This is a genomic window from Novosphingobium aquae (genome assembly GCF_037572715.1).
GTDB lineage: Bacteria > Pseudomonadota > Alphaproteobacteria > Sphingomonadales > Sphingomonadaceae > Novosphingobium > Novosphingobium aquae.
The window spans coordinates 1-57,082 of sequence record NZ_JBBHJY010000013.1; the positions used below are offsets into that span (position 1 = coordinate 1).

At 62.5% G+C, this 57,082-nt stretch carries 52 protein-coding genes and 1 pseudogene (1 of these 53 cut by a window edge); 36 read left to right on the forward strand and 17 right to left on the reverse strand.

All coding sequences use genetic code 11. The features are described from left to right. From WG900_RS19140 to WG900_RS19150, 3 genes and pseudogenes are all read right to left on the reverse strand, one after another. Nucleotides 1-903: pseudogene (locus WG900_RS19140) on the reverse strand (cytochrome C); the annotation flags it as partial. 286 nt (nt 904-1,189) lie between these two features. Further along, complete coding sequence (locus WG900_RS19145) at nt 1,190-2,965, reverse strand: cytochrome C (protein ID WP_339969820.1); 1,776 nt, start codon at nt 2,963-2,965, stop codon at nt 1,190-1,192. Beyond that, nucleotides 2,965-3,825, reverse strand: coding sequence for a hypothetical protein (locus tag WG900_RS19150; RefSeq protein ID WP_339969822.1), 861 nt, complete (start codon nt 3,823-3,825; stop codon nt 2,965-2,967). Before WG900_RS19150 ends, WG900_RS19145 begins: the two co-directional genes overlap by 1 nt. Before the next feature lie 429 nt (nt 3,826-4,254). Between WG900_RS19150 and WG900_RS19155 the strand changes: the two genes are divergently transcribed. The 3 genes from WG900_RS19155 to WG900_RS19165 all read left to right on the forward strand — a co-directional run bounded on the left by WG900_RS19155 (nt 4,255) and on the right by WG900_RS19165 (nt 7,224). Next, entirely contained in the window at nt 4,255-5,133 is an 879-nt protein-coding gene (locus tag WG900_RS19155; RefSeq protein WP_339969824.1) for a tetratricopeptide repeat protein, read from the forward strand. A 2-nt stretch (nt 5,134-5,135) separates the two neighbouring features. After that, nucleotides 5,136-6,443: an NAD(P)-binding domain-containing protein gene (locus WG900_RS19160; RefSeq protein WP_339969826.1), complete on the forward strand. Its 1,308-nt coding sequence runs from the start codon at nt 5,136-5,138 to the stop codon at nt 6,441-6,443. 82 nt (nt 6,444-6,525) lie between these two features. Then, nucleotides 6,526-7,224, forward strand: coding sequence for a response regulator transcription factor (locus WG900_RS19165; RefSeq protein WP_339969828.1), 699 nt, complete (start codon nt 6,526-6,528; stop codon nt 7,222-7,224). A 268-nt stretch (nt 7,225-7,492) separates the two neighbouring features. On the opposite strand, the gene WG900_RS19170 is transcribed toward WG900_RS19165, so the two are convergent. After that, nucleotides 7,493-7,747, reverse strand: a complete 255-nt coding sequence (locus WG900_RS19170) for a hypothetical protein (RefSeq protein WP_339969830.1) — start codon at nt 7,745-7,747, stop codon at nt 7,493-7,495. A 94-nt stretch (nt 7,748-7,841) separates the two neighbouring features. Between WG900_RS19170 and WG900_RS19175 the strand changes: the two genes are divergently transcribed. Beyond that, entirely contained in the window at nt 7,842-8,195 is a 354-nt protein-coding gene (locus tag WG900_RS19175; protein ID WP_339969832.1) for a hypothetical protein, read from the forward strand. Between the two features lie 114 nt (nt 8,196-8,309). On the opposite strand, the gene dmpG is transcribed toward WG900_RS19175, so the two are convergent. From dmpG to WG900_RS19190, 3 genes are read right to left on the reverse strand one after another with little or no spacing between them, the layout of a single operon-like run. Next, the gene (dmpG, locus tag WG900_RS19180) at nt 8,310-9,359 is read right to left on the reverse strand and encodes a 4-hydroxy-2-oxovalerate aldolase (protein ID WP_339969834.1); all 1,050 of its coding nucleotides are present in this window, start codon (nt 9,357-9,359) and stop codon (nt 8,310-8,312) included. After that, on the reverse strand, nt 9,356-10,297 hold the full coding sequence (locus tag WG900_RS19185; RefSeq protein WP_339969836.1) for an acetaldehyde dehydrogenase (acetylating): 942 nt from the start codon (nt 10,295-10,297) through the stop codon (nt 9,356-9,358). Before WG900_RS19185 ends, dmpG begins: the two co-directional genes overlap by 4 nt. A 5-nt stretch (nt 10,298-10,302) precedes the next feature. Beyond that, nucleotides 10,303-11,085: a 2-keto-4-pentenoate hydratase gene (locus tag WG900_RS19190; protein ID WP_339969838.1), complete on the reverse strand. Its 783-nt coding sequence runs from the start codon at nt 11,083-11,085 to the stop codon at nt 10,303-10,305. A gap of 91 nt (nt 11,086-11,176) precedes the next feature. Between WG900_RS19190 and WG900_RS19195 the strand changes: the two genes are divergently transcribed. The 3 genes from WG900_RS19195 (at nt 11,177) to WG900_RS19205 (ending at nt 16,315) form a co-directional block, all read left to right on the forward strand. After that, nucleotides 11,177-11,947 carry an IclR family transcriptional regulator gene (locus WG900_RS19195; protein ID WP_339969840.1) on the forward strand — a complete coding sequence of 257 codons (771 nt, stop codon included), beginning with the start codon at nt 11,177-11,179 and terminating at the stop codon, nt 11,945-11,947. A 327-nt stretch (nt 11,948-12,274) separates the two neighbouring features. Then, nucleotides 12,275-14,755, forward strand: coding sequence for a TonB-dependent receptor (locus WG900_RS19200; RefSeq protein WP_339969842.1), 2,481 nt, complete (start codon nt 12,275-12,277; stop codon nt 14,753-14,755). Between the two features lie 84 nt (nt 14,756-14,839). Continuing rightward, nucleotides 14,840-16,315 carry an MmgE/PrpD family protein gene (locus WG900_RS19205; protein WP_339969844.1) on the forward strand — a complete coding sequence of 492 codons (1,476 nt, stop codon included), beginning with the start codon at nt 14,840-14,842 and terminating at the stop codon, nt 16,313-16,315. 12 nt (nt 16,316-16,327) lie between these two features. Here the strand turns inward: WG900_RS19205 and WG900_RS19210 are convergent, their stop codons facing one another. Then, nucleotides 16,328-16,900 (reverse strand): nuclear transport factor 2 family protein, encoded by a 573-nt coding sequence (locus tag WG900_RS19210; RefSeq protein ID WP_339969846.1) that lies wholly within the window; start codon nt 16,898-16,900, stop codon nt 16,328-16,330. After that, complete coding sequence (locus tag WG900_RS19215; RefSeq protein ID WP_339969848.1) at nt 16,897-17,553, reverse strand: hypothetical protein; 657 nt, start codon at nt 17,551-17,553, stop codon at nt 16,897-16,899. Before WG900_RS19215 ends, WG900_RS19210 begins: the two co-directional genes overlap by 4 nt. Before the next feature lie 243 nt (nt 17,554-17,796). On the opposite strand from WG900_RS19215, the gene WG900_RS19220 reads away from it, so the two are divergent. From WG900_RS19220 to WG900_RS19265, 10 genes are all read left to right on the forward strand, one after another. Then, the gene (locus tag WG900_RS19220) at nt 17,797-18,231 is read left to right on the forward strand and encodes a hypothetical protein (RefSeq protein WP_339969850.1); all 435 of its coding nucleotides are present in this window, start codon (nt 17,797-17,799) and stop codon (nt 18,229-18,231) included. A 17-nt stretch (nt 18,232-18,248) separates the two neighbouring features. Further along, nucleotides 18,249-18,821, forward strand: coding sequence for a hypothetical protein (locus tag WG900_RS19225; protein WP_339969852.1), 573 nt, complete (start codon nt 18,249-18,251; stop codon nt 18,819-18,821). A 45-nt stretch (nt 18,822-18,866) separates the two neighbouring features. Beyond that, nucleotides 18,867-19,343 (forward strand): hypothetical protein, encoded by a 477-nt coding sequence (locus WG900_RS19230; protein WP_339969854.1) that lies wholly within the window; start codon nt 18,867-18,869, stop codon nt 19,341-19,343. Then, on the forward strand, nt 19,343-19,540 hold the full coding sequence (locus WG900_RS19235; RefSeq protein WP_339969856.1) for a hypothetical protein: 198 nt from the start codon (nt 19,343-19,345) through the stop codon (nt 19,538-19,540). Before WG900_RS19230 ends, WG900_RS19235 begins: the two co-directional genes overlap by 1 nt. Beyond that, nucleotides 19,537-19,842 (forward strand): hypothetical protein, encoded by a 306-nt coding sequence (locus tag WG900_RS19240; RefSeq protein ID WP_339969858.1) that lies wholly within the window; start codon nt 19,537-19,539, stop codon nt 19,840-19,842. The genes WG900_RS19235 and WG900_RS19240 overlap by 4 nt, the downstream gene beginning before the upstream one ends. Nucleotides 19,843-19,987: 145 nt before the next feature. After that, on the forward strand, nt 19,988-20,878 hold the full coding sequence (locus WG900_RS19245; protein WP_339969859.1) for a VOC family protein: 891 nt from the start codon (nt 19,988-19,990) through the stop codon (nt 20,876-20,878). A gap of 63 nt (nt 20,879-20,941) precedes the next feature. Then, nucleotides 20,942-22,180, forward strand: coding sequence for an acyl-CoA dehydrogenase family protein (locus WG900_RS19250; RefSeq protein ID WP_339969861.1), 1,239 nt, complete (start codon nt 20,942-20,944; stop codon nt 22,178-22,180). A gap of 3 nt (nt 22,181-22,183) precedes the next feature. After that, complete coding sequence (locus WG900_RS19255) at nt 22,184-23,209, forward strand: cupin domain-containing protein (RefSeq protein ID WP_339969863.1); 1,026 nt, start codon at nt 22,184-22,186, stop codon at nt 23,207-23,209. A gap of 18 nt (nt 23,210-23,227) precedes the next feature. Then, nucleotides 23,228-24,115 (forward strand): fumarylacetoacetate hydrolase family protein, encoded by an 888-nt coding sequence (locus tag WG900_RS19260; RefSeq protein ID WP_339969865.1) that lies wholly within the window; start codon nt 23,228-23,230, stop codon nt 24,113-24,115. Continuing rightward, nucleotides 24,112-25,098: an ABC transporter substrate-binding protein gene (locus WG900_RS19265; protein ID WP_339969867.1), complete on the forward strand. Its 987-nt coding sequence runs from the start codon at nt 24,112-24,114 to the stop codon at nt 25,096-25,098. Before WG900_RS19260 ends, WG900_RS19265 begins: the two co-directional genes overlap by 4 nt. A gap of 24 nt (nt 25,099-25,122) precedes the next feature. Here WG900_RS19265 and WG900_RS19270 read toward each other — a convergent pair whose 3' ends face one another. From WG900_RS19270 to WG900_RS19290, 5 genes are all read right to left on the reverse strand, one after another. Continuing rightward, nucleotides 25,123-26,262 carry a CaiB/BaiF CoA transferase family protein gene (locus WG900_RS19270; RefSeq protein WP_339969869.1) on the reverse strand — a complete coding sequence of 380 codons (1,140 nt, stop codon included), beginning with the start codon at nt 26,260-26,262 and terminating at the stop codon, nt 25,123-25,125. Then, the gene (locus tag WG900_RS19275; protein ID WP_339969870.1) at nt 26,262-27,446 is read right to left on the reverse strand and encodes an acyl-CoA dehydrogenase family protein; all 1,185 of its coding nucleotides are present in this window, start codon (nt 27,444-27,446) and stop codon (nt 26,262-26,264) included. The genes WG900_RS19270 and WG900_RS19275 overlap by 1 nt, the downstream gene beginning before the upstream one ends. A 39-nt stretch (nt 27,447-27,485) precedes the next feature. Beyond that, nucleotides 27,486-28,661 carry a Rieske 2Fe-2S domain-containing protein gene (locus WG900_RS19280; RefSeq protein WP_339969872.1) on the reverse strand — a complete coding sequence of 392 codons (1,176 nt, stop codon included), beginning with the start codon at nt 28,659-28,661 and terminating at the stop codon, nt 27,486-27,488. A 2-nt stretch (nt 28,662-28,663) separates the two neighbouring features. Then, nucleotides 28,664-29,611: an SDR family NAD(P)-dependent oxidoreductase gene (locus WG900_RS19285; RefSeq protein WP_339969874.1), complete on the reverse strand. Its 948-nt coding sequence runs from the start codon at nt 29,609-29,611 to the stop codon at nt 28,664-28,666. 136 nt (nt 29,612-29,747) lie between these two features. Beyond that, nucleotides 29,748-31,100, reverse strand: a complete 1,353-nt coding sequence (locus WG900_RS19290; RefSeq protein ID WP_339969876.1) for an MFS transporter — start codon at nt 31,098-31,100, stop codon at nt 29,748-29,750. Between the two features lie 243 nt (nt 31,101-31,343). On the opposite strand from WG900_RS19290, the gene WG900_RS19295 reads away from it, so the two are divergent. Continuing rightward, the gene (locus WG900_RS19295) at nt 31,344-32,186 is read left to right on the forward strand and encodes an alpha/beta fold hydrolase (RefSeq protein ID WP_339969878.1); all 843 of its coding nucleotides are present in this window, start codon (nt 31,344-31,346) and stop codon (nt 32,184-32,186) included. 128 nt (nt 32,187-32,314) lie between these two features. Next, on the forward strand, nt 32,315-33,073 hold the full coding sequence (locus WG900_RS19300) for an IclR family transcriptional regulator domain-containing protein (protein WP_339969880.1): 759 nt from the start codon (nt 32,315-32,317) through the stop codon (nt 33,071-33,073). A gap of 13 nt (nt 33,074-33,086) precedes the next feature. Here WG900_RS19300 and WG900_RS19305 read toward each other — a convergent pair whose 3' ends face one another. Beyond that, nucleotides 33,087-33,779, reverse strand: a complete 693-nt coding sequence (locus tag WG900_RS19305; protein ID WP_339969882.1) for a TetR/AcrR family transcriptional regulator — start codon at nt 33,777-33,779, stop codon at nt 33,087-33,089. Between the two features lie 36 nt (nt 33,780-33,815). After that, nucleotides 33,816-34,238, reverse strand: coding sequence for a MarR family winged helix-turn-helix transcriptional regulator (locus tag WG900_RS19310; RefSeq protein ID WP_339969883.1), 423 nt, complete (start codon nt 34,236-34,238; stop codon nt 33,816-33,818). 176 nt (nt 34,239-34,414) lie between these two features. On the opposite strand from WG900_RS19310, the gene WG900_RS19315 reads away from it, so the two are divergent. From WG900_RS19315 to WG900_RS19380, 14 genes are all read left to right on the forward strand, one after another. Continuing rightward, entirely contained in the window at nt 34,415-36,325 is a 1,911-nt protein-coding gene (locus WG900_RS19315; RefSeq protein ID WP_339969885.1) for an FAD-binding monooxygenase, read from the forward strand. Nucleotides 36,326-36,361: 36 nt separating this feature from the next. Continuing rightward, nucleotides 36,362-36,865 (forward strand): flavin reductase family protein, encoded by a 504-nt coding sequence (locus WG900_RS19320; RefSeq protein WP_339969887.1) that lies wholly within the window; start codon nt 36,362-36,364, stop codon nt 36,863-36,865. A gap of 250 nt (nt 36,866-37,115) precedes the next feature. Further along, entirely contained in the window at nt 37,116-37,430 is a 315-nt protein-coding gene (locus WG900_RS19325) for a TrbC/VirB2 family protein (RefSeq protein ID WP_339969888.1), read from the forward strand. 12 nt (nt 37,431-37,442) lie between these two features. Then, nucleotides 37,443-37,730, forward strand: coding sequence for a VirB3 family type IV secretion system protein (locus WG900_RS19330; protein ID WP_339969890.1), 288 nt, complete (start codon nt 37,443-37,445; stop codon nt 37,728-37,730). Beyond that, on the forward strand, nt 37,709-40,099 hold the full coding sequence (locus tag WG900_RS19335; protein ID WP_339969892.1) for a VirB4 family type IV secretion/conjugal transfer ATPase: 2,391 nt from the start codon (nt 37,709-37,711) through the stop codon (nt 40,097-40,099). The genes WG900_RS19330 and WG900_RS19335 overlap by 22 nt, the downstream gene beginning before the upstream one ends. Then, nucleotides 40,099-41,364, forward strand: a complete 1,266-nt coding sequence (locus WG900_RS19340; protein WP_339969894.1) for a TrbL/VirB6 family protein — start codon at nt 40,099-40,101, stop codon at nt 41,362-41,364. Before WG900_RS19335 ends, WG900_RS19340 begins: the two co-directional genes overlap by 1 nt. After that, on the forward strand, nt 41,361-42,158 hold the full coding sequence (locus tag WG900_RS19345; RefSeq protein ID WP_339969896.1) for a VirB8 family type IV secretion system protein: 798 nt from the start codon (nt 41,361-41,363) through the stop codon (nt 42,156-42,158). The genes WG900_RS19340 and WG900_RS19345 overlap by 4 nt, the downstream gene beginning before the upstream one ends. After that, nucleotides 42,155-42,862, forward strand: a complete 708-nt coding sequence (locus WG900_RS19350; protein WP_339969898.1) for a TrbG/VirB9 family P-type conjugative transfer protein — start codon at nt 42,155-42,157, stop codon at nt 42,860-42,862. The genes WG900_RS19345 and WG900_RS19350 overlap by 4 nt, the downstream gene beginning before the upstream one ends. Further along, nucleotides 42,859-43,929: a TraB/TrbI/VirB10 family type IV secretion system protein gene (locus tag WG900_RS19355; protein WP_339969900.1), complete on the forward strand. Its 1,071-nt coding sequence runs from the start codon at nt 42,859-42,861 to the stop codon at nt 43,927-43,929. The genes WG900_RS19350 and WG900_RS19355 overlap by 4 nt, the downstream gene beginning before the upstream one ends. 3 nt (nt 43,930-43,932) lie before the next feature. After that, nucleotides 43,933-44,958, forward strand: a complete 1,026-nt coding sequence (virB11, locus tag WG900_RS19360) for a P-type DNA transfer ATPase VirB11 (protein WP_339969902.1) — start codon at nt 43,933-43,935, stop codon at nt 44,956-44,958. A gap of 125 nt (nt 44,959-45,083) precedes the next feature. Next, nucleotides 45,084-46,814 (forward strand): DUF1800 domain-containing protein, encoded by a 1,731-nt coding sequence (locus tag WG900_RS19365; RefSeq protein ID WP_339969904.1) that lies wholly within the window; start codon nt 45,084-45,086, stop codon nt 46,812-46,814. Nucleotides 46,815-46,827: 13 nt separating this feature from the next. Beyond that, nucleotides 46,828-48,222: a DUF1501 domain-containing protein gene (locus tag WG900_RS19370; RefSeq protein ID WP_339969906.1), complete on the forward strand. Its 1,395-nt coding sequence runs from the start codon at nt 46,828-46,830 to the stop codon at nt 48,220-48,222. 87 nt (nt 48,223-48,309) lie between these two features. Next, nucleotides 48,310-48,696: a tetratricopeptide repeat protein gene (locus tag WG900_RS19375; protein WP_339969908.1), complete on the forward strand. Its 387-nt coding sequence runs from the start codon at nt 48,310-48,312 to the stop codon at nt 48,694-48,696. Continuing rightward, nucleotides 48,693-49,583, forward strand: a complete 891-nt coding sequence (locus tag WG900_RS19380) for a FecR family protein (RefSeq protein WP_339969909.1) — start codon at nt 48,693-48,695, stop codon at nt 49,581-49,583. Before WG900_RS19375 ends, WG900_RS19380 begins: the two co-directional genes overlap by 4 nt. A gap of 5 nt (nt 49,584-49,588) precedes the next feature. On the opposite strand, the gene WG900_RS19385 is transcribed toward WG900_RS19380, so the two are convergent. After that, the gene (locus tag WG900_RS19385) at nt 49,589-51,841 is read right to left on the reverse strand and encodes a CHASE2 domain-containing protein (RefSeq protein ID WP_339969911.1); all 2,253 of its coding nucleotides are present in this window, start codon (nt 51,839-51,841) and stop codon (nt 49,589-49,591) included. Between the two features lie 310 nt (nt 51,842-52,151). On the opposite strand from WG900_RS19385, the gene WG900_RS19390 reads away from it, so the two are divergent. The 3 genes in view from WG900_RS19390 to WG900_RS19400 are tightly spaced (each overlapping or abutting the next) and all read left to right on the forward strand, a layout consistent with a single transcriptional unit that may run on beyond the window. Further along, nucleotides 52,152-53,516 carry a multiheme c-type cytochrome gene (locus tag WG900_RS19390; protein ID WP_339969913.1) on the forward strand — a complete coding sequence of 455 codons (1,365 nt, stop codon included), beginning with the start codon at nt 52,152-52,154 and terminating at the stop codon, nt 53,514-53,516. Further along, nucleotides 53,513-55,483, forward strand: coding sequence for a heme-binding protein (locus tag WG900_RS19395; RefSeq protein WP_339969915.1), 1,971 nt, complete (start codon nt 53,513-53,515; stop codon nt 55,481-55,483). The genes WG900_RS19390 and WG900_RS19395 overlap by 4 nt, the downstream gene beginning before the upstream one ends. Next, on the forward strand, nt 55,483-57,082 hold the 5' portion of the coding sequence (locus tag WG900_RS19400) for a hypothetical protein (protein WP_339969917.1). It continues 275 nt past the right edge of the window; only the first 1,600 of its 1,875 coding nucleotides appear in the window; its start codon is at nt 55,483-55,485; its stop codon lies beyond the right edge, outside the window. Before WG900_RS19395 ends, WG900_RS19400 begins: the two co-directional genes overlap by 1 nt.

The window sequence follows — 57,082 nt, forward strand, 5'->3', positions numbered from 1 at the left end:
AGTCGTCGGAATATGTGTCGCCGTCTTGCCCCGCGCCTTGGTTCCGTTGTGGCAGCTTGAGCAGGGGCCGATCACGTCATTGTGGTTGACCGTCTTGGCGGGACTCCACGCGGTCGACGTGTGGCAATCTTGACAGTTGGTGTTGGTCGAAATGTGAGCGGTCGATTTGCCGGTGGCCGACGTGCCGTTGTGGCAGGACGCGCATGTGTCGGTGACGCTGGCGTGATTGAACGTCGCTGGTGTCCACCCAGTAGTCGCGTGGCAGGTGCTGCATTCCGCGGTCGTGGGGATATGCGTGGCCGTCTTGCCCTTGGCCTTGGTGCCGTTGTGACAGCTGGAGCACGATGCGGTGATCGATGCATGATTGAACGTGGCTGGGGTCCAGCTGGTCGTCTTGTGGCAGTCTTCGCAGGCATTTCCAGTCGGCAAGTGGGTTGCGGGTTTGCCGCTCGCCTTGGTGCCGTTGTGGCATGATGCACAATTGGTCGTGATCCCGGCGTGATCAAAGCGGGCACCAGAAAAGCTCGAGGTCGAATGGCAGGCGCTACATTCCTGCGTTGTCGCAATGTGACTTGCCGCCTTGCCGACGGCGTCAGTGCCATTGTGGCAGGATGAACATTTCGCCGCAGTCGTTGAGTGGTCGAACCGGACAACCTGCCATTGCTTGGTTGTATGGCAGGTTTCGCAGGCAGCCTGAGTTGCGATGTGGCGCGATGGCTTGCCTTCGGCGCGGATGGCATTGTGGCAATCCGAGCAGGCCTTTGGCGTACCCTTGAACACGGCATCGACATGGCAGGATGAGCACCGCACTGATGCGTGGGCACCGGTCAGCGGGAAGCCGGTGCGGAAATGGTCGAATTTCTGTATATTGGCATCGCGTGCTTCCACGACCGACATTGCCATCAGCAACGACGCCGCGAAGAATAGGAACGCAAGGATGCGTTTCGCGATCACCGACCCATCCACTTCTCGCCGTTTTCGACGAGCCCGTGCCCAGACGATCCGGACAATCCGGAAAGCACGGCATCATTGCCTATGCCCAAGCGTTCCTATGCGTTGTGCGAATAAAAAGGGTATAAGTGGACAATCCGACTAACGTCCCAGAAAGTCATTTCGTCGGCTATCCCGCCCAGATGCAAGGTTAATGTCAGGTTTCTGTCAGCAGAAAGCCGGGCCTCTCCAAGTCAATTTAAGGTTTGCGCTGTGCGCCCATGATGATCTGGTTGAAGCTGGAAGTGACATGGCACCGCTCGCAATCCTCGCCAAAGCCGCCGCGGTGCGGGTCGGTTCGGCGATGGCAGTCGATGCACTTGGTGCTGACCTTTGCAGGATCGCCGGGCCTGCTGTGACATGCCGAGCAGACCAGCCCCTGGTGCTTCCCGGTCAGGGCAAACCGCGTGGCTCGATCATGATCGAAGGACCACGATTTCCAGTCGGTTGAATTGTGGCAACTGCGGCACTTGGCCGGCGTGCCAAGCGTGCCGGCGTGGTGCTTGTCGGTGTGGCAATCCTGGCAGGCGGTGCCCTTTGCGGCAAAGCTGCGATCTACGTGGCAGGAGGCGCATTGCAAGGCCGAATGCTTGCCGAGCAGCGGGAACTTCGTCAGGTCGTGATCGAAGCGGATATTGGCCTTCCATCCCGTGCTGGCGTGACAGCGCGCGCAGTCCTGTCCGAGCCGCTTGGCATGGACGTCGTCTTTCGCATGACAGGTGCCGCACTGCGCGGAAATCTGGGCTTTTGGGGCGCCCTGCATATGGCAATCCTCGCACTTCGCCTTGGCGTGGGCGCCGGCCAAGGGAAAATCGGTCATCGTGTTGTGATTGAAATTCGATGACTTCCACGTTGTGACGGTGTGGCAGCGCGCGCAATCCATGCCGTTGGCGCCTTTGTGGCTGTCGTCCTTGGCGTGACAGCCAAAACAGGTGACCGGCGGTTTCGCCACTTTGGGCGGCTGCACATGACAGGCGGCACAAGCCGCTGTGCGGTGCGGGCCGCGCAGGGCAAAGCCGGTCATCTTTTCGTGGTCGAAACTGGTCTGCTTCCACCCCCGCGGATTATGGCACGACGCGCAGTCCGTGCCGTTCTTGCCCTTGTGCGTATCATCACGCGCGTGGCACCCGATGCAGGTGCGGCCGGGATGCTTGTTCGCGTTTCCGGGACCGTGGCAACCAGCGCAAGCGGCCTGGGCGTGGCCCCCTATCAGCGAAAAACCGGTACTCGAATGATCAAAGGTTGCTGATTTCCATGTCGTGGAAGTGTGACAGCTCGCACAATTGGTACCGCGCGATCCGCGATGGGCATCATCCCGCGCATGGCAGGATACGCAGGTGCGCCCGATGCCCTTGAAGCGCCCGCCCGTGTGGCAGGCCGCACAGGTCGCGCTGCGATGCGCACCGACCAGGGTGAAGCCAGTTCGGGCATGATCGAAGCCGGTCGCCGGCTTCCATCCGGCCGTCGTGTGGCAACTGGCGCAATTCCGGCCGAACTGGCCGCGATGGGGATCTTTCGCGCCGTGGCATGATGCGCAATCGTGCGGCGCACCGCGATAGTGCGGAGCTTGGCGATGGCAGCTGGTGCAAGCTAGCCGGGCATGTTTCCCGGTCAGGGGAAAATCACTGAGACCGTGATTGAATGTTGCCGCGTTCAAATTGGCGAGGCGTACGTTCCTGCCCTTGTGCTCGCTGTGGCAGGACTTGCAGGTACCGCCTCGCGCCGGGCCGAACCGGCCATGGAAATGGGTGCCCGAGGCGATGTCGCCGGCAATGCCCTTGTGACAGCTCGCGCATTTGCCGTTCTGGGCTTCCTTCTTGAATGAGGAATGGCAGGCGGCGCAATTGCTTTCCAGCTTGGCGTGGGCATTGCTTAGTGGGCCGGGAGTGACCAGCCGCTCCATGATCGACTGGCCAAGCACCGGTGTTGCCACCAGCAGGGCCAGCAACCAGAGCAGGCTGCGCCACGCCTTCATCAGTACATGTGCACCGCTACGATGTGCAGGACGGCCGCCGCAACCAGCAGGATGAACAGCGGCAGGTGGAGCAGGTGCCAGAGACGAAGCAGCCGGTCGTAGAAGGCGAATTCGGCAGCGCGGCGGACAGCTTCGAAATAGTCGCCAAGCAAGCTGCGCAGCCGCTCGGTGCGGAGATCGGCTCCCCGCGGCAGATCGGCGAGCAAGCTGCGGTGCACACGGCGGGTCTCATATCCCAGCCCCGCGACCGCTGCGGCGCTTGACCAGAAATTGCTGCCTGCCCGCACCGCGCGATCCTCAAACGGCTGGATGCGTTCCAGAAGCCCGCCTGTTTCGGCGCCGCTCGCCTGCATGGCGGCAAGCTTTTCATCCATCTCTTGCTTGAGCGCGCGCACTTCCAGTTTGCGGTCGGAATAGCCACGATGAACGCGCGAATAGAAGAAGCGGCCGATGAGGCCGCTGCTGGCCACCACGATCATCGCACCTAACGCAAAGGCGCTGTTGAGTGCACCCCAGGTAAAGCGGGAATGGTACAGGATCGCCAGCGGCCCCATCAGCCCCATGAACATATGCAGCCGGAACCAGAACCCCACCGAGCCCGCTGCACGGGGCGCCGAACGTGTGCGTTTGCGAATGGGATAGGCAAGCAGGGCGATCATCAGTGAGCCACCAATGATGCCCAGAGCATAGCCGACACCTTGCTCCGGATTGATCCAGCTTTCCTTGCGGTGCAGCCAGCCGAACACGATCGCCGCCACCACAGCGCAGAGGACGCCGACCGAAACGAATCGTTCGACCAGTCCCGCGGTTAACCGTGGCTGTTGACGGCTTGCTGCAATTTTCTCTGCTCTTGAAGCCATGACCCGTGGTTATTTTGAAATGAATGACAGCCTGGAATTGGCAGAAAGTGCTTAGCGATTGGTTGCCTCAAAATTCCCATGGCCGTCTTTCAACTCATCTCTCGTGACGGGCAACATGCCGAGGATTCCTGCTTTTGACAGGTTGGTGTCAGGATCGTGCTGTGCGCGTGCTCTGTGACGATGACATTTGAACCTCGGCGAAGGCCATGAGGAGTAATGATGGTGATAGTGCAATTCCTGCTTACCGGGCTGGCTGGCCTGGCGCTGGGCATCGTTGCGATGCGACTTTGGCAGGCACGGGCGCCGGTCCCCGGTTCCACACAAACGGAATCTGCAGGGGCCGGAACTGATGCAGTCGCGTTAGCAGGATCAGAAAGTTCGAGCCGCAGAACGCGCCACCTCTTGCTCGGCGCGGCCGGGCTCGCAGGGGTGGCAGCCGTCGTCATGGCTGTTCGCGCCCCCGATGCGTCTCAGGCAACGACGGCTCCTGCCTTGGGTGCTGTTCCAGGCGCATCCGGCAAACAACTTGATGATGTCGATACGATGATCGGCAAGCTGGAAGATCGACTGAAGCGCGAGCCGAAAGACGGCGAAGGCTTCCGTATGCTGGGCTGGTCCTACATGATGACCAATCGTCCGGAAAAGGCGCTTGAGCCCTACAAGCGAGCCCTGGAACTGCTGCCTAACTCAGCCCTGGTCCATTCCGGCTATGGCGAAGCCCTTGCCGGGATAGCCAAGGGTACGGTGACGCCGGAAGCGCGCGCCGAATTCGAAAAGGCACTGGCCATCGACCCGGCCGAGCCGCGCGCCAAGTATTTCCTTGCCCTTTGGCAGGCGCAGAATGGCCAGCCTAAGGAAGCCTTGGAAAAGTGGATCGCACTCGCCAACAGCGGCCCCGCCGATGCACCCTGGCAAACGGACTTGCGCGCCAAGATCACCGAGGTGTCCGGCAAGCTTGGCGTGGATGTTACGGCACGTCTCAAAAACGTTGCTCCCATTGGAGATGCCAAGGTCTCGGGCAGCGCACCGCAGCTCGATCCCGGTACGGTCCAGGCCGCAAGCGCGCTTCCCGATGCACAGCGCAGCGCGATGGTCGACAGCATGGTTTCCGGTCTTGCGGAAAAGCTGAAGGCCAATCCCGCCGATGCCGACCGCTGGGTCTTGCTGCTGCGGTCTCGCATGGTGCTGAAGCAAGCGGATATGGCGCGCGCCGACCTCGTCACCGCCCGCCGCGCATTGGCCAAGGACGCCAGCGGCCTCAGCAAGGTCAACGTTGCGGCGAAAGATCTTGGAGTGCCCGGCGCCTGATCATGCCTGATAACCTCCTGCTCATTTATTTACTGCCCCTGCTGCTTATCTGGATGGTCTGGATCGCATATGGCAAGCTGCGATCACGTCGCAGCCGGGCGATTCTGGATGACAATATCCAGGCGGGACTGATGGAGCCGAACACGCTTCACCCGGTGATCGATCCAGCGCTGTGCCTGGGCTGTGCCGCATGTGCGCGGGCCTGCCCGGAAAAGACGATCATCGGCATCATCGATGGCAAGGCGGCGCTGATCGAGCCTAGCATGTGTGTTGGCCACGGAGCCTGCGCCACGGCCTGTCCGACGAACGCGATCTCGCTGGTGTTCGGAAGCGAGACACGCGGCGTCGATATACCCCTCCTCTCGCCTCAGTTCGAAACCAGCGTGCCGGGCATCTTTATTGCCGGCGAACTCGGGGGCATGGGCCTTATCAAGAACGCGATTGAACAGGGGCGCCAGGCCATCGTCCACGCGGCGCAGCGGGCCAGGTCAATCGAGAGCGAGCCGGACGCGCTTGATGTGGTCATCGTTGGCTGTGGTCCTGCCGGGATTGCGGCAAGCCTTGGTGCGATCGAACAGAAGCTCAAGTTCGTCACTATCGACCAATCGACACTGGGCGGAACCGTGGCGCATTTTCCGCGCGGCAAGCTGGTGATGACAGCGCCGGCTACCTTGCCGCTCGTTGGCAAGGTGCGGTTTGGCGAGGTAAGTAAGGAAAAGCTGCTGGCCTTCTGGCAGCAGGTGCTGGCCGATACCGGACTGGCGCCGCAGTTCGAGCAACAGGTGCAGGCCGTTCAGGCCCGCGACGGCCTGTTCGACGTTGTGACATCGCGCGGGACCTACCGCACGCGGACTGTGCTACTCGCCATTGGCCGCCGCGGCACGCCCAGAACGCTCGATGTTCCGGGCGAGGAGCTCGGCAAGGTCGTCTATCGCCTGATCGATCCTGAACAGTACGCCGGCCGCAAAGTGCTGGTCGTCGGTGGCGGAGACAGCGCGCTTGAGGCCGCTATGCGTATCGCTGAGCAGTCAGGCACGCAGGTCACCTTGTCCTACCGCAGCGAAGCCTATTCGCGTGCCCGTTCGCGCAACCGCGAAGGAATGGCTCGGGCTTTGGCTGAAGGCCGTGTCACCGAACTCCTCGGCAGCAAGGTTGAGAAGATCGAGGGCGATGCTGTGACGCTGCAGCATCGCGGCGAGAGGCTCAGGATTGCCAACGACGACGTCATAATCTGCGCTGGCGGGATCCTGCCAACGCAATTCCTTCACGACATGGGAATCCGCGTCGAAACGAAATTCGGGGTCGTTTGAACATGAAAAACCAGTCCGGCATTTCGATTGCGCAGGATCAGGGAAGCCGCGCGACAGCCGTCTCAGAAGGGGGGCGTCCAGCGTGCAACTGTTGGTAATTGATCGATCAAACGCGAGGGGGGGCCTGCTGGCCAGCCGTTTAAGCAATGTCGGCTTTCGGCCAAACGTCGTGCGCTCCCTTGCCGAGGCGCTGCAGGCGAGCAATCGTGACGGCGCAACTGCAGTACTGGTGGATCAGGGGCGACAGATGGAGTCGTGCGTGGACCTGATCCGGCCCTTGCGCGAAGGCGGTATTGTGCAGCCTCTGGTCATCCTTTCGGAACGAGACGATTGGCGCGAGAAAGTGGACTGCCTGGATGCCGGAGCCGATGACTTCCTCGTCAAGCCGATCCGCTCCGAAGAAGTCGCGGCACGCCTGCGGGCCGTCGTCCGCCGCGGTGCCGGAATCTCCAGCAACCGGCTTTTGCAATACGGCATTGACCTGGACCTCAAGCAACGCTGCGCGTGGAAATCGGGAGAGTGCCTGAACCTGTCGCGCAGCGAATTCCGCCTGCTCCGTCTGTTTTTCCTTTCGCCTGGCCAACCCGTAACCCGCAACACGATCCGAAATGCGCTTTGGCGCGAACAAGATTCGATTACTGAGAACGCGATCGAAGTGCTTGTCACACGCTTGCGCAAGAAACTTGGGTCAAGCAGCATCAGGTCCATCAGGGGCCAAGGGTACACCATGACCGCACCAGAGAATGGTTCAACAGATCACTTTGAGTTACCATGCCGTTAGACGGCTCTGTCTAAGCGGCGTTGACAGAGCAAATGCACGGCCGCATTGGCCGAGTGGCAGAGCGTGATGGGCTAACACGGGGCCTTCAAAGTCTAATCTGCGCGAAACGGAGACGAGTTGCGATTAGACTGACAGCACCGCCAGGTTTTCAAAGAAATAGTGTAAATACAATATTTTATTGAAACTATGGGTTGTGTGCCCCACTTTTCACCCCACTCTTGAATCCGGTAATTTGAACGAATCTCGTGGCAGTGCTGGTCCGACATATTTAATGAACACGTCTGCTGTCGGCGGAGCGGAACGATGCCTCGTGCGGGGCGGGCTCCGTGGGCTGCGAGGTGCGGGTTTCGTCATGGAGGATGACCTGGCCCGATCCGTCGAGGATAAAGGCGATGGTCTTGGGGATGCCGTCGTTGACGCTTGCGCCTGTAGCGAGCCTTAGGGAATAGTTCGAGAGCGTGGTGGTGTAGAGGCTGTTCCGGTTATCGGCGGTGTCGCGGTCATAGCTGATCGACCGCTGCACGGCGCCGTCGTGCCAAGCGTAGGCGATGGTGATCGAGGTGCCAGAATGGTGCTGTCAGGCCAGGTGCTTTCGCATCTTGTGGTCCCGTCGCTAGATGAAGGGTGCGGTCGCGGCGCGCCTGATCTACCGACCAGGCATGACCGCTGAAGAGGAACTGGCTCCGGTCCTGTCGCTGCTGCGGCGGGAGCATGATGTCCTGCCATTCCTCGGGCAGCAGCTGGGCGCGGCGAGGGCCGCGTTCCGCCTGCTGCCAGACGAGACGTTTGGCCAGCTGGCGACCTCGCCCGATTTCCGGCCGCCCGAGCTGGGCGGGCCACCGATCTGGCTGCAGCTCGAGGCTGAGGGCGGCGCGTCGGGGGTACTGATCGTGGTCAGGCCGCGCGCTGACGGCGAGCTGTGGGCGATCACGCCGGGGGCCCGGGCGGGCGGGGATTCGAACCTCATTTGAAATAAGACCAAGCCGGCGCCTCGGACGGTGCCTATCCGGCCTGTCCAAGTGAGCATTCGGCTTTTCAGGTGCAGTAGATTTTTCTCACGCGCAATTTCTGCCCCGTGACCCCAGCTACCCGATAAGCTCGACATTAAATTTGGTTTGGCCAACCAGATCCAGCGCAATGTCGACGATCATGTCTTCCTGCCCGCCAACCATCTTGCGGCGGCCCACTTCGGCAAGGATCGTGCGGGTATCGATGCCGTAGTCGGCGCTGGCTTTCTCGGCGTGGCGCAGAAAGCTTGAATAGACCCCGGCGTAGCCCAGAGTCAGCGTCTCGCGGTCCACTCGCACGGGGCGGTCCTGCAAGGGGCGGACCAGTTCTTCGGCAGCGTCCATCAGCGCGAACAGGTCGCAGCCGTGGTTCCAGCCCATGCGATCGGCAGCAGCGATGAACACTTCGAGCGGAGCATTGCCTGCGCCTGCGCCCATGCCGGCAAGGCTGGCATCGACCCGGATCGCGCCGTTCTGCACGGCGACAATCGAATTGGCGACGCCGAGTGACAGGTTGTGGTGCGCGTGCACACCGCGCTGGGTTTCAGGCTTCAGCACGCGGTCATAGGCTGCAACCCGCGCGGCATATTCGTCCATGTTCATCGCGCCGCCGCTGTCGGTGACATAGACGCAGTGCGCGCCGTAGCTTTCCATCAGCAGCGCCTGCCCTGCCAGGGCTTCGGGGCTGGTCATGTGGCTCATCATCAGGAAGCCGGATACATCCATGCCCAGATTACGGGCAGCTTCGATGTGCTGCTTGCTGACATCAGCCTCGGTGCAATGGGTGGCGACGCGGACCGAGCGGACACCCATTTCATAGGCGTGCTTCAGGTCGTGGACAGTGCCGATGCCCGGGAGCAGCAATGTGGTCAGCACCGAATGTTCGAGCACTTCGGCCACCGCGCCGATCCAGTCCCAATCGGTATGGGCGCCAAAACCATAGTTGAAGCTTGAGCCTTGCAAGCCATCGCCGTGCGCGACTTCGATGGCATCAACCTTGGCCCGGTCAAGCGCGCGGGCAATCGCTTGCACGTGGTCGAGCCCATATTGGTGGCGGATGGCATGCATGCCGTCGCGCAGGGTGACGTCCTGGATGTAGAGCTTGGTGCTGGCCGGATCGAAGGTCATGCGGCGGCCCTTTCGTGCATGCGCTGTACGATTTTCTCAGCCGTCTTGAGCGCGGCCGAGGTCATGATGTCGAGATTCCCGGCATAGGCGGGCAAGTAGTGCGCCGCACCTTCCACCTCGAGGAAGACTGTCACCTTAAGGCCGGTAAAGCTGCCATCCATCTCGGGGATGCGCAGCGGCTGGTTAGAGCCGATGTGCTCGAACTGTACCGCCTGCTTCATCCGGTAACCCGGGACATAGGACTGCACGTCGGCGACCATGGCCTCCACGCTGGCGCGGATCGCCTCCTGATCGGCATCTTCGCACAGGCAATAGACCGTATCGCGCATGATCAGCGGCGGTTCGGCCGGGTTGAGCACAATGATCGCCTTGCCGCGGCTGGCGCCGCCGACGTCCATGATCGCCTGACTGGTGGTCTCGGTGAACTCGTCGATATTGGCGCGGGTACCGGGACCGGCGCTCTTGCTGGCGATCGAGGCGACGATCTCGCCGTAATGGACCTTGGCCACCCGGTTGACGGCGGCGACGATGGGAATCGTCGCCTGCCCGCCGCAGGTGACCATGTTGACGTTCCTGGCATCGAGGCAGGCATCGCCGTTGACCGGTGGGATCACGTAAGGTCCGATGGCCGCCGGGGTGAGGTCGATCATGCGCTTGCCCGCGGCGAGCACCAGTTCGCTGTTGCGCTTGTGCGCGCCGGCGCTGGTGGCATCGAAGACAAGCTCGATATCTGCAAATTCAGGCATGGCGAGCAGTCCGTCGATGCCCTCATGCGTGGTGGCAACGCCCATGCGCCGGGCGCGCTCAAGTCCGTCAGACGCCGGATCGATGCCGACCATCACGCCCATTTCCAGCACGCTGGAAAGGCGCATGATCTTGATCATCAGGTCGGTGCCGATATTGCCCGAACCGATGATCGCCACTTTGGTCTTGGTCATGACGTTCATGCCTTCGCGTATGTGAATGTGCAGGTGCCGATCCCGCCGATCCTGGCTTCGACCCGGTCGTCCGGTTTCAATGCGACCATCGGGCCGAGCGCCCCGGCCAGCAGGATGTCGCCCGCCTTGAGCGGCTCGCCGCGCGCCGCCAGCGTGCTTGCCAGCCAGGCCGCGGCGTTGAGCGGGTTGCCGAGCGCCGCAGCGCCGATGCCGGTCGAGACGACCTCACCATTGATCGTCATCTCCATCGGCGCACCTTCAAGGTCGAGCCCGGCCAGCGGCAGGCCCTGATCGGCGAGCGCGAAGAAGGCCGAGGAGCCATTGTCCGCCACGGTATCAGCGAAGGTGATCTTCCAGTCGGCTATGCGGCTGTCGACGATTTCGATGGCCGCATGAACCGTAGCGACGGCAGCCGCGACCTGGTCAGGGGTGGTTTCAGGCGATGGCAGGTCGGCGCCCAGCACGAAGGCGATTTCGGCCTCAGCCTTGGGTTGCAGGCACTTGCCCGGGTCGAGCATGCCGCCATCGGCCACGCGCATGTCTTCGAACAGCACACCGAAATCGGGCTGATCGACGCCAAGCTGCGTCTGCACGGCCTTTGCCGTCAGCCCGGCTTTGCGCCCGACGATCCGGCGGCCTTGCGCCTCCCAGAACCGCGTGTTGATTTCCTGCACGGCATAAGCGCCGTCGGCATCGGTCGGTTCAAGCCCATCGCGCAGCGGCAGCACCGCGCCAGCGGTATAGGCGTCACGCAAGCGCAGGGCGATATCGTCATGAGGTGTGGGCATCGGGGGTCTCTCCTGCACGTGTGCTTGTGAGGCGAATCTAAAGCGACGGCGCGGTTGTGCCTAGGGGGCCAATCGGCTAGCTTCTCACCATATGAGAAACGGCGTTCCAACCATTGCTTCGTTCGGCCGCGTACTCGCTATGCTTGAGGCGGTGATTGCCGATGGCGGGCAATCCAGTGTTACCGCAATTGCCCGCTCGATCGCCATGCCTGTTGCCACTGCACATCGACAGGTGGCCACACTGGTTGCCGAAGGGTACCTCGTGGTCGGGCCGCGCGGGCAGTATCTGGCCGGGCCCAGATTGTTCGGGCTACTTCAGCGGCTGGATGAAAAGCAGATCATCGTCAGTTGTGCGGCGCCACTGCTGCACCAGCTTGCCGCGGACCTTGGCACCGTGGTGCAACTGGGCACTTTCGACAATGAAATGGTCACCTACCGGGTCAAGACCGGGGAAGGGGCAAGCGAGCTGTTCACCCGCGTGGGTATGCAGCTTGAGGCCTATTGCTCGGGCATCGGCAAGGTGCTGCTGGCGCACCTGCCCGAGACGCAGCTCCGTGCCTATCTCGATACCGGACCATTTCCTGCCCTTACCGATCGCACGATTACCGATCCTGAAGCGCTCGTTGCAGAGCTTCGGCTCGTCGCGCAGCAAGGGTTTGCCGTGGACGATGGAGAAATTGCCGAGGGTCTGTACTGTCTGGCCGCGCCGGTATCGGCACCCGATGGCCGGGTGCTGGCTGCAATTTCCGTTTCGCAGATGGCGGACGGGATGCGGAGTTCGGACGAGGTCTTGCCAGTTCTTCTCCAGACTGCCCGCACGATTGAGATGGCAGCATTCGGCGCGAGCAAACTTCCTGAATAACCAGGGCAACCCGTCGGTTTTGCCTCAAAGCTGGATTCGGGGCCGCTCGCGGGACGTTCGCAATCCGCTCAATTCGCGCGGATGCAGCTTGTCCAGACTACGGACAAATCGCCGAAATGGGGGTCTGCTGGCCGGTTGCACCGTTGACGGCCCCCAGTGCCGAATTTATGCATAATTGAGTTTCTAGATTTCTCATTCAACGAAACGGCGTGCTGTCTGCAGCGAATTTCACGTGGGAAATTTGATGCAAATACGGGCGCAAAAATAAGCGATCGGTTCAAGAATGAACCGCATTGAAAAAACGTATTTATATTGGGGAGGATGCTGATGAAGCTCAATCTGAAGAGTCTTGCTCGAATTGGAGCGAGCGGCGGCGCCATGATGCTAGTCCTGGCGAACTCCGCCGCACTTGCGCAGCAAAGCGAGCCGCAGGACGATGTGGCGGCCAATGCCGGGATCGCCGAAATCATAGTGACTGCCCAGCGTTCCGAGACGAAGCTTCAGGACACGCCGCTGTCCATCGTCGCGGTCGGCGGGGCAGAGCTCCAGCGCCAGGGCACTGACAGCTTGAGCGGCTTCGACACTTTCATTCCTAACGTGACCATCGGCGGAACGGCCGCCCAGGGTAACGCCATCATCAACGTCGCGATCCGGGGCATCGGCGGCGCGCCCCAGGGCTTTATTACGCAGGAAGGCGCAGTCGGCATCTATGTCGACGACATCCTGTTTGCGCGCCCGAACGGAGCGTTGCTGGACCTGCTGGATGTCGAGCGGGTCGAAGTGCTGCGCGGGCCGCAGGGCACGCTGTTCGGACGCAACACGGCGGGCGGCGCAATCCGCTATGTCACCAAACAGCCGGCGGACAAGCTGGAAGGCTCGATCAAGGTTACTGCCGGTGAGCGCGACCGCTTCGACGTTCAGGGCATGCTCAATGTCCCGCTGAGCGAAACCCTCGCGGCGCGCGTCTCCTTCGCCAAGAAGAGCCGCGACGGCTATGTCCACCGCATCATCGACAACACCTATGTTGGTGGCGGCGATTCGACGACCTTGCGCGGGCAGCTACGCTGGCAGCCGACCAGCCGGCTTGACATCGGCCTGTCGGCCGATCTCATCCGCACCAGTGACAATGGTCAGCCGTCGACTTCGACAAACTTCTCGCCGACCGACCTCTACCCGGCTGCGCTCTACGCCGTCGCCATTCCCGGAGATCCTGCGCCCAGCCCGACCGCGTACAATTCGCTGCGCGCCGTCGCACCGCTTTCGGTCTCTCCTTCCGGCTATACCAACGCCGCGTCGGACTTCGCGTTCTACTACGGCCAGACGCGCGGAAACTACGAGATCTACGGCGGCCTCCTGCCCGACGTGAACAAGTTCAAGAGCTATGGCCTGACGGGCACGATTGCCTATGAGCTGACCGACAACCTGACGGTGAAGTCGCTTACCGGCTATCGCGACATTTCGCAGATCCAGAACCAGGACTGGGATCGTACCCCTATCCCCTTGGTGCAGCTGAACGACACGACCGAGATCGAATACCTGACTCAGGAATTGCAGCTGAACGGTTCGTTCTTTGACAACCGATTCAAGTGGGTTGCGGGCGCGTTCTATTACTGGGACGATTCCACCAACACGCGCCGCAGGTTCGATCCTTCCGCCGGTGCGAACAGCGCTTTCATGGGCGACGTCGGCAAGGGTTCATTCGAATCCAAGCATATCGTCACCAAGAGCCTTGCTCTGTTCACGCAGGGCACTTTCAGCCTGACCGACGCGCTGAGCGTGACCGCCGGCGTGCGCTGGGGCGAAGATCGCAAGACATTCACCTCGTTCCGCGAAGGGCGCGGTCAGGTCTGCCTTTCCGGCGGGGCGCCGGTAGCAGCCGTGGGCACCCCGGCGAGCTGCCCGGCAGGTTCGGTTTCCACCCCCAGTGCCCAGACCGTGTCGGGCAAGTGGTCGAGCGTTTCGCCGCGCTTCAGCATCGATTATCGCTGGTCGCCGGAGGTCATGACCTACATCTCGGCGGCCAAGGGCTACAAGGGCGGCGGCTTCAACGACGGCATCCAGACCCGGTGCTACCGTTCACCTCTGCCGAATTGCGGCCTAAACGAATATCTGCCCGAGAACCTGTGGACCTATGAGGCCGGCATCCGCACCGATCTGTTCGATCGCCGCGTGCGCCTGAACATCACGGCGTTCCTGACCAAGTACAAGGATCAGCAGATCCAGCTGGCCGACCCGGGGCCGCCGCCGCTGGTCTACACGGTAAATGGCGATTCCACGGTCAAGGGTTTCGAGGCCGAATTTCTTGCCAGGCCCACCCAGAATCTCGTCCTCAAGGCGAGCGTCGGCTACGTTGATGCGTCCTATGACAAGGACATCCGCGGTGCCAGCGGCGCGGTCGCCGTAACCTCGGCGGTGCCGTTCTATCGCAGCCCCAAGTGGTCGTACACGCTTGGTGCCAGCTATACGGTGCCCATGGGCGAAAGCGGCGATGTCGCCTTCGACTTCAACTATGGCTGGAAGGACAAGCAGTTGAGCTATCCCAGCCCGACCAATTTCGTCACCCTGCCGTCCTACGGTCTGCTCAACGGGCGCATTTCCTTCGAGGCAGCGGCGGGCTGGTCGGTCGCGGTCTTCGGCAACAATCTGACCAACAAGTACTACCTGACCGGCGGTTTCGATCCGAGCGGCCCTTCGAACAAGCCTACGCCGGGTCTGACCGGTGTGGCTCACGACCGGGTGTTCGGTTTCACCATGCTGGATATCGGTCGCCCGCGTGAATTGGGCGTGGAGCTGGCCTACAAGTTCTGATCTCTCAGGGCTGACAGGCAAGAAATCGGGGGCGGGCTTTTCGCGAAGCCACGCCCCCTTTTCCTTGCAGTGATGGAGTGCGCGATGCTGGATCGCCGGTTGTTCATAGCGGGAAGTCTGTCCGCAGGGTTGGCCGCGCCCACGCCTGCTTGGGCAGAGGCTGGAGCGGCGGCAGAGCCGGATGCCATTCAGCCGCTGGCCGCGCATCTGTTGCAGACGCGCTTCGAGGACCTGCCGGCTTCGGCGCTGGCAACGACGAGGGCCCAGCTTCACGATGCCGTGGGCGTGGCGCTGGCTGGCCACAATGAGGACGGAGCGCACCAGTTGCGCGAGCTGGGAACCGTGGTCGGCGGCAAGGGTGAGAGTGTGGTCTGGGGCAGCGCGCTGCGCCTGCCCAGCCATGATGCAGCCCGGATCAACGCGGTGATGACCCACGCGCTCGAATACGACGACACCTTCGGTCCGGGCTATTTGCACCCCAGCGCTATTATCTTTCCGGCGGCGCTGGCAGTGGCAGATATGGTGGGCAGCGTCAGCGGGCGCGAACTGCTGACGGCAGTAACGCTGGTAAATGACATAGCCTGCCGCTTGTCGATTGCCGGACAGCCAGGTGTGGATGGCTTTGCCATTGGTTGGCACAATACCACGCTCGTTGGTTACCTGTCGTCCGCACTGGTTGCAGGGCGGCTCATGCGACTGGACCGGGAGAAGCTCGTCCATGCCGCCGGGATTGCCGCGCATCAAGCCGCCGGCAATGCGCAATCCCATATCGATAGCGCGCTGACCAAGCGAATGGGGCCGGGATTTGCCTCTGCTGCCGGAGTTATGGCCGCACGCTTGGCGGCGCGCGGGATAACGGGGCCGCGCGGAGTCCTGGAAGGCAAGAGGGGCTGGTTCGCTCAATATCACAAGGGCATCTTTTCTCGTGACTTGCTGCTGGGGAGACTTGGTCGCGCCTATCCCGGCGTGGCGATGTCATTCAAGCCGTGGCCCTCATGCCGGGGATCGCACACCTCGGCCGATGCCGCCCTGCAGATCGCGGCAGCGCTTGGAGGACGAGGCTCGGCCATCCAGCGGATTGTCATACGAAATGGCCCTGCCGAATGGAGCTTCCTGAGTGCGCCGCTTGAGCGCAAACGGCGACCGGCGACCACCGTAGAGGCGCAGTTCAGCATTCCGTGGGTGGTCGCGGTGGCACTGACCGACGGGAAACTGGGCTTTGCCCACTTCGAACCCGAGGCGCTAGACCGGGCCGACTTGGCCGCCATGGCGGCGCGTATCGAGACGGTGGAAGATGCTGCTCTCGCCAATCCCGCCGGCGGACCGGGGCAGGCGATTGTCGAAGTGACCCTGGCGGATGGCCGCGTGCTCAAGCGTCATGTTGTCGCAGCCAAGGGTGATCCGGACGTGCCGATGAGCGCCGCCGAAGTGACCGCCAAATTTGCCGACTGCTTGGACTATGCCGGACTTGCTCCGAGGCGCCAGGCGCATTTGCGCGAACTGCTGGGCGGAGTCGACGGCCTGACGGACGTAGCCCGTTTGACCGCTGCGATGGCCTGAGCTGCTGCCGGTTCAGGCGGCCGGAAAATCGGCCCAGGGCAGCGGCTTTTTCCATGGCACTTTTGTGCGGTCCCAAGTGGAAATGCTGAACCGGCGAAAGCGCCATTCGCCGTCCTGCTTCACGCCCTCGCAGGTAAAATAGCCAAGACTCCGCACGCCGCGTAATGCCTTGGCAGAATTGCCGTTGAAGTGTGTGGCATAGGCATAGACGATGCATCCCCGCCCGGCGGGTTCGAAGCGGAACTGACCCGCCTCGTGCATCCAGGTATCGTCGCCCTCACGCTCGCGCATCGCGATCAGTGTGCGGAACCAGCCGAGGATGGCGGGTTTGCCGCGGTAAACCGTGCCCTTGCCGACAACGAGTGCATCATCGGTGAAGAGGGTCAGGAATTCTACCTCGTCAGTGCAGTCATAGGCCCAGACATAGCGGGTGAAGAGGTCAGTTATTGCCGCGCGGTCTTCTGACTTTATCGAGGCGTTGCGACTGCGGGGCGCGGCGCTGGCCGGGGCGAGCGCAGCAGCTGCGGCTGTCCCTAACCCGGCCAGTGCCAAAGCGCGGCGGCTGATCTTTCCCGGCCCGGTCACGCACCACGCTCCGCAGCGGGGCGGGCAAAGCGCTGAAGGGCGAGCATGGCGACGAAGGACAGGACAGGCGGCAACCAGTCGCGTGGAGGCAGGCGGCGGTCGGCCGATCCCAGGAACCACGATGCCGCCAAGACCACGGCCATCAGCGCTGCGAAGATCAGCCAGATCGATAGCTGACCCGCCGGCTGCTCGGCAGCAGGTGAGGGGCTGTCGGGCGCTTGCCATAGCCAACGTGGTGCATTGCGCGCGCTCAGCATGGAGCGATAGTACGCTCCATATCCCATCAGAACCGCAACATTGATCGCCAGCTCCTGCACGCCGGTATAATAGTGGCGCGGCGCAATGGCGCCTTCGACGAAGATGTTGAGGTAGGCGATCATCACGGTAATCGGGAACTCCATCACCGCGACCAGCGGGGTGAAGCGGTCAGCCAGTGCGAGCAGCCCGAGGGTGAACTCGAGGTATTTGACCAGCGGGTAGAGACCGATTGTGTCCAGCTCGACCATGAAGCGCCCGACCGGAGAGGCTGGATTGAAGAACGCGGACGGCACCCAGCCGAAGAAGATGTAAGCGCCGCCCGAATATATCAGGTGAATGGCGAAGAGAATCCTGACGAAAGTGACGAATTGCCACTGGAGCGTTCTTGGCTGCACGGTGCCTCCCAACCTGGCTTTTGATTTGCGCGCCAAGCTGAACAAGTAATGTGCTCCGGCATACCACAATGGACGCTCCGTCCGTTTTGCGGACAGGTCCGGCCCGCCGGCCTGTCCGAGAATCGGGCACAATCGGCGATGTCCATTTATTGATGCTCGGCATTGGTGTTACGCCCTGAAACCACAAGGACCGCGTGGTGGACGATGCATTTCGCAAACGTCACCAGTGCCGGAGGAGGGGATATGATCACCGCGAGCCGTCGCAGCCTGAAGCTGCTGTCGATCGGGATCGGGCTGCTGTTCACCGCCGCGGTCTATTACACCATGCACTATAATCCGCGCTGGGACTGGTCGGCCCCGGGGGTGGGCAAGCTGCCCCGCGATATCGTCGCGCAGTTCATGGATCAGGCCTACGTCAAGGGGCAGGGCGGCACCGCGCAGCAGAGCTACTTCGCCAAGGACGCAGGCGATAACGCGCCCGCCGCAGAGGACCGCCGCGACGGCGCGCCAGTTCCTCACGAGGTACGCGAAGTGATCGCGCAGGGCATGACGGTAACGGTGATCCACCGCATCGGCCCAGCCCGTGGAAGTCCGGAAATAGACGTGATCGATGTGTTCAAGATCAAGGACGGACGGATCGCCCGGCGTGATCGCTATCCGACCAGGTTCGCGCAGTGATGGCAGGAGAAGCCGCCGTGGGAAACGATAGCAACAGCGCCGCTGCGAGCGCGAGGGCCGGCGCTGACCGGGTGGAAATAGCGCTGGATGCGGCCACGCTGTGGCGCGGGGTGGTCACCCTGCTCCGCCTGTTCCTGGGGGCGTGGATGCTCAACAGCGGCTATAGCTATTGGGCGCAGGAATTTGGATGGCCACCAGCCTTCCCCCAACCTTTCGGCACATTGCCCGCATCGAACCAGATGCTGGTGACAATGGTCGAGATCGGGCTGTTCGATTTTGTGAAGACGGTGGAAGTGATCGGCGGCGTGTGCCTGATCTTCGGCGTGTTCGTACCGGCGGCGACCTTGCTGCTACTGCCGGTATCAGCGATCGTTTTTTACAACGCGGTATTCCTGAACCTGCGCACCGACCGCTTGTTCAGCCCGACCTACATGGGCGTTTCGTGTCTTTATATCAACGTGATCGTAGCTCTGGCTTACATCCGGTACTACCTGCCGATGCTGTCGCTGCGCTCTACGCCGGGTGGCTTGCGAGATCTGGCGCGCTTGCCGGAAATGTTCCGCCAGCAGGACAACAATCACCACCGCTGACTGATGGCGCGAGTCGCTGGCTCAGGATTTATGGGGAGAATGGGCGTGGCCCAGAACAAGACGCTATATTTGATCATAACGTGGATCCGCCTGTTCTTCGGCGCCCACCTGCTGTTTTCGGGCGGGCGCTATATCCTGACTGGATACGTTCCCGAAATTCCCGGCATCGGCGGTGAATGGGCGGCGGCAAACGCGGCGATCGGGCTCTATCAGGCAGTCAAATACATAGAATTCGTGTTCGGCATCATGCTGCTGACAAACCGCTTCGTACTGTTGGCGCTAATTCTCGAAATGCCGGCCACGGTGAACATCTTCTGGCTGAACACCTTCATCGTCGGCATGCCGCGCCAGATGTTCACCGGCCCGCAGGAACTGTTCCTCAACGGCGTGCTGCTGCTGGCCTACAGCGGTTACCTCGGCGCGGCGCTCAAGCCCCGGCTGGAGCCGCTGTGGCTGTGGAATTCCCGGCGCGCCTACAAGGACAATTATGCGGAACAGATCCGCAGCGAGGGAGGCCTGTGATGCGCAAAACCGAAATGACGGCGATCATCGCCTGCGTCGTCCTCAGCCTGACCGTGTTCATCGGTTCGACCGGGCTGGGCTATGCCGTGTACCGTCCGCTTAGGTACTACGACATCTTCTCGCTCGTTATCGCCTGGAGCGGGCTGGCGTTCCACCTGTGGCGCGGGCGGCGGGCCGACCGAGGGGAAGAGGCATGAGCAGACCGATCGCTTTCGCCGCGGTCAGCGCCGCACTTCTGCTGGCGGGCTGCAAAGGGGGCGAGCAGCCGCCTGAAAACCGCTGCGCGATGTACTGGGACTATTATTACAACGCCGGGCTGGGCAAGTCCGCGTCCGAACGGCAGAGCGCGGCCGGCGTGGAATTTGGCGACATTCGCGCCATCGTGAAGGCCGATCCTTCGTCCATGACCAAGGTTTGCCAAAAGATCCTGAACGATGCCTTCCCCGGCGACCCGGCCCTGCAGGGCGTGACCGGTCCGATCCCGGAGGCCACCAAGTAATCGTCCAAAGCCGACACCCTGATCCGCCGTCAAAACGCGGAAGTCCGCTTCCCGGACAGCCCTTCTGAAAAATCCGCCCGGGCGTCATTTTTCATTCTCTAGAATGGAGAATCTAGAGTATTCCCGTTTCAGGGAGAAAAGTGCGATGATTCGGTCAATGGCTTATCTTGGGCTGACCACGCCCAACGTGGCGGAATGGCGCGGCTTCGGTTCCGATATTCTGGGACTTCATCGCATTGATGACGGCGCCGATGGCGCGGCGCGGTTCCGCATGGACGATGCCGATTGCCGCCTGTGGGTTCATCCTGGTGAGCAGAACGACATTGCCTATATTGGCTGGGCCCTGTCCGCTGAGTCCGAGGTTCTCGACCTGAAATCCGTGATCGAGGCAGCCGGTCTGGTGTTGACCAAGGCCAGCACGGATGACGCGGCGGCGCGTCGCGTCGCAGGCTATTACTGGTTCATCGATCCTCTGGGCTTCCGCCATGAACTCGCCTGGGGGCAGTTCGTGTCGCCTGGCACGTTCTTCCCCGGCCGGCCAATGAGCGGGTTCAAGACCGGCGATCAAGGCATGGGCCATATCGTCCTGCTGGTTCCCGACCTGCACGCAGCAGACCGCTTTTACCGCGACGTCATGGGGTTTAACCAGTCGGACCGCATCACCGATGGCGGGCGCGAGCTGCTGTTCTATCACTGCAATGGCCGCCACCATTCGCTCGCCATTGGCTGCCCTGCGCCGGGACTGCGCGGTGCGCATCATCTGATGCTTGAAGTCAATTCGCTCGATGACGTCGGCATCGCGTTCGATCGCTGCTTCGAACGGGACGTGCCGGTCAGCAAGTCGATTGGCTGCCACACCAACGACCGCATGGTCTCGACCTATATCTTTTCACCTTCGGTCCTGCGGATCGAATACGGATTTGGCGGCATTGCCATCGACGATCTGTGGGAGCCCAAAAGCTACAGCCGCACGTCGATCTGGGGCCACAAGGAACTCCGACCCGATCTGCCGCCTGCGATGATCATTGGAAATTAGAATAACCCGCGCCGGGTCACTTCGGCGCCAGACCGACCACCGAAAAGCAGCCGGACGCCGGCAATGAAACGAGAGGACATCACCATGCAGGTCACCAAGATAGCCGCAGCAGGGGAAGCTGAAATTGCCAGTGTCGCCGATGTCCGCGCGCGGATCGAAGCCGCCATGCCGATCCTGGCCGAAGAGTCTCTGGCCTGCGATTCCTTGGGCAAGCTGACGCCGAAGACTTACGAAATCCTGCGCGACAGCGGCATTATCCGCATCTTCCAACCCAAAAAATACGGCGGCCTGGAAGGCGATCCGGTTGAATTTGCCCGGCTGATCATGGATCTTGCGGCCAATGCCCCGTCAGCCGGTTGGGTCTGCGGCGTGGTCGGGCTGCACAGCTTTGAATTCGCCCAGACCGATCCGCGTCTGCAGGAAGAAGTCTGGGGCACGGACGTCGATACCTGGACCGCATCGCCTTACGCGATGCTGGGCAAGGCCACGCCGGTTGAAGGCGGCTGGCGGCTGACCGGGCGCTGGCCCTTTTCCTCGGGCACCGATAACTGCGACTGGGCGGTGGTCGGAGTCATGACCGAAGCGGAGCCGGGTTCGGGCGAGTTCACCGTTCCGCACCACTTCATCATGCCCCGCAGTGACTACCAGATACATCAAGACAGCTGGGACACGATGGGCCTGCGCGGCACCGGGTCCAAGGACATCGAGGCGAAGGACGTGTTCGTCCCCGATTACCGCGTGCTCAACGTGCAAAAGCTCAATGCGCGCGATTACCACCGCGCCAACCAGCCCGAATCGCGGCTCTATGAGGTGCCGTTCGATTACCTGTTCCCCGGAGTGATCTCGGCATCAACCATCGGCATCGCCGAGGGTGTGGTGCGGCGCTATCAGGAATATGCGGCAGAGCGCGTCAATCGCGGCGGCATCAAATCGATCGACAACCCATATCAGATGGCCGCGCTGGGCTCGGCGCTGGCCGACATCGAGGCTTCGCGCCTGCAACTGCTCGACGGTCTGCAGAAGGCCTATGACATCGCCATGGCCGGGGGCACCGTGCCCAATGCCCTCCAGCACGAAGCACGCCGCAACCAGGTGCGCGCCGTGCGCCGCGCCGCCGATGCTGCGCGCGCCGTGTTCGATACGGTCGGCGGCAATGTGGCGCGCACGTCCAGCCCGATCCAGCGGTTCTATCGCGACGTGTCGGTGGCCATGTGCCACGCCTGCAACGTCGACGAACCGGTCTATGCCGCGCAGGCCGCCTTCATGTTTGGCAAGCCCGTGCCCCGCGGCGTGATCGTCTGATCCATGCAGGGGGACGCAGGAGCGGCGCCGGGTGAAATCGACCGGGATGTGCTGGATCAGTGGCGCGCGCATCACCTTGCGCCGCTGTGGCTCAGCCCCACCGCACACCGCCCGCCCGCGCCCCCGCAGGAAGCGCATCTTTGGGAATGGGCTAAGACCCGGCCCTTGCTGGAACACGCCTTCACCGCGACCTCGCCGGATGCGGTGGAGCGGCGCGTGTTGCAATACCTGACGCCCTATTCGAAGGGGCCCGAGGACGAATATACCGTCGGCACAATGCTGGCCTGTGTGCAGTGCCTGCTACCAGGCGAAACGGCGCGCCCGCACCGCCATTCGATGGGGGCACTGCGCCTTGTGCTGGAAGGCAGCGGAGCAACCACCTTCGTCAACGGCAAGCCGTGCCCGATGGAATATGGTGACCTGATCCTGACTCCGGCCTGGTGCTGGCATGAACACCACCACGAAGGCGATGCGCCGGTGCTGTGGCTAGATGCGCTGGACGTGCCGCTACACAGCTATCTAGGCACGGGCAAGTTCCAGCCGCCGCCGGTGAAGGACATGCCCGAAACGCTGCCTGATGCGGCGCTCTCGGCGGTCGGCTTCCTGCCGGCGGAAGGCGTGCCAGCTGCACGCCATTCGCCAATGTTCCGCTATCCCTATGTCGAGGCGCAGAAAGCGCTGGCTTCCACGCCGCCTGCAGCCGACGGATCGCGCACTATCTGGTATTCCAACCCGGCGACCGGCGAACAGGCGCAAGCCTTGCTCGACTGCACGATGACGGCGCTGGAACCAGGCCGGTCCACCGCGCCTCGCCGCAGCAATGCTAGCGCGGTTTGCCAGGTGGTGGCGGGATCGGGCCGCTCGCGGATTGGCGACAAGGTGATCGAGTGGGGCGAGAAAGACTTCTTCACGATCCCACAAGGCAATTTCGCCAGCCACGAGGCGACCAGCGCCGAGGCGCACCTGTTCATGCTGTCTGACCGCGATGTCATGCGCCGGCTCGGCATCCTGAACGAAGAAATGGCCTAAACGGGATCGGCGACGACGATGAAAATTGCACTTTACGACGATGGCAAGCTGGGGCTGGTGCAGAACGGCATGGTCCACGATGTCAGTGCTGCGTTGGCCGTGCTGCCGGCAGCCGACAAGCCATGGATGGCCGAGCGGGGCGACCCACTGATCCGCCATCTGGAACAGTTGCAACCGGCCATCCTTGCGGCACTGCCGGGATCATCGGCCAAGCCAGTGGCCGAAGCGCGGTTTCTTTCCCCGGTCCAGCGACCGTCAAAGATCATCGGCGTTCCGGTGAACTATCACGAACATGTGGCGGAGGCGGAAACCGACGTCGCGACCTTTTCCGACCGGTTCCGGGGCAGCATCGAACAGCAGGGCTTTTTCCTGAAAGCGGTCAGCGCGCTGGTCGGGCCGGGCGAGGGGATCGCCCTGCGCTTCCCGGACCGCCGCAACGATCACGAGATGGAACTTGGCGTGGTCATCGGCCACACCGCCAGCAATATCGGCGTGGACGAGGCACTGTCGGTGATCGCCGGCTATGCCATCGCGCTCGACATGGTGGTGCGCGGACCTGAAGACCGCAGCTTGCGCAAGTCCGGAGACAGCTTTGCCGTGCTTGGCCCATGGCTGGTTTCGGCGGACGAGGTGGCCGATCCGCAAGCGCTGGATTTCTTCCTGCAGGTCAATGGGGAACTGCGGCAGGCGTCGAACACGTCGCGCATGATCATGACCATTGCCGAACAGATCGCCTATGCCTCGCGGTTCTACACATTGCTGCCGGGCGACATCATCATGACCGGCACATGCGAAGGCGTGGGTCCGGTTACGCCGGGCGATACCATCACCTGCGGCATTGCCGGCGTGGCCGACATGACCGTCGCCATCCATCCCGCCTTTGCCGATAAAAGGGTCCTGAAGTGAGCAAGTTGCAGCTTTCCGTCGCGGTCGGCAATTATGACCGTTGCCGCCCCTTGTTTGATGGCGATGTCCAGATTGACGGGGTCGATCCGGTCTTCATGCGCCTCTCGCCGGAGGAGATCTTCTTCCGCGCGTTCCGGCAGGCCGAATTCGATATCTGCGAACTGTCGCTGTCATCCTCGACCGTGAAGGCGGCCAACGGCACGCTGCCTTATGTCGGCGTACCGGCGTTCCTGTCGCGCATGTTCCGCCATTCCGCGTTCTATGTCCGCAAGGACCGGATCAAGCGCCCCGAAGACCTCAAGGGCAAGAAGGTTGGCTTGCCCGAATACCAGTTGACCGCGATGGTCTGGATCCGGGCATTTCTGGAACAGGATTACGGCGTATCGCCGGAAGACATCACCTGGGTGCGCGGCGGCATCTCCGATGCGGACCGGCCCGAAAAGATCAAGCTGGACCTGCCGGCAGGAATCCGGTTGATTGACGCGCCGGAAGGCAAGACGATTTCCCAACTGCTCGCCGAGGGCGAGATCGACGGCTACATCGCCCCGCGCGCACCGGACCTGCCCGCAGGCACACCCAATATTGGCTGGCTGTTCGACGACCCGATGGTCGAGGCGATGTCCTATTACCAGCGGCGCCAGATCTTCCCGATCATGCACATCGTCGGCGTGCGCCGCAGCATTGCCGATGCCCACCCATGGTTGCCCGGCGCGGTGCTCAAGGCGTTCACGCAGGCCAAGGACCAGTGCCTGGAGCACTTGCGTGAGACGTCCGCCTGCAAGATCACGATGCCCTTCGTGGACGAGCGCCTGCATGCCGACATGGCGCTGATGGGTGAGGATTTCTGGACCTACGGAATCGAAAAGAACCGCCACGTTCTGGAGGACTTCTTTGCCCAGCATCACCGGCAGGGACTGTCTTCGCGGCTGGTGACGCCCGAAGACCTGTTCCATCCGGCGACGTTTGAGCAATTCACGATCTGAGAGTTTGGCGGCGACCTCAGGCAGTCAGTTCGCGAACCCGAACTCGGCTGCAATCGCCTCTGCATCGGCGTTAAGCATGGGCGGCGGCGGCGGATCGTCGCGGCGGGTGCCGTCGATCCGGATCGGGCTCTTGATGCCGATAACCTCGCCCATGCCCGGATGTACCATGCGAGCGAACGTGCCAAGGTGGCGCACCTGCGGATCATCTGCCACTTCGTCCACCCGGTTGACCTGTGCGCCGGGCACGCCTTCTGCCGCCAGTCGTTCGGCCCATTCAGCGCGCGGACGGGCGGCGAACGTGTCCAACAGGATGGCCCGCAGCTCAGTGTAATTTTTCGTGCGTGCGGCCGGGGTGGCAAAGCGTTCGTCCGCTGCCAGATCGGGGCGCTCGATGGCCTTGAGCAGGCCTTCCCAGAATTTCTGCACGGACGAGAAGTGGACCGTGACCAGCAATCCGTCGCTGGCCCGCAGGGTATAGGCCTGCGAGATCCGCACCCGCGTTTCGGGACCAGAGACGATCCCGGCCCGGCTGTGCTGGGAAAAGGCATCGGGAATGAACGAGATTGCCGCTTCCAGCATGTTCACCTCGACATGCCCACCCGTGCCGGTCCCGGTGCGGCGCAGCAGAGCGCCGAGGATTCCTTGCGCCGCGTACATGCCGGTGATGTTGTCGGCGATGGTCGGGCCGGACATCCGGGGGTCTTCCGAGTCGAGCAGCAAGGACGCCAGACCTGACAGCGCCAGCGGCACGCTGTCATAGGCAGGGCGGTCCTTGTAGGGTCCATCCGCTCCGAACCCGGTGATCGACGCGCGGATCAGGCGCGGGTTGAGCGCAAGTAGCGCATCGTTGCCCAGACCCATCTTTTCCATCACGCCGGGTCGGAAATTCTCCAGCACCACGTCAGCGCGCTCCAGCAGGCGTCGCAGATTCGCCAGACCACCGGGCGAGCGCAGGTCAAGCTGTACGCTTTCCTTGCCGCGATTGTAGGCCACGAAGGGCGGGCTGTAGCGACCGCCGCCGTGGGCGCGAAACGGATCACCGGTCTCCGGCAGTTCCACCTTGATCACTCGCGCGCCCATGTCAGAAAGCATCATCCCGGCCAGCGGCGCGGTCACCATGGTGCCCAGCTCGACGACCAGCAGGTTGTCCAGGACTCCGGCCATTACAGGCCCGCGTTCTTGAGGATCGAACGCGCCATGGTGGTCTTCAGCACTTCCGTCGGCCCTTCGGTGATGCGGAAGCTGCGCAGGTCGCGCCAATAGCGCTCCAGCGGGGTTTCGCGCGTCAGTCCCATGCCGCCGTGCAGCTGGAGGCAATCGTCAATCACCTTGAAGCCGCTTTCGACCCCGGTGATCTTGGCCATGAATGTTTCGACCCGCGCGTCCTGACCAAGGTCGAGCTTGGCAGCCGCATCGTGGACCATAAGCCGCGTTGCGTGCAGTGCCATGTAGCCATCGGCCAGCATCCATTGCACGCCCTGCCGGTCCGCCAGCAGCGCGCCAAAGGTCTTGCGCTGCTTCACATAGGCCGCAGTCATTTCCAGACAGCGCGCCATGGCACCGCACGAATGGGCCCCATGTCGGATACGGCCGTGGTTGATGTAATTCTGCGCGAGCGAAAAGCCCATGCCTTCGCCGCCGATCAGGTTTTCGGCGGGAACTTCGGCATCCTCGAAGATGATTTCGTAGGGGGTGTCGCCCATCATCGTCATTTCCGCCGGGCCGATCGAGACGCCCGGCGTGGCCATATCGACGATGAAGCAGGAAATGCCCCCGCGCGCGCGCTTTTCCGGGTCGGTCACGGCCATGACCTGCGCGAAGTCGGCGGTGGCTGCCTTGGTGATGTAACGCTTGGTGCCGGTGATTTTCCAGCCGCTCTCCGTCCGCACCGCGCGGGTGCGCATCGAGGCCGGGTCAGACCCCGCGTCCGGCTCGGTCTGGGCGAAGCAGGCCTTTCGTTCACCGCGCAGCACCGGCATCAGGTACCTTTCGCGCATATCGCCCTGCAGCGAGAGCAGGATGGGGCCAATGGTGGGCCCGAAGATCGCGTGATCGCGGGCCGAAACGGCGGTGGTGCGGGCGATTTCCTCCCAGAAGATCGCCAGCGCCAGAAGACCCAGGTCGGCGCCGCCCAGCTCTGCGGGCACGTCCATCAGCCAGAAGCCGGCGGCCTGCGCCTTGGCTGCAACAGCGGCTTCGACATCGGCCGGCAGCTTGCCGTCGATCGACACATGCCGTTCCATTGGCCGCAGCTCCCGGTCCACGAACCGGCGGATCGAATCCCGGAACTGGACCAGTTCTTCCGGCAGGTTATGGTCGGGCATGGTTTCGTACATGACTTGGGGCATTCTCCAGACGGCGAGGCCGGTTCGGTCAAAGGGCAGCGATCAGGAAACGGCTTCGTTGACCTGCTTGGGCATGTGTGCGTCGTGCGGCAGGCGCTTCCACTGCTTGCCGGGCAGACCCTGCTCGATGGCTTCCATCTCGCGCCAGTAAACGCGGCGCAGGGTGACGATACCCATGTCCGAACGGCCCAGCTTTTCCTGCGTGCGGTCAACAATCGTGCCCTGCCCCACGGCGGCGACATAGTCCTGCGCTGAGGTCAGTTGGACCAGCTTGTCGTCCGGCATCTTGTTTTCGAAGAACAGTGCGTCGTGGTGGTCGGCCGGGTTGTATTCCGAATACTGCTCGAAATAGTCGCGGATGCGGGTGTCGGTCGCCGGATCGGTCGACGGGATCGAATAGATCAGGAACCGCATGGTGTTCTCGTCGTCCACCGGGGTCATCCACACGCCCACGTCGACCCACGGGTCGTCGGCTTCCAGCGTCGGATGCGAGATGTGGTTGTTGTTGGGGAAGGTCCAGTCCGACACGCGCGTCGAGCCGGCGGAGCGCACGGCGGTCTGGCGGATGCCGGCGTCGGTTTCCTCGTACGACAGTTCCGGAATGGTCGAGGCGACGACCTTGCCGAACGAGCCGACGTTGCCCCAGTGGTGGACAAAGCTGACATGGACCGCATCAAGTGAGTTTTCGACCTGTTGCAGCCAGTTGCACGGCCAGGTTTCCAGCCGCGCGAATTGCAGTGCGCCGGGGCGCTCGAACACGGACTTGCGCGGCAGTTCGAATTCCGGTGCTTCGCCTTCGCCCATATAGGCAAAGATCAGTCCCGAGTATTCGTGCGTAGGATAGCTTACCACGCGGATCGGCGGGGGTTTCGTGTCCGGTTCTGCTGGGCGGTGGGTGCACTGACCGGTGCCATCGAATTGCCAGCCATGATAGAGGCAGCGGATCTCGTCGCCATCGACCCAGCCGTTAGCCAGCAGGGTCAGGCGGTGAGGGCAATATCCGCCGACGAGGTAGGCCTTGCCGCTGTCGCCGCGATAGAGAGTCAGGGTTTCGCCCATGACCTTCACAGTCTTGGCCTTGTTTGCCTCAAGCGCCTGAGAAATGGCGACCGGCTGCCAGAACTTGCGCAGCAGCTTGCCCATCGATGTATCCGCGCCGGTCAGGGGCAGCTGACGCAGGCGTTCATTCATAGGCTTGGGGGTGGGAGCATCGCTCATGGTCAATTCTCCTGACTGATCGGATCGGATTGCCCGCTGGCTGTGGGAGGCTCGGGGATGAGCTTCTCCTGCGTTTCGCCAAAGCGGGTGATGTGGGTCTTTGCCACGAAGTCGCGGATGTTGGCGCCGGAGTGATCGCCGGGCGTCCAGGTGGGATATTTGTGCCGCAGCCCGGCATCGACGGGGATGTCGATCCCGGTGATGATCGCCGCTTCGTCAGAGGCCAGAAATACGGTGGCCCAGGCCAGGTCCGATGCGCGCGGGAAACGTCCCAGCGGCAGCATTTTGAGGTAGTCGTCGCGCGAATAGAACCCGCCGCGTTCAGGGCGCTGCCATTCGGGATCGAGAACTTCGTCGCGCATCAGCGTCCACAGCTGGTGCTCCATCGAACAAGGGGTGACCGTGTTCACGCGGATGCCATATTGCGCCAGATCCATCGCTGCCGAGCGCGCGAAGCTGAGCAGCGCGGCCTTGGACGAAGTGTAGGCAGTCGCATCCGCTTCTCCGAAGTGGGCGGCGGTGGACAGCAGGTGAATGATCGATCCACCGTGCCCGCCGTCGATCATCGCCTTCGCCGTGTAACGCGTGGTGAGAAGTCCGGCGGTGGGGAAGCTCAGGACGGATTCGTTCCAGTCGTCCATGTCCATGTCGAGCAAATGGCAAAAGTGCACTCTCCCTGCCATGTTCACCGCAATGTCGACCCGGCCATAAGTCTGCACCGTTTCTGCCACGATCCGGCGGACATCGGCCTCTATCGTGGCATTGCCCTGCACGGCATGGGCGGTGAAGCCTCTGGTGCGGATGAAGTCGACGGTTTCCTCGGCAGCGGCGAGGCTGATGTCGGAAACCACCACCTTGGCGCCTTCACGCGCCAGAAAGTGGGCAATGGTGCCACCGATATTCGGCCCAGCGCCGAAAACGATCGCAACCTTGTTTGCCAGCCTGTCCATCCTCGCCCCTCGAAATCTGTTCTGCACGAATCAGGACCTGCCGGTTCGTGCTGAAGGTTGTTTGTTCAATCGCGTGGCCCAGCGAAATAGGCGCGGACCGGGCGTCCGTAGACTGGACAGGCCCGGGCCACGCTTTTCAGGACGTGGGTTTGCCGCCGCCCGGTTCCGGAGTTGTCACGGCCAATGTCTTGCGGAAGCTCTCCGGTGCGAACAGGATCGCCACGATCGATATGGCGCACAGTACAATGAAGAACAGGCCTACCTTGGTCGGATCGGTTCCGCCGCCGCGCATCAGCAGCCAGGTGGCGACGAGCGGCGCGAAACCGGCGCTGATCGTCGAGCCGATCTGGAACGTCACCGCCATGCCGCTGTAGCGGATATCGGCGGCGAACTTCTCTCCCAGCCAGGCACTTATCGGACCGCCCATCATCGCGTGGATAACCGGGTTGGCCAGAGCCAGACCCAGCAGCAGGCCCCAGGCGCTGCCCATCGTCAGCAGGTGGAAGATCGGGAAGATCAGGACCATCCCGGCCAAGGCCCCAGCCAACATCACCGGTTTGCGTCCGATCCGGTCGGACAGGATGGCAAAGGCGGGGATCGCGAAAATGTGGATCACATTGACGAGCGTCAGCAGTCCCAGCGCGGTCGACTGTGCGTGTCCGCCAACGTTGATCGCGTAGTTGATCATGAATGTTGCCGTCAGCGTGGTCATGGCGAGGCAAGCCAGGCTGCCGAGAACGCCGTTGAGCAAGGGGCCGGGATAGCGCCGCAGGACGACCAGCAAGGGGATCTCCTGCTTCTGCTGGGGCTCCGCCTTGCGGGCTTTCTGCATTGCCAGGAAGTCCGGCGTTTCTTCCACCGAATGACGCAACCAGGCGGCCAGCGCGACCAGTACCGCGCTCAGCAGGAAGGGAATGCGCCAGCCCCAGGTCAGAAACTGCGACTGCTCCATCGCCGCGAAGGGCATCAGCGCCAGTGTGGCCAAAACCGCACCCGACGGCGCGCCGGAACCGACGATGGAGGCCGCAAAGCCCCGCGATTTCTTGCCCGCATGTTCCATCGAAAGCAGCGTTGCGCCGGCCCATTCGCCGCCAACGGCAAAACCCTGAATCAGCCGCAACACGACCAGCGCCATCGGTGCAGCCATTCCGATCATTGTGTAAGAGGGCAGCAATCCCATGAGGAAGCTCGACACGCCCATCAGGTAGAGCGTCACCATCAGCATCTTCTTGCGGCCGATCCGATCGCCATAATGGCCAAAGAAGATCGCACCGAGCGGCCGCGCGACATAGCCGACCGCCAATGTGGCGAACGAAGCCAGCGTCGCGACTTTGGGATCGAGCGCGAAAAAGACCTTCGGAAAGACCAGCGTTGCCGCGATGCCGTAGAGCAGGAAGTCATAGTATTCGACCGCCGAACCCAGATAACTCGACCACATGGCGCGGCGGCGCATGATCGAAGCCTGCGGCTGATCTGCCGGTTGCGTCATTACTCTGTTCCTTCTCCCATCGCCAAAACCTGCCTGCGTCTGGCCCGGTCACCGGCATCGTATTTTTATTGAACCATCATTCTGGAACCTGCTATCGTCATTACACGTTCAGGGGTGTCTGTCACCTGAAGTCTAGGGTTTTCGGAGCGGCGTTCCGGGCTTTGGGCCAGCGCAGAGGGTCACTTCTAACGAAAAAACATCAAGGCGTCCGAAATTCGGACATGGGTAAGGGAGAAGGATATCATGGTCGAACCGACCTTCGAAAGCACCAGCAAACAGCTGCGCACCAAGAACTGGGACATCCATTACAACGAGTGCGGATCGGGACATCCGCTGGTACTCGTCCATGGTGGCGGACCGGGCGCTTCGGGTTGGAGCAACTACAACCCCAACATTCCTTACCTGTCGAAGTTCTTCCGGGTTCTGGCGGTCGATCTTCCCGGTTGGGGCCGCTCGCAGCCGGTCGCCTATGAGAACCGAGACAACTCCAGCGCCTTGGCTGAAATGCTCGACACCCTCGGAATCAAGCGGGCCGCAGTTGTCGGCAATTCGATGGGCGGGGCATCGGTTATCCGCCTCGCCTATGAGCGACCGGACCTCGTCTCACACCTCATGACCATGGGATCGCCCTCGGGCGCGCCGGGGATGTTCGAACCGGCGGGGCTGAGCGAAGGGGTCAAGGTGCTTGAGCGCGCCTATTTCGAACCCAGTTTCGAGACGATCCGCGCTCTGACCAACATCATGACCTTCGACACCTCGAATGTAACCGACGAACTGATCCAGGAACGGTTGAACAACACGCTGGCCCAGAAGGCTCATGTCGACAACTGGATCGGCGGGCACGGCAAGGGGCCGATGGTGCGCCTGCATCAGGAACAGATCCCATCAATCGCCGCGCCGACGCTGTTGATGCACGGCCGAGATGACCGGGTCACCCACTTTACCCATGCCATCCGACTGGCCGGCATGATCCGCAATTCGCGCGTGCTGATTGTCAATCGTTGCGGCCACTGGTTGCAGCTTGAACATGCCACAGAATTCAATTCGATGGTCCACCGTTTCGTGGAAAACAATCCGGACGGTTGAACCGGCGACCCGATCGATTAGCGGGCGCGCATCATCGCCAGACTAATGGTATGATGCGCGCCCGGCGCTTGCGATAGTGGATAAGAACAGGACCTTGAACAGGGGCATAGCGGGAGAGGACAGGCGTAATGGCCATAGACGCGCGGCTACTGACCGTGATCGAGGCGATCAACAATCTGGGGATCTGCACGGTCGTGGACTTGCACAGGGCAACCGGCATCTCGCGCCCGGCGGTGCACCGGATCGTCGATAATCTGTGCAGCTTTGGCTATGTTGAGCGGGTCGATGGGCACAGCTCGGTCCGGTTGACCTCGCAGATCCTTGCGCTCAGCGCAGGCTACAAGTCCGAAGATCGGATGGCCGAACAGGCGATGCCGGTGCTCCAGCAATTGCAGAAGCGGATCCGGTGGCCGCATACCTTTTCCACCCCGGTATCCGACATGATGGTGATCCAGGCGACCACCCGGCACCACAACCCATTCGTGTTCGACCAGGGGCGGACGGGGCTGCGCCTGCCTATACTGTCGACTGCCACCGGCTGCGTCTACCTGGCGCACTGCGGGGCAGAGGAACGCGAGGCGATTCTGGCGCGGCTGCAGGCGCACCATGTCCGCGACGAGACGTTCGATCTGACCTTTGACGACATGTTGACCGCCGCGCGCGACCGGATAGCAATTGCGGCGCAAAAGGGTTTCGCCTTGCGGTCGGGCGGCGTTCCCGAGCGAACGACGACCATCGCCGTGCCCGTGATCGTCTTCTCAACTGCGGTGGGGGCGCTGTGCACCACGTTTCCCACATCAGCCATGGCGCTGGAGGAAGCCTGCAACAAATACGTTCCCGAACTGCAGGCCGCCGCCGACAGCATCGCAGCCCTGTTCGAGAAGTAGGCGGCGGGCGGGGTCAGAACGCGTCTAGGGGGGATTCCGCCAGCGCGATCAGGCTGATCCCTGCCATCCGCAGATAGCCGGGCAAGGTATCGCCCGATGCGTTCATGATCAGATTGCCATCGGCGCAGACCAGCGTGAACTTGCCCATCTGAAATGCTCGGTCCGGACAGCGTTCCTGGATGTCTGTTGGCAGGGTCTGGCGATACCATTCGGTATATTCTTCCATCACTGCCTTTCGCAGATCGAGAAAGCGCTGGCGGGACACCTGTTCGCGCACCGATTGATCGACGCTGAGGATCACCCCCAGCCGCCAGAAGTCCTGCGTGATCAGCGCCTCGCTTTCCGGAGCGTTGCAATAGATTCGTTCAAGGTGCTTGCGCGTGGATTCCCCCGGCAGCGGGCGGCGCTTGCGATGGAAGCCTTCAAGCCATTCGCGGCTCTGGTCCATCAGCGAGGCGAACAGGATGTCCTTGCTTTCGAAATGCCAATAAACGCTGCCGGTAGGCAGCTGCGCTTTCAAAGACACGCGCGGGATAGTTGTGCCTTGGTAGCCGTATTCTTGTGCAACCTGCAGTGTCGCCTCGAGGATCTTCTGCCGGTTGGCGGCCGAGGTGCGGTGTTCCCCGCGCGGCCGTTCCCGCTTTTTGGTTTCAGTGCTCATCTCAACTCCCTCGAACGGCAAGATATTACTGTTCAGCCATGCCATGGCAATGGCAAGGCGGCGCATAGGCGGGCATGTCGCTTATCGCTCGCGGAGCGTGTCCTTGGCGAGTGCCAGAAAGGCAGAGCGTTCACCTGGGGTCAGGTTCCCCAAAATTGCCGTCTGAATATCGCGGACGATGGGTAGGAGTCGTTCGAAGGTGGTCTCTCCTTCGGGCGTCAGCCGTAGGACGCGGGCGCGGCGATCGGCGTCGTTGACGGCGCGCTCGACCAGCCCCTTGGCGACCAGCCGGTTGATCACTTCGCCGATGGTCGGCCGGTCATAGGCGATCAGGCCGGCCACACCGGCCTGATCAATTCCGGGGTTGGCTCTGATCGCATCAAGCGCGGCGAACTGCACCGACGTGATGTCGAACCCAGCACCGCGCGTGCGGGCGGTGTAAACCTGAGTCGAATGCTGGTGCAGCCTGCGGATCAGGTGGCCAGCCATATCGAGTGCCTGCATCGCAAAACCCCTGCCGCGCGCGGGGACTGCCGGGCGGTTCGATCCCGGGTAGCCCAATCCTGACGACTTAGAAAGTTCACTTATCATTTCGATTGACAGGAAATAATAAGTACACATATTAAAATCCATTACGCGGCAAGACTCAGGGTTCGTGGGCAGATGCGGGGAGAGTGGTGATGCAGTTTCATCTTAACGGGTTCCGTCCGGGCGATCCCGATGTTCAGGCCCCCGCGCCGGACCTGCGCGACCGTTCCGCTCCGCTGCCGGAAACCATCGACGTGCTGATCGCCGGTTGCGGCCCGGCGGGCCTGTGCCTAGCCGCGCAACTCTCTTGTGAGCCGTCGATTCGCACCATGATTGTCGAGCCGAAACTGGCGCCGATGGAAAAGGGCCAGGCCGACGGGATCAATGTGCGCTCGATGGAGATGTTCCAGGCCTTCGGCTTCGCTGACAAGGTGAAGCGGGAATCGGTGTGGATCAATGAGACCACATTCTGGAGCCCGGACCCTGAAAACCCGGGGCAGATCCGCCGCGTCGGGCGGGTGCAGGACGTTGCCGACGGCCTGAGCGAGATGCCGCATGTGCTGATCAATCAGGCCCGCGTGCACGACCTGTTTCTCGACGTCATGAGAAATTCGCCGACTCGGCTGGAGCCTGACTATGGCTTGATGGTCGCAGATCTGGTGGTCGATCCAGCGGCACAGGACTATCCCGTCACGGTCACGCTGGAACATACCTCGCCGGGCCGCGAGGGTGAGCGCGAGACGATCCGCGCGCGCTATGTGATCGGCTGCGACGGCGCGCGTTCGGCCGTTCGTCAGGCGATTGGCGGCGCGCTACACGGCGATACCGCGCATCAGGCCTGGGGCGTGATGGACATTCTGGCGGTGACCGATTTCCCTGATTACAGGATGAAGGCGATCATCCAGTCCGAAGGCGAAGGGACGATCCTGTTCCTCCCGCGTGAGGGCGGATACCTCGTCCGGCTCTATGTTGAACTGGACAAGTTGGCCGACAACGAGCGCGTTGCGGATCGCGGTATGGGGGTTGATGACATCATCGCCAAGGCCAAGAGAATCCTTGCACCGCACAGCCTCGAGGTGAAGGAGGTGGTGTGGTGGTCGATCTATGAAATCGGGCACCGCCTGACCGACCGGTTTGACGATGTGCCTGCCGATCAGGCCAGCACGCGATCACCGCGCGTAATGCTGGCCGGGGACGCCTGTCACACCCACAGCCCGAAGGCGGGGCAGGGCATGAACGTATCGATGGGCGATGCCTTCAACCTTGGCTGGAAAATGCGGGCAGTGCTGACCGGCCGCGCCGCGCCCGCGCTGCTTCACAGCTATACCGCCGAACGCCGCGCGGCCGCCAAAAGCCTCGTCGATTTCGATCACCGCTGGTCGCGCATGGTTGGTAGCCGGGCGGAAGATGACAGCGAAAGCGCTATGCCGCGTGTCCAGCGCGAATTCATTGCCAATGGCGAATTCACCGCCGGGCTGACCGTGTGCTACGAAGCCTCTCCCTTGACCGGTTCGGGGCAACACCAGTCGCTTGCGCCGGGCTTCCCTATTGGCAAGCGGCTTCATTCCGCGCCGGTGATCCGGCTGGCTGATGCGATGCCGATGCAGCTCGGCCACGCGATCGACGCTGACGGGCGCTGGCGGATCTTCGTGTTCGCCGGGCAGGACGATAGCGGTCAGCCAGATGCTCCAACCGCACGGCTCTGCCAGTTCCTCGAAGCGGCGGAGACGTCGCCGGTGTGCCGCTTTACCCGGCCGGACGAGGACATCGACGCCGTGATCGACGTCCGCGCGGTGTTCCAGCAAGGTTTTCGCGATCTGGACTGCTCTTCGATGCCGTCGCTGCTGCGGCCGCACAAGGGTCGCTACGGCCTGTGCGATTTTGAAAAGGTTTTCTGCGCCGATTTGAAAGGCGGGGATGACATCTTTGCCATGCGCAGGATCGACCGCAGTCAGGGCTGCATGGTTGTGGTGCGCCCGGACCAATATGTCGCGGAAATTCTGCCGCTCGATGATTACGAAGGAATTGCGGACTTTTTCGAAGGCTCCTTTTTGCTTGTTTGACTTCAGGCGGGTCAGTTTTCGGGTGGGAGGTTAGAGATGGCGAGCACCATGATTTCACCGACAGATTCCCGGGCTTTCCGGGACGTAATGGGGTGCTGTCCTACCAGTGTCGCGGTAATCACCGCTCAAAAAGGGGATGACCGCTTCGGCATGGTCGTGGGTACGTTTACTTCCATTTCGCTCGACCCGCCCCTGGTCGGGTTTTTCCCCGGAAGAGAATCCCGCACTTGGCGCAAGATTGAGGAAACCGGCCGGTTCTGTGCGAACGTGCTTTCGGACGTGCAGGCGTCCGTCAGTAGGACGTTCGCGTCAAACATCGAGCACAAATTTGCCGGGATCTCGCTTGGTCTCAGCCCGGGGGGACTTCCGCTTTTGAATGGCATTGCAGCCTGGGTTGAATGCAGCATCGAATCTGTTCAAGAGGTCGGAGATCACTTCATGGTAGTTGGCGCCGTGGAGGCAATGGGGCAGGGCACCGGGTCGCCGCTTGTGTTTCTTAAGGGTAGCTATTTTGCTCCGAATGTGATTGAGCCGATCTAATTTAATGCTCGCGGTTGCGGTCCGACTGACAGCACCGCGATCGGTGAACATCACCAATTCGCACAGCTGACAGTTTTGCCTGGCTGGTGAGTTTTGCGTTTCCCATCATACTTTGAGTGCTGTCGGACTGACAGAACCAGCAACCTGACAGCGCCGAACCAAGCCATTGGCATCCGGCATCTGCTGCCGTTGCCATGCGCCCTGAGAGAATCGCGTTGCACATCGGATCACCGCCACATAGTCTGCGCGGATGGGCAGTCGGGTAATAGCAGGACTGGTCGGCATGGTGCCGGCCTTCATAGCGAGCGCAGCACAGGCGCAGAGCGGGTATGATCCGGCTGGCTCGGGACCAATTGTCGGAGCAGTTGCCTGGATTCAGGGCACTTTGCTGGGAACGGTTGCGACCGTGGTCGCAGTGATCGCAGTTGCTGTGGTTGGTTTCATGATGCTGAGCGGGCGGATGAATTGGCGCTATGGAGCCACCGTGATTCTCGGCTGTTTTATCCTGTTCGGTGCCGCCAGCATCGTCGCGGGAATTCAGTCCGCCGCCGCGGTCGGGCAATAGGCTGAAAACAGGATGAGCAACGGCCTTTCGCGTGATCCTCTTTTCGTTGCGCTCACCCGGCCGCAGATGTTTGCAGGGGTTACCTACACCTACTTCGTGATAAACGGCGTCGTTTCGACTGAATTCTTCCTGATCTTCAGGTCGGCATGGGTCATCCTGTTTGCTGCCGTGGTCCATCTGATGGGATTTGTCGTTTGCGTCCGCGAGCCGCGTATGTTCGATCTCTGGCTGACCCGCGCAAGCCGTTGCCCGCGCGTGCGTAATTACCGATTCTGGCGATGCAATTCCTACCGCGCATGAACCGTAGCAAGCCACTGTTCGAAAACGAACAGTCTGCTGGCAGCAGGCTACCCTATGCTGCCCATGTCAACGACCGGGTCCTGCGCCTTCGGGATGGCACGTTGATGCTGGGGATCTGGCTCGGCGGGTTCCTGTTCGAGACCGCGGAAAGCGAAGAGATCAATTATCGCAAGAACCTGCGCGACGCGATGCTGCGCGCCATCGGTTCTTCGCGCTATGCCGTCTATCACCATGTCGTCCGCCGGCGGCTGGAAAGCGGGACAGAGGGGACTTTCCCCGACAGCTTTACCCGCGATCTGGATGCAAGCTGGCAAGCCCGGCTCGCGTCACGAAAGCTGTTTGGCAACGAGCTGTTTCTCACCTTGATCCGCCGTCCGGCACAAGGCCGGGCCGGGGCCGCTGACTGGTTGACCGGCCTGTTCGGCAAGGCGGGCGGCGCTGAAGAGGCCGGAGCAAGGCTCGCGGGCGAATGTCGCGCTCTGGAAGCGGCTGGCGAGCAGCTGATGGCTGCGCTTTCCGGATACCGTCCCAGGATGCTTACGGCATACGAAACTCCCGCCGGTCCGTGCTCGGAACTGCTCGAACTGCTTTCCACGCTCTACAACGGAGAGCTGCGACCGGTCCGGCTGCCCTTCGGTGATGCCGGAGAATGCCTGCCTTACCGGCGCGTTAGTTTCGGGCTCGACACACTGGAACTTGGCCCCACCGCCAAGGCGCCGGCCAGTCTGGCGGCCATGGTGTCGATCAAGGACTACCCCGGCGAAACGTCGCCGGGCATGCTTGACGACCTTGCGCGCATTCCGGTCGAGATGGTTGTCACGCAGAGCTTCGCCTTCGTCGATCGCCAGTCCAGCCTTGGCCGCATGAATCTGGCCTTGCGGCGGATGCGGGCCTCTGATGACGAGGCGCTCAGCCTGCGCGACGAACTGGCTCAGGCCAAGGACAATGTCGCCGCCGGCCGGGCAGCCTTCGGAGAGCACCACCTTACGGTCATGGTGCGCGGGAGCAGCCAGTCTGAGGTCGATGCCGGGGTTGCCGAGGTACAGGCCGCGCTGACTGATATGGGCATAATTTCCGTGCGCGAGGACATTGGGCTGGAGCCGGCGTTCTGGGCGCAGTTCCCCGGCAATTTCCGGTTCATCGCGCGCCGGGCGATGATTGGTTCAGGCAATTTCGCCAGTCTCGCCAGCAACCACAATTTTCCGCTCGGCCAGCCGACAGGAAATTTCTGGGGCGACGCGGTAACGGTTCTGGAGACGACCGCCGCCGGGCCCTATCACTTCAACTTCCATCGAGGAGATCTTGGCAATTTCACGGTCATCGGGCCCTCGGGCTCCGGCAAGACGGTGATCGTCAATTTCCTGTTGGCCCAGGCCCGCAGGTTCAACCCGCGCATTGTCTTTTTCGACAAGGACCGGGGAGCGGAACTGTTCATCCGGGCGATCGGCGGGGTCTACGATGTGCTGCGACCAGGCACGCCAAGCCGTCTCAATCCACTTCAGATGGCCGATTCTGCCGAAAACCGCCGTTTCCTGATGCAGTGGGTGGCGCAGCTCGCGGGGAGCGACGGTCGAACGCTGGGCCCCGATGAGCTTCGCCAGATCAAGGAAGCGGTCGACGCAAGCTTTGCTGCGCCCCCCGCGTTCCGCCGTTTGCGCACCTTTGTCGAACTGCTGCGAGGCGGGCACCGGCCCACTGCGGACGATCTCTATTCATGTATGAGGCCCTGGTGGGGCGACGGCGAGCATGCCTGGCTGTTCGACAATGCCGAAGATGCGGTTGACCTGTCGAACCATGCGGTTGGCTTCGACATGACGCGGATTCTCGATGATCCGATGCTCCGTACGCCGGCGATGATGTATCTGTTCCAGCGGGTGGATGAACGGCTCGATGGGACACCGTCGATCATCGTTGTCGATGAAGGCTGGAAGGCGCTCGATGACGAAATCTTTGTCCAGCGCATCCGCGATTGGGAAAAGACCATCCGCAAACGTAACGGGATCGTCGGCTTCGTCACGCAAAATGCCGAGGATGCGCTGTCCAGCCGGATTTCGTCGGCCATTGTCGAACAGACAGCGACCCAGATCTTCACGGCAAACCCCAAGGCGGCACTGGAGGACTATGTCACGGGCTTCGGGCTGACCCGGCACGAACTCGACCTCGTGCGAAATCTGCCCGACTCCTCGCGCTGTTTCCTGGTCAAGCACGGGAACGAAAGCGTTGTCGCCAGACTTAACCTGACGGGTGAGGATGATCTGTTGACCGTGCTGTCAGGCCGCGAACGTTCGGTGCGCCTGTTCGATGAGATCCGCAGCCGCACCGGTGATGATCCGGCGCTGTGGCTGCCCGAACTCGTCAAGGTGGCCTGATGCAGGTCTGCGCCGCCTTCGACCCGCTGGGACCCTATGTCGGCAATGTCGTTGCTTACGCCGACTGTCAGACGCTTTCGCTGGGCGAGGCTGGCTTCCGGGCGCTGGGATACGGCTCGCCTTTCGGCACGGCACTGACCGGATTGCTGACGATATACGTGGCGTTGATTGGTTACCGTTTGCTGATGGGAAGCGACATCACCATCCACAATACGCTGTCCGTCGCGCTGCGGCTTGGCATTGTCGTGGCCCTGGCGACGCAGTGGTCTGCCTATCGCGTGCTGGTTTTCGACGTGGCAACCAAGGTGCCGCAGGAACTGGCAACCACGATGCTGGGGCAGGCCGGACTGGCCAGCCAGGACATATCGAGCCTGACCAGCCGGATTGACGGCGTGCGGTCCGCACTCGAAGAGGCCGGGCAGGCCTCTGTGACATCCCAGCCCGGCGCAGCCCCGCAGGCGCCGCCGATTGCTGGCCAGCCAGCCCTCGGCAGCGGCGCGGCAGCAGTCTCCCAGACGGCGAACGCAAGTCCGCAGCCCGCACCTGAAATCAGCGGATCGATTGCTGTCGGGACACTGGCGATCACGGCTCTGGCGGGCTTGCTTTCGGTGCGTGTGCCCATGGCGTTGCTGCTGGCGCTTGGCCCGGTGTTTATCGCTTTCCTGTTGTTTGATGGCACGCGCGGCCTGTTCAACAGCTGGGTAAGGGGGCTGGCGGGTACCGTGATCGGCGCCCTTGCCGTGCCGGCCGTGCTCGCGCTCGAACTGGCGATAATCGAGCCGCAAGTGCTGGCGCTGCGCGATCTGGTCACTGCGCGTGAGTCGCTTGGCTCCTTGCCACTCGAAATTCTCGCGACAACCGGGATATTCGCGCTTGTGATGCTCGCGGCCTTGGCAGCTGCAATCCGGGCGGCCACAGGGTTTCGCCTGCCATCACATTGGTGGCGCAGCGGGTTCCTGCCAGCACAAAGACAAATGCCGCAGACCTCGCCATCGCTTGCCATCGGTGCTGCCGGCAATGGCGGCGCGCGCGAATTCCGTGACCGGGCGCAGCGCGTTGCCGATGCCGCACAAGCGCTCGACTGGCGCGATTTGCGCCTGCGCGAAGAAGGAGACAATCGGCGCCCGTCCCCACCGGCGGCGGGCTCGCTGGCTTCCAGGCGCGAAACGGACCGCATCCAGGTTGCGCAACCGCTGGGCCAATCGGGCCGGCGTTCCACTCGCCGCACTTCTTCCGGAGCAATCCGCCGGGACGGACTGACATGACCGACAACGATTCCGATACCCCGGCCGACGACCGCGAGGTCTATTATGCCGAGGCGCGCAGCTGGGCACTCGACAGCCAGGCCAGCAGTGAACGATCACGGCGGATCGCGTGGATCGTTGCAGCGATTGCCATGACTGTCGCCTTGCTTGAGGCGCTGGCCCTGGTCGCTCTGGCTCCCATCAAGACGGTAGTGCCTTATACGGTGATGGTCGATCGCACGACCGGTTATGTCCAGACGCTCAGCGGCAACCAGCCGCAGCAGGTCAAGCCGCAGGCAGCCCTCTCGCAGTCAATGCTCGCGCAATATGTCATCGCGCGTGAAACCTTCGATATCAACAGCCTGGCCGATCAGTACCGCAAGGTGGCGCTGTGGTCGGGCGAAGAAGCGCGGCGCGACTATCTGGCGCTGATGCCGATCAGCAACCCGCAGAGCCCGATCAACATATTCCCGCGGGCGAGCCTGGTGACAACAACGATTTCAAGCGTCTCGATGACCGGTGCGGATACGGCACAGGTGCGCTTCATCACCGAAAGGCGCGATCAGCCTCAGGGAGCAGGTGTCCGTTCCTACTGGGTGGGCGTGCTGCGATTCCGCTATGCCGGTGAGCCGATGTCGGTCGAGGACCGACTGGTGAACCCACTGGGCTTTCAGGTGGTGAGTTATCGCCGCGATCAGGAAGCCGTGCCGCAGACGCTAGCACCGCCGCTCGCCCAGCCTGCGGCCCCTGTGCAGTCCGCGCTTCCTGCGCAGCCGGGCAATGCGGCTCCGGTGCAGCGTCGGGGAACCATGTGAAGATTAATCCCGCCCGGTTGAATGTCATTGCAGCAGTGCTGGCCGTGCTGGCTGTGCCCGCGTCGGCTGAAATCGTCCCCATACCGGGCGAAGGCGATCCCCATATCCAAACTGTGGCTTACGATCCGCTGCAAGTCGTCGCGCTCCGGGTGGCGAGCGGATATGCCGTTACGGTGCGCTTCTCTCCGGACGAGCGGATCGAGACCGTCAGTGTGGGCGATCCGGGCAGCTGGCAGGTGCAGGCAAACCGCCGTGCAGACAATCTGGTGATCAAGCCCGTTGGCCCTGCCTTGCCGACCAACCTGACCGTAATCACCGACCAGCGCAGCTACAGTTTTGCCCTCTATGGTGCCATCACCGCGGGTGACATGCAGCCGTTCATCGTGACCTTCACCTATCCCATGCAGCCCGTCCCGCCGGGCGAAGCGAAAGTGACCGAAGAAAGGCGTTACCATCTGCGGGGCGAGATGCAGCTGAGGCCGGCGTTCCTGACCGATGATGGTGCCTTCACGTCAATGAAGTGGCCTGCGGGCGCTGCCATGCCTGCGGTCTACAGTCAGGATGCCAAGGGAAACCTTGCGCTGGTCAACGGGGCAATGCGCGATGGCGGCTATGTGATCGAAGGCGTGCATGACCGGCTGGTCTTCGTACTGGGCAAGGCCCGGGCCAGCGCCACGCGGATCGGAGCGGACAGGGCAAGATGACCGAACAAGCGAGCATGAACCCACGCGAAGAAATGCCCAGCCGGGAAATCCGGCCCGGAATTGCCCTGCCGCGCGAAATGATCCCATCCTGGCTGATTGTTGCACTGGCCGTGGTTCTGGGGATCGCCCTGATCCTCTATATCGAAGCGAACCGGGAGGCGAGGCAGAATGAGGGCATTCTGGCCGGCAAGGAAGCCGTAAAGCTGCCATCGCCGCCGCCGCCGTTGATCGTTCCCCCGGCCTTGCCTCCGGCCCAGGCCGTTGTCATCGGACCTGCGCCGGTGCCTGTTGCGGCCGTGCCCCTGCCTCCGGCCATCGTCCGGGTGCGGGACCGCGATCAGCCGCGCATCGAATGGCCTGCACCAATGCTGCCTCCGCAAGAGCGGCCGCGCGGGGCGGAACCGGCGCTGGTGGCCGATTTCACCAGCGGCAGCGGCGTGGCTGTGAATGGTGCCGCAGGGGCCGACGCAGCAGGTGCCGATGATGCCGTGCGGGCCACCTTGATTCGCAACCGGGCGTCGATCATTCCGCAAGGTGCAATCATCGCCGCCGTGCTTGAAACGCCGCTCAACTCCGACCGGCCTGGCCTTGCCCGGGCCATTGTTTCGCAGGATTCCCGAGGGTTTGACGGCAGCCGTGTGCTGATCCCTCGCGGCAGCAGGCTGATTGGTGAATTCAAGGCGGAAACCGGACCGGGTTTGCGCCGGATTCTGGTGACATGGACCCGGCTGATCCGGCCCGACGGCGTAGCAATCCGGATCGGCTCGCCGGTGACCGATGCTATGGGCGGCGCCGGCGTTCCGGGCTCGGTCAACACCCATTTCGCCGCTCGCTTCGCCAGCGCAGTGCTGCAATCGGCACTGATGTTGGGCGTGAATGCCGCCTCGCAGTGGCAGAACAATGGCAGTTCGATCTATGTCGGAGTACCCGGACAGATGGCCCAGGTCGGGCAGGACCTGATCCCCGACACCAAGCGTCCGCCGACCGTCAAGGTGCGCGAGGGCGCACAGATCGCGGTGCTTGTGGCGCGCGATCTTGATTTCGGCGGAACGCCGGCGGTGCGTTAGGCGATGGTTCGCAAGAACGAGAATTTGCATCTCGCCGTGCCGGAAACAGGGATGCGCTACATTGACGCGTACCTTGCACCTTTGCTGCCGATCCTGGCGCGGGAGGAAGTCACGGACCTGTTCGTCAACCGACCCGGCGAAGTGTGGGTCGAGACGATCGGCGGGGCCATGGAGAGGCACGACGTGCCGGAAATCGACGAGCCCCGGCTCTGGCAGCTCGCCCGGCAGATCGCCAGCCTGAGTCATCAGGGGATCAGCCGGGAACATCCACTGCTTGCCGCGACCTTGCCCGATGGTGCCCGTGTCCAGATTGTTGCGCCGCCAGCCACAAGAGGCGCGTTGGCATTGGCGATCCGCAAGCATGTCGTGCCTGATCTGACCCTCGACGATTTCCTCGGCCAGGGCGCTTTCGACTGCACCCGGTTTTCGCGCGGAAAAACGGATCTGCGCGCCGTCGATGCCCCGGCGGGTAGCGGACCGGTTGAATTGGCAGCTTTCCTTGGCGATCTGGTCCGCACCCGGCGCAATATCATGATCTCCGGTGGTACTTCGACCGGCAAGACAACCTTCCTCAACGCCCTGCTCAAGGAAATCCCAGAGGCCGAGCGTTTGATCCTGATCGAGGACACCCCTGAAGTTCAGTTGAGCCATGCCAATTCTGTTTCGCTTCTGGCGGTCAAGGGAGAATTGGGAGAGGCGCGTGTGGCGGCAGACGATCTGTTGCAGGCTGCATTGCGGATGCGCCCGGACCGGGTCATCCTTGGCGAGCTTCGCGGCAGCGAGGCCTATACTTTCCTGCGGGCAATCAATACGGGCCACCCCGGCTCGCTCACCACGATTCATGCAGACAGTCCTGAAGGCGCTCTCGAACAACTGGCGCTGATCATCCTGCAATCGGGCACCCAGCTTCGCCACGAGGACATCATGCGTTACGCCTGCGGCGTGATCGATGCCGTCGTCCAGCTTGAGCGATGCAACGGCAAGCGGCAAGTTGCCCGGATCATGATGACGCAAGGGGTGGGGCGCTGATCGCGCCAATCAGCGGGGGATAACCGGAGGCGAAAAGGGGAGCCTGGTTTGTCCATTCGGCAAAGCCACCTAGAAAGTTGCTTGGATCACTGTTTGCCCTAACATCCGCTGATCGGAGCTGGCCAATGACCGAGATCGCTTCGCCTGAAAAAGCCAGCGTCGGGGAGACATTGCTGGCAGAGCCAGTCAGCCCAGCAGAGCAGTCCGCCGCAGCGCCCAGTCCGATTGCCTATGCACTTGCTGCGACCGGCACCCTAGCGCTTGAGGCGTGTGGCGGGGCTTCGGGCGGATCGACGCCAACACCGGCACCTACGCCCGCTCCCCCGCCAGTTGTTCCGATGAGTTCGGCACAGGCATCGCGCTTTCTGTCGCAGGCAGCGATCGGTTATTCGCGGGCTGACATATCCAGCGTCGTCGCCTCTGGCGCGACGGGGTGGATAAACAACCAGTTTTCGATAGCCCGGCCGCAGAGGTTCTGGGACTTTCTGGTCGCCAATGGCTACAACGCGGCGGCCAATATGAATACCGTCGCCGGCTTCGATCCGATGATGTGGTCGCAGTTGATGGGCAGCGCCGATCTGCTGCGCCAGCGTGTCGGTATGGCCCTGCTTGATCAATGGGTGGTGGGGATTGATGGCTTTGGCGGCTCATGGCGGGCCTTTGCCATGGCCGCCTATCTGGACATCCTCTGGGACAATGCCTTCGGTAACTATCGCGACATCATGGAGGGGGTTTCCACCAATGCGGCGATGGGGCTCTTTCTGACGTTCCTCGGCAACGCGCGGGCCAATACAACCTCAGGTTCGATTCCCGACGAAAACTATGCCCGCGAGCTGATGCAGCTGTTCACCATCGGTCTCTACAATCTCAACATGGACGGTACACTGGTGCTTTCCGGCGGCAATCCGGTTCCAAGCTACACGCAGGCCGATGTTTCGCAGGCGGCGCGGGTCTGGACGGGTTATACCTATGCTGCCGGAGGCGGAGCTACGCCCGACCGGCTGCAACTGCCGATGATCATCAACGCCGCCACGCACGAAACCGGGGCGACCGCGTTTCTCGGCATCTCGATCCCCGCCGGAACCGACGGCGCAACCGCGCGCAGGCTGGTGCTCGACGGGCTGTTCAATCACGCCAATGTGCCGCCATTCGTCAGCAAGCAGCTGATCCAGCATCTGGTCACCAGCAATCCTTCGCCGGCCTATGTCGGCCGCGTTGCCGCGGTCTTCGCCAACAATGGCAGCGGCGTGCGCGGTGACATGAAATCGGTCATCCGCGCGATTCTGACGGACAGCGAAGCGCGCGACGACAGTCAGGAAAGTTCCGCCACTTTCGGCAAGCTGCGCGAACCGGTGGTGCGACTGGTGCAGTGGGCGAAGGCCTTTGGCGTTACCTCGCCGACAAACCTCTGGCCATTCGGCAATACGTCATCGAGCGCGAACCGCATTGCCCAGGGGCCAGGCCGGGCACCCAGCGTGTTCAACTGGTTCCGCCCGGGTTACACGCCGCCCGGCACCACGATCGCCAGCAAGGGGCTGGTCGCGCCCGAATTCCAGATCACCAGCGAACCCTCGGTGATCGCTTACGTCAACTACATGCAGTCGTTGATCGTCAACGGTGCGGGTGAAGCCCGGCCTGACTATTCTTCGCTGACCACTCTGGCGACAGATAGCGCGGCGTTGCTCGCCGAACTCAATCTGCTGCTCGCCGCGAACCAGATCAGCGCTGCAACCATTGCACAGATGAAAACCGCGCTCGATACGATTTCTATAGCGACCAATGCCGGCATCCTGAACCGCATTCAGGCGGCAATCGTGCTGGTCATGGCCTCGCCCGAATATCTCGTACTGCGCTGAGGGAGGAAGAAGCATGACGATGGACGCCTCCCGCCGCGCCTTTCTCAAGCGGGCTTCCGCGCTCTCTATTGCCGGAACTGCAACGCCCTTCGTGATGAACCTCGCGGCGATCGGCGAAGCGGCTGCCGCGACGGCGTCCGATTACAAGGCGATGGTCTGCGTGTTCCTGTTCGGCGGCAACGACTATGCCAATACGCTGGTGCCCTATGACACCGCCCAATACGGGGTCTACAGCGCCCAGCGGGCCAACCTTGCCTATGCCCAGTCGGCGCTGGCAGGAACGCTGCTCAATCCGTCGATAGCCCTGCCCAATAACGCACAATACGCCCTCGCACCCCAACTCGCCAAGCTGCTGCCGATTTTCAACGCTGGCAAGATGGCCGTGATGCTGAACATCGGAACGCTCGTGCAACCGACGACCAAGGCGCAATATCAGGCAAACAGCGTGCCATTGCCGCCCAAGCTGCTTTCTCACAACGATCAGCAGAGCTACTGGCAGGCCTCGTCGCCCGAAGGCGCTGCATCCGGCTGGGGTGGGCGCATCGGCGATCTGCTGCAAGCGGGTAACGGCAATTCGGCATTGACCTGCATGAACGTCGCGGGAAATGCCGTGTACCTTACAGGCAGGCAGGCGGTACAGTATTCGGTAACCTCGAACGGCCCGATCGCGCTCAATGCCAGGAACAGCCTGCAAGGCTCGGCCGCTGCGGCCACTCTCTTGAAATCGCTGATCAGCTCATCGGGTGGATCCCACGATTTCGAACTGGCGCTGGGCAACGTCGGTTCGCGCGCGCTCAATCTCTACGATAGCCTCTCGGGCGCTCTTGCAGGCGCGCAGGTGACGAGCACCGTGTTCCCCGCCGCAGCGGATCCGCAAAGCTCGTTGGGCGCGCAGTTGCAGATGGTGGCGAAGCTCATTTCGGTGAGCAGTCAGCTGGGCATGAAGCGGCAAGTCTTCTTCGTCTCGACGGGGCGCTACGATACCCATGACGGGCTGGGCGCACTCCACCCAGTGCTCCTGGCCAACCTCGCCGATGCCCTTCGTGCGTTTTACGATACCACGGTGGAACTTGGCGTTTCATCGCAGGTGACCACATTCACCGCCTCTGATTTCGGTCGGGCGCTCACGGCCAACAACGACGGATCGGACCACGGCTGGGGCTCGATGCATTTCGCGCTCGGCGGAGCGGTCAATGGCGGGCGTTATTATGGCACGAACCCGATTTTGGCGAACAACGGGCCGAATGATATTGGCCAAGGGAGGCTGATCCCCACCATGGCGGTCGATCAATATGCTGCAACCCTGGCAAGCTGGTTCGGCGTCTCGGCATCGGACCTTTCAACTGTTGTGCCGAACATAAATAATTATTCGGGCAGTCCGCTCGGCATCAATCTTGGCTTCGTGTAACAGTGTGCCCGGGAGACCTTGCCCTGCATTTGCCGGCTTCGCTGCAAGGTGGTAAACTGCGCCAGCCAGTCTGGGGATGCAGAGACAATGACGAATGTCTATCCAGCTCTCACACGGGTTGCCTTGGCCGTCGGTCTGATTGCGGGTCTGCCGCAGGTTGCATCAGCGCAGTCGCTGGAAGACCTTGACCGGCTTGTCGCAGCCAGCATGAAACCCGCCGACGGGCTGGCGCTCGCCCGTTCGCAAAGTGCTGCCGGTGCCTGGCTCGATGCCCTGGCGACGCTGGAGCGGGTGCTTGCGGTTGACCCCAAGCACAAGCAGGTTCGGCTGGCCCATGCCGAGATCCTCTGCCGGATCGATGATCTTGAAGGCGCCTCGGTTGAGTTCGCGCGTCTCAAATCCCGGGATTACAAGAAATCCGAATGGTCCGCAGCAAACGCCCCGTGCAAGCCCGTCGGGGGAGGAGCAAAGTGATCGCGCCCCGCTTTGTCTTGCCGCTCGCAGCTGCATTCGTCCTTGCCGCCGGCCATGGTGCACTGGCCCAGAATGGTGCCATTGGGGTGGTCTCTTCGGTCGTCAAGGAGGTCAAGCTGAGCAATGCTCAGTCGCCCAAGGCGAAACAAGTGGCTGTGAAACAGCGGATTGCCCTGGGCGATCTCATCCAGACCGGCAAGGCCAGCCAGCTTCAGTTGCTGTTGCTCGACCGTTCATCCTTTTCGATCGGAGCCAGTGCCAGCTTGCGGATCGACCGCTTCGTCTATGATCCTGCGCGCGGCCGTAGCAGCGGGGCAACTGTGGCACGCGGGGCGTTCCGTTTCATGTCGGGGCAGCAGAACCGCGCCAACAGCGGATCGATCAACACACCCGTGGCAACGATTGGTATTCGCGGCACGATCATTGATGGCGTAGTCGGCGAAGCGGCGCGTGAAATTGCTAAAGGAGAAACCAGGGAAGTCAGGAACGCCAAGGCAGATGCCAAGACTGCCACACTGATCGTTCTGCGCGGACCGGGCAGTCGTACCGCGCCCGGTGCTGATGTGGGAGAGGCTGCTGTGGCTTCGAATGGCGTGAGTGTTGACCTTACCGAGCCAATGTCCGCTGTCTATGTGCCGCGCGCTGGGTCTGCTCCAATTGGGCCATTCCGTCTCTCGGGCGCCGGGTTGGCAAAACTCCAGGACCAGATTTTTCCGCGCCAGGCGGTCGGTGGCAATAGCGCCGCAGAGTCCATCCTTGGAGGCATCCTGAGCAATCTGCCTGGTATCATCGGCGGCGGGGGAAGCAGCGGTCGCGCCAATACGGGAACCACGGCGCCCGTTCCGACAAATCCGAACAACCCGGCGGGTAAGCCTCCCAGGCCCTGATCCGGCTACTTGGTGCGCGCTTCATAGACGCCGTCCCACCCGGCTTCAGGCGGGTTGGCAGACAGCGCTGTGATGCGCTCACCATAGAGTGCCACCAGCTGACCCAGCCCGAACGGTTCTGCACATCCGTCAAGCGCGGACAGTGCCAACCGGGCGGCCTCCCAATCGCGCGACCGATAGTCGCTCAGCAGGGCATCATGCGTCTCTCGCAGGCGCTTGTAACCGGCCGTCTCCGCCAATTTCTCATCACCCAGCAAGGCAAAGATCGTCTCGGGCCTGTCGCGCCCGACTACGCGCACGCGGTCAAGCTCCAGCACGGCGAAATCTGGCAGCTTGTCCCTGAGCGCGCTGCCGATGGCGATTGGCACGCCATAAAACTTGGTCAGTCCCTCGATGCGTGAAGTGAGATTCACCGTGTCGCCGATCAGCGAATAGGACAGTCGCTGCGCCGAGCCCATATTGCCAACGCAGCACAGTCCGCAATTCAGCCCGATGCCGATCTGCACCTGTCCCGGCCAGACAATTGCCGCATCACGTCCTTCGCCGCCATTGAGCGCCTCCAGCTTGCCCAGCATTGCCAGCGCTGCGCGGGCAGCATTGCGGTGCTGGTCGGGATCGTCGAGCGGGGCATTCCAGAAGGCCAGGATGGCATCGCCGATGAACTTGTCGATCGTCGCCTTGCGGCCCAGCAGAACATCACACAGCGGGGTGAGCAGCGCGATCAGGAAAGCGATCACCTGCTTGGGGGCGAGCTGTTCTGAAATGCGGGAAAAACTGCGAATGTCGGCGAACAGCACAGTCATTTCGCGCTCTTCGCCGCCAAGTTCAAGCCGATTAGGATCCGCGGCAATGCGCTTGACCAGTTCGGGCGAAAGGTATCGGTCGAAAGCGCTGTGGATATAGGCACGCTGGCGCTCCTCACGGTAAAACACCAGAGCGGTCTGCGTGCTGTAGACCAGCGCGAGGGCAAGCATCGGATAGACCGGATCCAGCAGATAGCCGCGTTGAACGAAGGCCAGCCAGCTTCCGGCGCCAACCAGGAAAATTCCGGCGACAACGAGCGTTGCCCCATATGCGGCCCCCAACCGGGGAAGCAGCAGCGCGAGCCCGAAACCCAGCACCAGAACGACTGCCATCTCAAGTCCGGCTGCCCAGTCAGGTCGCAACAGAAAGTGGCCAAGCACGATCTGCTCGGTCGCCTGCGCGTGGGCTATGACCCCCAACTCACGGTCCCGCAGCGGTGTCGCAACAAGGTCGCGCAGCCCGATCGATCCGGCACCGACAAAGACGATCCGCCCGGACACCGCCTGTTCGAGTTGCTCGCTCGTCATCGATCCGTCGAGGATTTTCCAGGCAGGGATCACCCGCGCAGGCGCAGGCAAGGTATGATGCAGCCAGAGTCCGCCGCTGGCCATGGTCGGAACTTCGAATGCGCCGACTTTTACGGCCACGACCTGTCCTCCGGCGCCTGCCGTCTCGCCGCTTGCGTCGCTGGTACGCACCTGGATCGATCCGGCGCCTTGCGCAACCCGCAGCGCTTCGAGCGAGAGCGAAGGCAGCAGCTTCTGTCCTTGCCGGGCAAGCAGGGGCACGCTGCGCAGGATGCCGTCACTATCTGACGCAAGGCTCAAGGATCCGGCCCCCGCCGCCGCTTCCGACAGCACAGGCAAGGGCGCGATGGCGGCGCGAAAATCGGGAACTGCGCTGGGCAGTGAACCGCCAACCGCGAAACCGGCCCTGGAGGGGGCCTCAGCCCCGCCGGGGGCATTGACCAGAAAATAGCCGAGAACTACCGGTGTTGCCTGAAAGCTCTTGGCCAATCGGGTGTCGTTATCGGGCAGCTTTCGCAAGGCACCAACCAGCGCTGCATCGACACCTTCACGCGCCAACTGGTCGGCAATGTGCGCTGGCGAGGTGCGATCGGGTTCGGAAAAGACGATGTCGTAGGCGACAACCGAGGCGCCCGCCTTGCCGAGCAGGTCGGTCAGCCGCGCGACAGTGTTTCGCGGCCAGGGCCACTGACCCAGCCGTTTGATGCTCTCATCGTCGATATCCACGACCCTTACCGGGACATCCTCATAGGCGCGCGGCGCGGCGCGCTGAAAACCGTCGAACAGCAACAGGCCCAAGCGGTCAATCGCCGGTAGATGAAGGACCTGCAACAGGGCAATGAGTGCTGCGACCAGCAATCCGGCGAGCATCGGCGTGCGATTGATGCCCGGGGCGAAACGGCGCCTCGCCATCAGTCCTGCGACCATGGAACGGCTGGCCAGCGTTGCCGCGGCACTGCAACTGAGGATGGGGCTACTGCCCTAGCCATGCTTCCCCCTTATTGCCCAGACAGCCGGGCCGCGCATTTAGAACCTAACAGCTTCGCAGTGGGGTTCAAAGTGTCGAAGGCCACGTCAGTGGGGCTTCCTTCACCTCGAGGAGAAGCAAACCGAACCGGCGGGCACAGCCGAGAGCGAAACCTTGCTGTACCGGGTAGGCTATGCCAGATTGAGGCGTGTTGGGGAGCCTCATGTCGATTGTTGAAAATTCCGACTATCCGCACATTGGCGCCATCGAATGAAGGCGGCGCGTCTTACCCTTTCGGGCAAGGGTCAGGCGCTGCGATGGTCGCTGGCCGCTCTGCTGCTTGGCCTTTTGGCGGCAGGAGGAGCGATTGCTGCCGGGCGCTATGAAGGCATAGCGAGTTGCGCCGGATCGACGTGTCATGGCCGCGCCGAAGGCAATGGCGCCGTGGTCCGGCAGGATGAGCTGCGATTATGGCAGGAGCCTTCGTCGCGTGGCGGTGCGCACTCACGGGCCTATGCCGGACTGACCTCCTTGCGCGGCCAGCGCATATCCAGCACGCTGGGGCTAGGCTCCGCCAGTTCTGCTCCCGCCTGCCTTGGCTGCCATTCCACCCCGGTGGGCGAACGGGGGGACCGATTTCAGATATCCGACGGTGTAAGCTGCGAATCCTGTCACGGTGCTTCGTCAGGCTGGATCGCCAGCCACTATGCGGTGGGTGCGAGTCATGCGGGGAATGTCTCGGCAGGGATGGTGCCGCTCGACAATCCGCAGGTGCGAGCTGGGGTCTGCCTTGATTGCCACCTTGGCAGCGGCAAGCCGGGGCAATTCGTCACTCACGCGATGATGGCGGCGGGCCATCCTCGCTTGTCCTTCGAGCTCGACCTGTTTTCCTCGTTGCAACAACACTGGGATGATGATGCCGACTACGCCGCTCGCAAACCGCGTATCGATTCTGTGCGTCTGTGGGCAGTGGGGCAGGCGGAAGCGGTGCAACGTTCGCTCACCCTGTTTGGCCGTGCCGACATTGCATCGAACGGGATTTTTCCTGAATTCACCTTTTACGATTGCCATTCCTGTCATCGCGCCATTGATGATAATCCGGCGCGCGGCCGCACTTTTGAACCCAATCCGGGCCGTCCGATCGAATTCGGCCAGCCACCGTGGAACGATGAGAACATCATCATGCTTTCAGCCGTGGCGCAGGTGCTGGCGCCTGCCGAGGCGGTCCGGTTCGATGTGGCGGCGCGCCGTTTCCACGCCGCCATGGGCAGCGGCCGGGCCGAAACGGCTGCTGCTGCCCAGCGCCTGAACGTCGCGGCAGGCGAGCTTGGCTCGGCCATGGCCCGCAGTCCGGGCGGTATCGACACGGCGTTCCGGGTGATCAGTGCAATCGGTGGGCGCGCCATCTCGCCGCGCTTCACCGACTATGCCGGATCGGCGCAGGCGGTCATGGCTGTCGATACGCTGCTTAATGCATTGGTCCGCGAGGGCCGCGTGACGGTGGGTGCAGCGGCAGGCATCCGTGCCAATATCAACCGCGCCTATGCCGCCGTCTCAAGCCCGAGGGATTACAACCCTGCGAGCTTCCGTGGCGCACTGGGACAGGCGCTTCGCAGCATCGAGGCGCTGCAATGAAGGCTGTTGCGGTCGCCTTGTCATTCCTGCTGGTGTTGAGCGCATGCGGTGGCAGTTCTGGCGGAAGTTCGGGCGGCGGCGGCGGCGGAACGCCCACGCCAACTCCCACGCCGCCACCGCCGCCTGCCGGGCTGGTCTATTCGGCTCCGGCCGCAGAATCGCTCTCGGTAGCTGATGTCCAGAAGGTGCTGGCACAGGCCGCCGCGCAGGCCCAGGCGGATGGCAAGCCGGCGGTTGTCGCGGTAACCGATCGGGTGGGCAATGTCCTCGCCGTGTTGCGGATGACGGGCGCTGCGGCAACGGTTGCAATTCCCAGGGCGAGCGATGGCTCGGCGCAGGATGCACAGGGACTCACCTTCCCGGCAGAGGCTGCGGCAATCGCCAAGGCCATCACCGGGGCCTACCTTTCGAGCGGCGGCAATGCTTTTTCCACCCGCACCGCCTCGATGATCGTGCAGCAACATTTCCCGCCCGCGCCATCGACCAGCGGACTTGAAAGCGGTCCGCTGTTTGGAGTGCAGTTCAGCCAGTTGCCCTGCTCCGATCTGGCAGCCCGGCTGGCACCCGGCCCGGCGGCGATGATCGGGCCAAAGCGTTCGCCGCTTGGGCTCTCGGCCGATCCGGGAGGCTTTCCGCTTTACAAGAACGGCGTTGTGGTCGGTGGCATCGGCGTGGCGTCCGACGGGGTCTATGGCTTCGATGCCAATGTCCTCGATATCGACAGCGATGGCGATGAACGGATCGGCCTTGCCGGAACCGTCGGTTTCGAAGCACCCGTGGCCGTGCGCGCCAACGGCATTTCGCTCGATGGAACGCTGCTGCGCTACACCGACGCCGACTATGCCGACCTTGCCGCGGTGTCTTCGGCCACCTATGCGGTCACAGTACCGGCGCTCGGAAATCTGGTGAGCGTGACCGGCTATTACAGCACCGCAAGCGTGCAGGCGGGCGCGGTCTATGGCAGCGAGGCATCGGGCCTGCGCCGCGCGACTTCAGCCGAGTTCACCAACGGCGATGCCTTTGTCCTGTCCGATGGATCGGGCAGCAACCGCTATCCATTGCGCGCGGGCAGCGATGCCGCCGAGGTTGGTACGGCCATCAGCGTGCTCGAGGCACAACGAATTCTTGAACAGGCCTTTGCCGTCATGTCGCGGGCGCGGGCGCAGATCCGCCGCCCGCTGGACAGTCTGGCGCAGGTGACGATCTCGCTGGTCGATACACGGGGGGTGCCGCTCGGCATCGTGCGTTCACCCGATGCGCCCGTGTTCGGGATTGATGTTTCGCTACAGAAGGCGCGTTCGGCGGCTTTCCTCAGCAATGCCAGTGCAGCGACCCAGCTGCTTGCCGATCCCAGCGCCGATGTTCGCAGCTTCGTCCCAGCAACACGCAGCTTTTTTGCCGATCCCGCAGCGCTGACCGGCAGAGTGGCGTTCTCCGATCGTGCCATCGGCAACCTTGCGCGGCCGTACTTCCCGGACGGTGAACTGGGCCGGCCCAATGGTCCCTTATCGCGTCCGATCGCCAAGTGGAGCCCGTTCTCCACCGGACTGCAATCGGCGCTCGTCTTGACGAACCTGGCCCAGCACCTCAATTTTCTCACCGGAGCAAGCCTGATCGATACGCCGGCACGGTGCAGCTTCATCCCCGAGGTGGCGGCAGGGCAAAACCGCTTGCAGAACGGCTTGCAGATATTTCCGGGAGCAGTGCCAATTTATCGCGGGTCAGTTCTGGTCGGCGCGATCGGGGTTTCGGGTGACGGGATCGATCAGGACGACATGATCGCCTTCCTTGGTCTTGCCAATGCCAGCGCCGCGCTGGGGACGCTGGGCAATGCGCCGCTCTCCGTGCGTGCCGATGCGACCACATTCGATCTCGGCAGCGGACGAACGACCCGGCTTCGCTATGTCATTTGCCCGTTCGCGCCCTTCGTCGGCAGCGATGGGCAGAACGTCTGCCAAGGACTGTAATGGGGGCCGGGGCGCTCCTTCTGCCGCTTCTGCTCGGACAAGCACAGGCCTCGCCAAGTCCTCCGCCGCTGCCACCCGATGAGGTTGTCCCGGTGGAAGTCGATCCCGGCGTGATCGAAGGCCGCCGCCGCCCGGGCTTCGAAACCGGCCTGCCGGACCGGATCTCGCAGGATAACCCTGGCGCGGTTCGCGCGCCGCCACCCGAAGCTTTCCCGACCGATCAATTTCCGCTGCCCGATCGCTGGCGGATCGTGACAGGGCTGTGTCCCGCGCCGGGGGCGAATCGCACCCTGGTCGATCTCTATCCCAACCTGAGCCATGTCTGCCATTCGCGGCGTGATCCGTTTCACCAGAACCTGCTTAAGGGTGACCTGCCGTTGGCCAGGGGCAAACGACCGGGTTTCCTCAAGGGAGATGACTGGTTCCTGACGCTGAACGCAGTCTCCGATACTGTGCTGGAGCCGCGCACCTTCCCGCTTCCCGGCGGCGTTCAGGCGAGCGAGCGCCCGGCGAGCCTTGACGTGTTTGGAAAGGACGCGAGCTATGTCTTTTCGCAGACGATCTTGCTGGGCGCGGCGCTGACCAAGGGCAACACCGCGTTCAAGCCGCCCGAGATCGAATACCGCGCCGCGCTCGCCTTCAACTTCAGCTACGTCGATGTCCCCGAACGCCGGGTGCTCAGCGTCGAGCCCAGCAAACCGAGCCACCGCGCCGATCACTTCATTGGCGTGCAGGAACTGTTCGTCGACTATCACCTGCGCAACGTGTCCGAACGCTATGACTTCGATTCGATCCGCGTGGGTATCCAGCCGTTCCAGGCCGACTTTCGCGGCTTCTTGTTCAACGACAATCAGCTGGGTGTCCGCCTGTTCGGCAACCGCGATGGCAACCGGTGGCAATACAATCTGGCCGCGTTCTGGCGGCTGGAGAAGGATACCAATTCGGGGCTCAACTCTGTTGTCCAACGCCCCCGTGACGATTGGCTGTTCATCGCCAATGTCTATCGCCAGGATTTTCCGCTGGTCGGGCTGACCAGCCAGATTACGGTCGCCTATAACCGCAACCGCGAAGGTGACGAGGTCGAGATCGACGACAACGGTTTTCCCGTCCGCCCGGCCTTGCTTGGCACCTTGCGCGGCCGCGATTACGATGTCGTCTATCTTGGCTACAGCGCCGATGGCCGGGTGGGCCGGCTGGGGTTGACGGCCTCGACCTATCTCGCGCTGGGGCAAGACCGGAACTCGTTCTTCACCGGCGAGTCCGCAAAAATCCGTGCAGGTTTTGCCGCTGCCGAACTGTCCTATGACAAGGACTGGATGCGCTTCCGGCTGTCGGGGCTCTACGCCAGTGGCGATGGCAATCCCCGTGACAACACCGAAGGCGGCTTCGATGCCATCTTCGAAAACCCCGTATTTGCCGGGGCCGATACCTCCTACTGGATCCGCCAGACCATTCCCTTCGCCGGTGGAGGCCGCGCTGTCGCGGTGAACGGGCGTAACGGCATTCTCAATTCGCTGCGCTCGTCGAAAGAGCAGGGGCAATCGAACTTCAACAATCCCGGCACGGTGCTTTTGGGCGCCGGCGGCGATTTCGATCTGC

Excerpts from the sequence above, each read along its gene's own strand:
- WG900_RS19145 (WP_339969820.1), bottom strand. The coding sequence starts at position 2,965 with ATGAAGGCGTGGCGCAGCCTGCTCTGGTTGCTGGCCCTGCTGGTGGCA.
- WG900_RS19150 (WP_339969822.1), bottom strand. The coding sequence starts at position 3,825 with ATGGCTTCAAGAGCAGAGAAAATTGCAGCAAGCCGTCAACAGCCACGG.
- WG900_RS19160 (WP_339969826.1), top strand. The coding sequence starts at position 5,136 with ATGCCTGATAACCTCCTGCTCATTTATTTACTGCCCCTGCTGCTTATC.
- WG900_RS19175 (WP_339969832.1), top strand. The coding sequence starts at position 7,842 with ATGAAGGGTGCGGTCGCGGCGCGCCTGATCTACCGACCAGGCATGACC.
- dmpG (WP_339969834.1), bottom strand. The coding sequence starts at position 9,359 with ATGACCTTCGATCCGGCCAGCACCAAGCTCTACATCCAGGACGTCACC.
- WG900_RS19185 (WP_339969836.1), bottom strand. The coding sequence starts at position 10,297 with ATGACCAAGACCAAAGTGGCGATCATCGGTTCGGGCAATATCGGCACC.
- WG900_RS19190 (WP_339969838.1), bottom strand. The coding sequence starts at position 11,085 with ATGCCCACACCTCATGACGATATCGCCCTGCGCTTGCGTGACGCCTAT.
- WG900_RS19195 (WP_339969840.1), top strand. The coding sequence starts at position 11,177 with ATGAGAAACGGCGTTCCAACCATTGCTTCGTTCGGCCGCGTACTCGCT.
- WG900_RS19200 (WP_339969842.1), top strand. The coding sequence starts at position 12,275 with ATGAAGCTCAATCTGAAGAGTCTTGCTCGAATTGGAGCGAGCGGCGGC.
- WG900_RS19205 (WP_339969844.1), top strand. The coding sequence starts at position 14,840 with ATGCTGGATCGCCGGTTGTTCATAGCGGGAAGTCTGTCCGCAGGGTTG.
- WG900_RS19220 (WP_339969850.1), top strand. The coding sequence starts at position 17,797 with ATGATCACCGCGAGCCGTCGCAGCCTGAAGCTGCTGTCGATCGGGATC.
- WG900_RS19235 (WP_339969856.1), top strand. The coding sequence starts at position 19,343 with ATGCGCAAAACCGAAATGACGGCGATCATCGCCTGCGTCGTCCTCAGC.
- WG900_RS19240 (WP_339969858.1), top strand. The coding sequence starts at position 19,537 with ATGAGCAGACCGATCGCTTTCGCCGCGGTCAGCGCCGCACTTCTGCTG.
- WG900_RS19245 (WP_339969859.1), top strand. The coding sequence starts at position 19,988 with ATGATTCGGTCAATGGCTTATCTTGGGCTGACCACGCCCAACGTGGCG.
- WG900_RS19250 (WP_339969861.1), top strand. The coding sequence starts at position 20,942 with ATGAAACGAGAGGACATCACCATGCAGGTCACCAAGATAGCCGCAGCA.
- WG900_RS19255 (WP_339969863.1), top strand. The coding sequence starts at position 22,184 with ATGCAGGGGGACGCAGGAGCGGCGCCGGGTGAAATCGACCGGGATGTG.
- WG900_RS19260 (WP_339969865.1), top strand. The coding sequence starts at position 23,228 with ATGAAAATTGCACTTTACGACGATGGCAAGCTGGGGCTGGTGCAGAAC.
- WG900_RS19270 (WP_339969869.1), bottom strand. The coding sequence starts at position 26,262 with ATGGCCGGAGTCCTGGACAACCTGCTGGTCGTCGAGCTGGGCACCATG.
- WG900_RS19275 (WP_339969870.1), bottom strand. The coding sequence starts at position 27,446 with ATGCCCCAAGTCATGTACGAAACCATGCCCGACCATAACCTGCCGGAA.
- WG900_RS19280 (WP_339969872.1), bottom strand. The coding sequence starts at position 28,661 with ATGAGCGATGCTCCCACCCCCAAGCCTATGAATGAACGCCTGCGTCAG.
- WG900_RS19285 (WP_339969874.1), bottom strand. The coding sequence starts at position 29,611 with ATGGACAGGCTGGCAAACAAGGTTGCGATCGTTTTCGGCGCTGGGCCG.
- WG900_RS19290 (WP_339969876.1), bottom strand. The coding sequence starts at position 31,100 with ATGACGCAACCGGCAGATCAGCCGCAGGCTTCGATCATGCGCCGCCGC.
- WG900_RS19295 (WP_339969878.1), top strand. The coding sequence starts at position 31,344 with ATGGTCGAACCGACCTTCGAAAGCACCAGCAAACAGCTGCGCACCAAG.
- WG900_RS19300 (WP_339969880.1), top strand. The coding sequence starts at position 32,315 with ATGGCCATAGACGCGCGGCTACTGACCGTGATCGAGGCGATCAACAAT.
- WG900_RS19305 (WP_339969882.1), bottom strand. The coding sequence starts at position 33,779 with ATGGCATGGCTGAACAGTAATATCTTGCCGTTCGAGGGAGTTGAGATG.
- WG900_RS19310 (WP_339969883.1), bottom strand. The coding sequence starts at position 34,238 with ATGCAGGCACTCGATATGGCTGGCCACCTGATCCGCAGGCTGCACCAG.
- WG900_RS19315 (WP_339969885.1), top strand. The coding sequence starts at position 34,415 with ATGCAGTTTCATCTTAACGGGTTCCGTCCGGGCGATCCCGATGTTCAG.
- WG900_RS19320 (WP_339969887.1), top strand. The coding sequence starts at position 36,362 with ATGGCGAGCACCATGATTTCACCGACAGATTCCCGGGCTTTCCGGGAC.
- WG900_RS19325 (WP_339969888.1), top strand. The coding sequence starts at position 37,116 with ATGGGCAGTCGGGTAATAGCAGGACTGGTCGGCATGGTGCCGGCCTTC.
- WG900_RS19330 (WP_339969890.1), top strand. The coding sequence starts at position 37,443 with ATGAGCAACGGCCTTTCGCGTGATCCTCTTTTCGTTGCGCTCACCCGG.
- WG900_RS19335 (WP_339969892.1), top strand. The coding sequence starts at position 37,709 with ATGCAATTCCTACCGCGCATGAACCGTAGCAAGCCACTGTTCGAAAAC.
- WG900_RS19340 (WP_339969894.1), top strand. The coding sequence starts at position 40,099 with ATGCAGGTCTGCGCCGCCTTCGACCCGCTGGGACCCTATGTCGGCAAT.
- WG900_RS19345 (WP_339969896.1), top strand. The coding sequence starts at position 41,361 with ATGACCGACAACGATTCCGATACCCCGGCCGACGACCGCGAGGTCTAT.
- WG900_RS19355 (WP_339969900.1), top strand. The coding sequence starts at position 42,859 with ATGACCGAACAAGCGAGCATGAACCCACGCGAAGAAATGCCCAGCCGG.
- virB11 (WP_339969902.1), top strand. The coding sequence starts at position 43,933 with ATGGTTCGCAAGAACGAGAATTTGCATCTCGCCGTGCCGGAAACAGGG.
- WG900_RS19365 (WP_339969904.1), top strand. The coding sequence starts at position 45,084 with ATGACCGAGATCGCTTCGCCTGAAAAAGCCAGCGTCGGGGAGACATTG.
- WG900_RS19370 (WP_339969906.1), top strand. The coding sequence starts at position 46,828 with ATGACGATGGACGCCTCCCGCCGCGCCTTTCTCAAGCGGGCTTCCGCG.
- WG900_RS19375 (WP_339969908.1), top strand. The coding sequence starts at position 48,310 with ATGACGAATGTCTATCCAGCTCTCACACGGGTTGCCTTGGCCGTCGGT.
- WG900_RS19385 (WP_339969911.1), bottom strand. The coding sequence starts at position 51,841 with ATGGTCGCAGGACTGATGGCGAGGCGCCGTTTCGCCCCGGGCATCAAT.
- WG900_RS19390 (WP_339969913.1), top strand. The coding sequence starts at position 52,152 with ATGAAGGCGGCGCGTCTTACCCTTTCGGGCAAGGGTCAGGCGCTGCGA.
- WG900_RS19395 (WP_339969915.1), top strand. The coding sequence starts at position 53,513 with ATGAAGGCTGTTGCGGTCGCCTTGTCATTCCTGCTGGTGTTGAGCGCA.